The sequence below is a fragment of the Microbacterium oxydans genome (assembly GCF_006540085.1).
GTDB lineage: Bacteria > Actinomycetota > Actinomycetes > Actinomycetales > Microbacteriaceae > Microbacterium > Microbacterium oxydans.
On sequence record NZ_BJOG01000008.1, the window covers coordinates 112,847 to 167,905 of the forward strand.

62 protein-coding genes, 3 tRNA genes and 2 pseudogenes (2 of these 67 only partly in view) are annotated in these 55,059 nt (G+C 68.1%); 29 read left to right on the forward strand and 38 right to left on the reverse strand.

The window, feature by feature from the left end:
• The 3 genes in view from MOX01_RS14850 to MOX01_RS14860 are tightly spaced (at most 25 nt apart) and all read left to right on the forward strand, a layout consistent with a single transcriptional unit that may run on beyond the window.
• Positions 1–1,134 carry the 3' portion of a flagellar hook-length control protein FliK gene (locus MOX01_RS14850; protein ID WP_141370357.1) on the forward strand. It extends 306 nt beyond the left edge of the window, so only the last 1,134 of its 1,440 coding nucleotides appear in the window; its start codon lies beyond the left edge, outside the window; it ends in the stop codon at positions 1,132–1,134.
• Positions 1,135–1,154: 20 nt separating this feature from the next.
• Positions 1,155–1,592, forward strand: a complete 438-nt coding sequence (locus MOX01_RS14855) for a flagellar hook assembly protein FlgD (RefSeq protein WP_046747390.1) — start codon at positions 1,155–1,157, stop codon at positions 1,590–1,592.
• 25 nt (positions 1,593–1,617) lie between these two features.
• On the forward strand, positions 1,618–2,778 hold the full coding sequence (locus MOX01_RS14860) for a flagellar hook protein FlgE (protein ID WP_046747389.1): 1,161 nt from the start codon (positions 1,618–1,620) through the stop codon (positions 2,776–2,778).
• A 59-nt stretch (positions 2,779–2,837) separates the two neighbouring features.
• Here the strand turns inward: MOX01_RS14860 and MOX01_RS14865 are convergent, their stop codons facing one another.
• From MOX01_RS14865 to MOX01_RS14885, 5 genes and pseudogenes are all read right to left on the reverse strand, one after another.
• The gene (locus tag MOX01_RS14865; protein WP_061017798.1) at positions 2,838–3,245 is read right to left on the reverse strand and encodes an arsenate reductase ArsC; all 408 of its coding nucleotides are present in this window, start codon (positions 3,243–3,245) and stop codon (positions 2,838–2,840) included.
• Between the two features lie 24 nt (positions 3,246–3,269).
• Positions 3,270–4,259: a metalloregulator ArsR/SmtB family transcription factor gene (locus tag MOX01_RS14870; RefSeq protein WP_141370358.1), complete on the reverse strand. Its 990-nt coding sequence runs from the start codon at positions 4,257–4,259 to the stop codon at positions 3,270–3,272.
• On the reverse strand, positions 4,256–5,353 hold the full coding sequence (gene arsB / locus MOX01_RS14875; RefSeq protein ID WP_046747386.1) for an ACR3 family arsenite efflux transporter: 1,098 nt from the start codon (positions 5,351–5,353) through the stop codon (positions 4,256–4,258). Before arsB ends, MOX01_RS14870 begins: the two co-directional genes overlap by 4 nt.
• Positions 5,354–5,427: 74 nt before the next feature.
• A pseudogene (locus MOX01_RS19435) lies at positions 5,428–5,544 on the reverse strand (thioredoxin-disulfide reductase); the annotation flags it as partial.
• Between the two features lie 143 nt (positions 5,545–5,687).
• The gene (locus MOX01_RS14885) at positions 5,688–6,989 is read right to left on the reverse strand and encodes an NAD(P)-binding domain-containing protein (protein WP_141370360.1); all 1,302 of its coding nucleotides are present in this window, start codon (positions 6,987–6,989) and stop codon (positions 5,688–5,690) included.
• Between the two features lie 143 nt (positions 6,990–7,132).
• Here MOX01_RS14885 and MOX01_RS14890 point away from each other — a divergent pair, with 143 nt between their 5' ends.
• The 15 genes from MOX01_RS14890 (at position 7,133) to csrA (ending at position 19,174) form a co-directional block, all read left to right on the forward strand.
• The gene (locus MOX01_RS14890) at positions 7,133–7,414 is read left to right on the forward strand and encodes an ArsR/SmtB family transcription factor (RefSeq protein WP_046747384.1); all 282 of its coding nucleotides are present in this window, start codon (positions 7,133–7,135) and stop codon (positions 7,412–7,414) included.
• Between the two features lie 224 nt (positions 7,415–7,638).
• Complete coding sequence (locus MOX01_RS14900; RefSeq protein WP_113680338.1) at positions 7,639–8,037, forward strand: hypothetical protein; 399 nt, start codon at positions 7,639–7,641, stop codon at positions 8,035–8,037.
• A gap of 43 nt (positions 8,038–8,080) precedes the next feature.
• Complete coding sequence (locus MOX01_RS14905) at positions 8,081–9,781, forward strand: long-chain-fatty-acid--CoA ligase (RefSeq protein WP_061018521.1); 1,701 nt, start codon at positions 8,081–8,083, stop codon at positions 9,779–9,781.
• A gap of 146 nt (positions 9,782–9,927) precedes the next feature.
• Positions 9,928–10,176: a flagellar FlbD family protein gene (locus MOX01_RS14910; RefSeq protein ID WP_141370362.1), complete on the forward strand. Its 249-nt coding sequence runs from the start codon at positions 9,928–9,930 to the stop codon at positions 10,174–10,176.
• Positions 10,176–10,985 (forward strand): motility protein A, encoded by an 810-nt coding sequence (locus tag MOX01_RS14915; RefSeq protein ID WP_058632702.1) that lies wholly within the window; start codon positions 10,176–10,178, stop codon positions 10,983–10,985. Before MOX01_RS14910 ends, MOX01_RS14915 begins: the two co-directional genes overlap by 1 nt.
• Positions 10,982–11,791: an OmpA/MotB family protein gene (locus tag MOX01_RS14920; RefSeq protein ID WP_061018519.1), complete on the forward strand. Its 810-nt coding sequence runs from the start codon at positions 10,982–10,984 to the stop codon at positions 11,789–11,791. Before MOX01_RS14915 ends, MOX01_RS14920 begins: the two co-directional genes overlap by 4 nt.
• 49 nt (positions 11,792–11,840) lie before the next feature.
• On the forward strand, positions 11,841–12,773 hold the full coding sequence (locus MOX01_RS14925) for a flagellar motor switch protein FliM (protein WP_058632701.1): 933 nt from the start codon (positions 11,841–11,843) through the stop codon (positions 12,771–12,773).
• A complete protein-coding gene (fliN, locus tag MOX01_RS14930; protein ID WP_061018515.1) occupies positions 12,770–13,429 on the forward strand; it encodes a flagellar motor switch protein FliN in 660 nt (219 codons plus the stop codon). Before MOX01_RS14925 ends, fliN begins: the two co-directional genes overlap by 4 nt.
• A gap of 32 nt (positions 13,430–13,461) precedes the next feature.
• Positions 13,462–13,926 carry a FliO/MopB family protein gene (locus MOX01_RS14935; RefSeq protein WP_230977946.1) on the forward strand — a complete coding sequence of 155 codons (465 nt, stop codon included), beginning with the start codon at positions 13,462–13,464 and terminating at the stop codon, positions 13,924–13,926.
• The gene (fliP, locus tag MOX01_RS14940) at positions 13,923–14,738 is read left to right on the forward strand and encodes a flagellar type III secretion system pore protein FliP (protein ID WP_058632700.1); all 816 of its coding nucleotides are present in this window, start codon (positions 13,923–13,925) and stop codon (positions 14,736–14,738) included. Before MOX01_RS14935 ends, fliP begins: the two co-directional genes overlap by 4 nt.
• Positions 14,735–15,007 carry a flagellar biosynthesis protein FliQ gene (gene fliQ / locus MOX01_RS14945; protein WP_017828226.1) on the forward strand — a complete coding sequence of 91 codons (273 nt, stop codon included), beginning with the start codon at positions 14,735–14,737 and terminating at the stop codon, positions 15,005–15,007. The genes fliP and fliQ overlap by 4 nt, the downstream gene beginning before the upstream one ends.
• 4 nt (positions 15,008–15,011) lie before the next feature.
• A complete protein-coding gene (locus tag MOX01_RS14950; protein WP_046747445.1) occupies positions 15,012–15,773 on the forward strand; it encodes a flagellar biosynthetic protein FliR in 762 nt (253 codons plus the stop codon).
• Positions 15,770–16,861 (forward strand): EscU/YscU/HrcU family type III secretion system export apparatus switch protein, encoded by a 1,092-nt coding sequence (locus tag MOX01_RS14955; protein ID WP_058632699.1) that lies wholly within the window; start codon positions 15,770–15,772, stop codon positions 16,859–16,861. The genes MOX01_RS14950 and MOX01_RS14955 overlap by 4 nt, the downstream gene beginning before the upstream one ends.
• Complete coding sequence (locus MOX01_RS14960; protein ID WP_058632698.1) at positions 16,858–18,918, forward strand: flagellar biosynthesis protein FlhA; 2,061 nt, start codon at positions 16,858–16,860, stop codon at positions 18,916–18,918. The genes MOX01_RS14955 and MOX01_RS14960 overlap by 4 nt, the downstream gene beginning before the upstream one ends.
• 4 nt (positions 18,919–18,922) lie before the next feature.
• On the forward strand, positions 18,923–19,174 hold the full coding sequence (csrA, locus tag MOX01_RS14965) for a carbon storage regulator CsrA (protein ID WP_046747374.1): 252 nt from the start codon (positions 18,923–18,925) through the stop codon (positions 19,172–19,174).
• Here csrA and MOX01_RS14970 read toward each other — a convergent pair whose 3' ends face one another.
• The 8 genes from MOX01_RS14970 to coaA all read right to left on the reverse strand — a co-directional run bounded on the left by MOX01_RS14970 (position 19,175) and on the right by coaA (position 27,833).
• On the reverse strand, positions 19,175–20,329 hold the full coding sequence (locus MOX01_RS14970; protein WP_058632697.1) for a hypothetical protein: 1,155 nt from the start codon (positions 20,327–20,329) through the stop codon (positions 19,175–19,177).
• Positions 20,326–21,924 carry a sensor histidine kinase gene (locus tag MOX01_RS14975; protein WP_113681839.1) on the reverse strand — a complete coding sequence of 533 codons (1,599 nt, stop codon included), beginning with the start codon at positions 21,922–21,924 and terminating at the stop codon, positions 20,326–20,328. Before MOX01_RS14975 ends, MOX01_RS14970 begins: the two co-directional genes overlap by 4 nt.
• 208 nt (positions 21,925–22,132) lie before the next feature.
• Positions 22,133–22,936 (reverse strand): response regulator transcription factor, encoded by an 804-nt coding sequence (locus MOX01_RS14980; RefSeq protein ID WP_061018510.1) that lies wholly within the window; start codon positions 22,934–22,936, stop codon positions 22,133–22,135.
• Positions 22,933–23,415: a tRNA (adenosine(37)-N6)-threonylcarbamoyltransferase complex ATPase subunit type 1 TsaE gene (gene tsaE, locus MOX01_RS14985; RefSeq protein WP_061018509.1), complete on the reverse strand. Its 483-nt coding sequence runs from the start codon at positions 23,413–23,415 to the stop codon at positions 22,933–22,935. The genes MOX01_RS14980 and tsaE overlap by 4 nt, the downstream gene beginning before the upstream one ends.
• Positions 23,412–24,518, reverse strand: a complete 1,107-nt coding sequence (gene alr, locus MOX01_RS14990) for an alanine racemase (RefSeq protein ID WP_061018508.1) — start codon at positions 24,516–24,518, stop codon at positions 23,412–23,414. The genes tsaE and alr overlap by 4 nt, the downstream gene beginning before the upstream one ends.
• Positions 24,515–24,874, reverse strand: a complete 360-nt coding sequence (locus tag MOX01_RS14995; RefSeq protein ID WP_017828216.1) for a holo-ACP synthase — start codon at positions 24,872–24,874, stop codon at positions 24,515–24,517. Before MOX01_RS14995 ends, alr begins: the two co-directional genes overlap by 4 nt.
• 95 nt (positions 24,875–24,969) lie before the next feature.
• Positions 24,970–26,817, reverse strand: a complete 1,848-nt coding sequence (gene glmS / locus MOX01_RS15000; RefSeq protein ID WP_058632692.1) for a glutamine--fructose-6-phosphate transaminase (isomerizing) — start codon at positions 26,815–26,817, stop codon at positions 24,970–24,972.
• A gap of 62 nt (positions 26,818–26,879) precedes the next feature.
• Complete coding sequence (gene coaA, locus MOX01_RS15005) at positions 26,880–27,833, reverse strand: type I pantothenate kinase (RefSeq protein ID WP_046747367.1); 954 nt, start codon at positions 27,831–27,833, stop codon at positions 26,880–26,882.
• Between the two features lie 50 nt (positions 27,834–27,883).
• Here coaA and MOX01_RS15010 point away from each other — a divergent pair, with 50 nt between their 5' ends.
• Together MOX01_RS15010 and MOX01_RS15015 are read left to right on the forward strand one after the other, a co-directional pair.
• A complete protein-coding gene (locus MOX01_RS15010) occupies positions 27,884–28,828 on the forward strand; it encodes a Ppx/GppA phosphatase family protein (RefSeq protein WP_141370364.1) in 945 nt (314 codons plus the stop codon).
• 195 nt (positions 28,829–29,023) lie between these two features.
• Positions 29,024–29,893 carry a helix-turn-helix domain-containing protein gene (locus MOX01_RS15015; RefSeq protein WP_141370366.1) on the forward strand — a complete coding sequence of 290 codons (870 nt, stop codon included), beginning with the start codon at positions 29,024–29,026 and terminating at the stop codon, positions 29,891–29,893.
• Positions 29,894–29,924: 31 nt separating this feature from the next.
• Here MOX01_RS15015 and glmM read toward each other — a convergent pair whose 3' ends face one another.
• From glmM to MOX01_RS15055, 8 genes are all read right to left on the reverse strand, one after another.
• Positions 29,925–31,283, reverse strand: coding sequence for a phosphoglucosamine mutase (gene glmM, locus MOX01_RS15020; RefSeq protein ID WP_058632689.1), 1,359 nt, complete (start codon positions 31,281–31,283; stop codon positions 29,925–29,927).
• A 14-nt stretch (positions 31,284–31,297) separates the two neighbouring features.
• Positions 31,298–31,783 carry a 30S ribosomal protein S9 gene (gene rpsI, locus MOX01_RS15025; RefSeq protein ID WP_045263679.1) on the reverse strand — a complete coding sequence of 162 codons (486 nt, stop codon included), beginning with the start codon at positions 31,781–31,783 and terminating at the stop codon, positions 31,298–31,300.
• 26 nt (positions 31,784–31,809) lie between these two features.
• Positions 31,810–32,256: a 50S ribosomal protein L13 gene (gene rplM / locus MOX01_RS15030; protein WP_046747364.1), complete on the reverse strand. Its 447-nt coding sequence runs from the start codon at positions 32,254–32,256 to the stop codon at positions 31,810–31,812.
• A gap of 182 nt (positions 32,257–32,438) precedes the next feature.
• Complete coding sequence (locus MOX01_RS15035; protein WP_058632688.1) at positions 32,439–33,107, reverse strand: endonuclease/exonuclease/phosphatase family protein; 669 nt, start codon at positions 33,105–33,107, stop codon at positions 32,439–32,441.
• 101 nt (positions 33,108–33,208) lie between these two features.
• Positions 33,209–34,051, reverse strand: coding sequence for a tRNA pseudouridine(38-40) synthase TruA (truA, locus tag MOX01_RS15040; RefSeq protein WP_046747362.1), 843 nt, complete (start codon positions 34,049–34,051; stop codon positions 33,209–33,211).
• Positions 34,052–34,095: 44 nt separating this feature from the next.
• A complete protein-coding gene (gene rraA, locus MOX01_RS15045; protein WP_046747361.1) occupies positions 34,096–34,563 on the reverse strand; it encodes a ribonuclease E activity regulator RraA in 468 nt (155 codons plus the stop codon).
• A 2-nt stretch (positions 34,564–34,565) separates the two neighbouring features.
• Positions 34,566–36,107, reverse strand: coding sequence for an APC family permease (locus MOX01_RS15050; protein WP_141370368.1), 1,542 nt, complete (start codon positions 36,105–36,107; stop codon positions 34,566–34,568).
• Positions 36,108–36,206: 99 nt separating this feature from the next.
• A complete protein-coding gene (locus MOX01_RS15055) occupies positions 36,207–36,572 on the reverse strand; it encodes a winged helix-turn-helix transcriptional regulator (RefSeq protein ID WP_045263673.1) in 366 nt (121 codons plus the stop codon).
• A gap of 93 nt (positions 36,573–36,665) precedes the next feature.
• Here MOX01_RS15055 and MOX01_RS15060 point away from each other — a divergent pair, with 93 nt between their 5' ends.
• Entirely contained in the window at positions 36,666–37,514 is an 849-nt protein-coding gene (locus tag MOX01_RS15060; protein ID WP_061017750.1) for an SDR family oxidoreductase, read from the forward strand.
• A gap of 62 nt (positions 37,515–37,576) precedes the next feature.
• Here the strand turns inward: MOX01_RS15060 and MOX01_RS15065 are convergent, their stop codons facing one another.
• The 5 genes from MOX01_RS15065 to MOX01_RS15085 all read right to left on the reverse strand — a co-directional run bounded on the left by MOX01_RS15065 (position 37,577) and on the right by MOX01_RS15085 (position 39,939).
• Complete coding sequence (locus tag MOX01_RS15065; RefSeq protein ID WP_230977947.1) at positions 37,577–37,975, reverse strand: hypothetical protein; 399 nt, start codon at positions 37,973–37,975, stop codon at positions 37,577–37,579.
• Positions 37,972–38,577, reverse strand: a complete 606-nt coding sequence (locus MOX01_RS15070; RefSeq protein ID WP_046747443.1) for an Asp23/Gls24 family envelope stress response protein — start codon at positions 38,575–38,577, stop codon at positions 37,972–37,974. The genes MOX01_RS15065 and MOX01_RS15070 overlap by 4 nt, the downstream gene beginning before the upstream one ends.
• The gene (locus MOX01_RS15075; protein WP_061017754.1) at positions 38,574–39,140 is read right to left on the reverse strand and encodes an RNA polymerase sigma factor; all 567 of its coding nucleotides are present in this window, start codon (positions 39,138–39,140) and stop codon (positions 38,574–38,576) included. The genes MOX01_RS15070 and MOX01_RS15075 overlap by 4 nt, the downstream gene beginning before the upstream one ends.
• A gap of 123 nt (positions 39,141–39,263) precedes the next feature.
• Complete coding sequence (locus tag MOX01_RS15080; protein ID WP_045263668.1) at positions 39,264–39,437, reverse strand: CsbD family protein; 174 nt, start codon at positions 39,435–39,437, stop codon at positions 39,264–39,266.
• Positions 39,438–39,495: 58 nt separating this feature from the next.
• Positions 39,496–39,939, reverse strand: coding sequence for an Asp23/Gls24 family envelope stress response protein (locus tag MOX01_RS15085; protein ID WP_141370370.1), 444 nt, complete (start codon positions 39,937–39,939; stop codon positions 39,496–39,498).
• A gap of 175 nt (positions 39,940–40,114) precedes the next feature.
• On the opposite strand from MOX01_RS15085, the gene MOX01_RS15090 reads away from it, so the two are divergent.
• The 5 genes from MOX01_RS15090 (at position 40,115) to MOX01_RS19440 (ending at position 44,085) form a co-directional block, all read left to right on the forward strand.
• Entirely contained in the window at positions 40,115–40,726 is a 612-nt protein-coding gene (locus MOX01_RS15090) for a TetR/AcrR family transcriptional regulator (RefSeq protein WP_141370372.1), read from the forward strand.
• Positions 40,727–42,397, forward strand: a complete 1,671-nt coding sequence (locus MOX01_RS15095) for an MDR family MFS transporter (protein ID WP_141370374.1) — start codon at positions 40,727–40,729, stop codon at positions 42,395–42,397.
• Positions 42,398–42,521: 124 nt separating this feature from the next.
• On the forward strand, positions 42,522–42,830 hold the full coding sequence (locus tag MOX01_RS15100; RefSeq protein ID WP_058633228.1) for a hypothetical protein: 309 nt from the start codon (positions 42,522–42,524) through the stop codon (positions 42,828–42,830).
• Between the two features lie 75 nt (positions 42,831–42,905).
• Positions 42,906–43,760: a CPBP family intramembrane glutamic endopeptidase gene (locus MOX01_RS15105; RefSeq protein ID WP_113680869.1), complete on the forward strand. Its 855-nt coding sequence runs from the start codon at positions 42,906–42,908 to the stop codon at positions 43,758–43,760.
• Positions 43,761–43,920: 160 nt separating this feature from the next.
• A complete protein-coding gene (locus tag MOX01_RS19440) occupies positions 43,921–44,085 on the forward strand; it encodes a hypothetical protein (RefSeq protein WP_230977948.1) in 165 nt (54 codons plus the stop codon).
• Here the strand turns inward: MOX01_RS19440 and MOX01_RS19585 are convergent.
• Positions 44,064–44,282 (reverse strand): annotated as a pseudogene (locus MOX01_RS19585) (zinc-binding dehydrogenase); the annotation flags it as partial. The gene MOX01_RS19440 and the pseudogene MOX01_RS19585 sit on opposite strands and share 22 nt — an antisense overlap.
• Here MOX01_RS19585 and MOX01_RS19445 point away from each other — a divergent pair.
• Both MOX01_RS19445 and MOX01_RS15115 read left to right on the forward strand, forming a co-directional pair.
• Positions 44,200–44,463 (forward strand): hypothetical protein, encoded by a 264-nt coding sequence (locus MOX01_RS19445; RefSeq protein WP_230977949.1) that lies wholly within the window; start codon positions 44,200–44,202, stop codon positions 44,461–44,463. The pseudogene MOX01_RS19585 and the gene MOX01_RS19445 sit on opposite strands and share 83 nt — an antisense overlap.
• Positions 44,464–44,614: 151 nt before the next feature.
• Positions 44,615–45,331 carry an META domain-containing protein gene (locus MOX01_RS15115; RefSeq protein WP_141370376.1) on the forward strand — a complete coding sequence of 239 codons (717 nt, stop codon included), beginning with the start codon at positions 44,615–44,617 and terminating at the stop codon, positions 45,329–45,331.
• A 61-nt stretch (positions 45,332–45,392) separates the two neighbouring features.
• Here the strand turns inward: MOX01_RS15115 and MOX01_RS15120 are convergent.
• The 10 genes from MOX01_RS15120 to MOX01_RS15165 all read right to left on the reverse strand — a co-directional run bounded on the left by MOX01_RS15120 (position 45,393) and on the right by MOX01_RS15165 (position 52,195).
• Positions 45,393–45,466 (reverse strand) — tRNA-Met (locus MOX01_RS15120).
• Between the two features lie 35 nt (positions 45,467–45,501).
• A tRNA-Thr gene (locus tag MOX01_RS15125) sits at positions 45,502–45,573 on the reverse strand.
• 68 nt (positions 45,574–45,641) lie between these two features.
• Complete coding sequence (locus MOX01_RS15130) at positions 45,642–46,688, reverse strand: peptidoglycan DD-metalloendopeptidase family protein (RefSeq protein WP_230977951.1); 1,047 nt, start codon at positions 46,686–46,688, stop codon at positions 45,642–45,644.
• A 313-nt stretch (positions 46,689–47,001) separates the two neighbouring features.
• Positions 47,002–47,796, reverse strand: a complete 795-nt coding sequence (locus MOX01_RS15135) for an inositol monophosphatase family protein (protein WP_058633247.1) — start codon at positions 47,794–47,796, stop codon at positions 47,002–47,004.
• Positions 47,793–48,827, reverse strand: a complete 1,035-nt coding sequence (locus tag MOX01_RS15140; protein WP_141370380.1) for a hypothetical protein — start codon at positions 48,825–48,827, stop codon at positions 47,793–47,795. The genes MOX01_RS15135 and MOX01_RS15140 overlap by 4 nt, the downstream gene beginning before the upstream one ends.
• A 115-nt stretch (positions 48,828–48,942) precedes the next feature.
• Positions 48,943–49,743 carry an enoyl-CoA hydratase/isomerase family protein gene (locus tag MOX01_RS15145; RefSeq protein ID WP_061017769.1) on the reverse strand — a complete coding sequence of 267 codons (801 nt, stop codon included), beginning with the start codon at positions 49,741–49,743 and terminating at the stop codon, positions 48,943–48,945.
• A 46-nt stretch (positions 49,744–49,789) separates the two neighbouring features.
• Positions 49,790–50,281, reverse strand: coding sequence for an FBP domain-containing protein (locus MOX01_RS15150; RefSeq protein WP_141370382.1), 492 nt, complete (start codon positions 50,279–50,281; stop codon positions 49,790–49,792).
• A 39-nt stretch (positions 50,282–50,320) separates the two neighbouring features.
• A complete protein-coding gene (locus tag MOX01_RS15155) occupies positions 50,321–50,956 on the reverse strand; it encodes a DUF2510 domain-containing protein (RefSeq protein ID WP_170224285.1) in 636 nt (211 codons plus the stop codon).
• 138 nt (positions 50,957–51,094) lie between these two features.
• Positions 51,095–51,179 (reverse strand) — tRNA-Tyr (locus MOX01_RS15160).
• 86 nt (positions 51,180–51,265) lie between these two features.
• Positions 51,266–52,195: a PfkB family carbohydrate kinase gene (locus MOX01_RS15165; protein WP_141370386.1), complete on the reverse strand. Its 930-nt coding sequence runs from the start codon at positions 52,193–52,195 to the stop codon at positions 51,266–51,268.
• A 17-nt stretch (positions 52,196–52,212) separates the two neighbouring features.
• Between MOX01_RS15165 and MOX01_RS15170 the strand changes: the two genes are divergently transcribed.
• A complete protein-coding gene (locus tag MOX01_RS15170) occupies positions 52,213–52,881 on the forward strand; it encodes a DUF3558 domain-containing protein (RefSeq protein WP_230977953.1) in 669 nt (222 codons plus the stop codon).
• A gap of 177 nt (positions 52,882–53,058) precedes the next feature.
• Here MOX01_RS15170 and rpoC read toward each other — a convergent pair whose 3' ends face one another.
• Positions 53,059–55,059 carry the 3' portion of a DNA-directed RNA polymerase subunit beta' gene (rpoC, locus tag MOX01_RS15175; RefSeq protein WP_061017157.1) on the reverse strand. The gene runs 1,875 nt beyond the window's last position, so the window shows 2,001 of its 3,876 coding nt (coding positions 1,876–3,876); its start codon lies off the right edge, out of view; it ends in the stop codon at positions 53,059–53,061.

A 55,059-nucleotide genomic window follows, 5' to 3' on the forward strand; every position in this document is an offset into this window, starting at 1 on the left:
GTGGAGGAGACCCTGCTCGGCGTCGGAGCTCCGACGGGGACACCGCCGACGGCTCACGCCCCGGGAGGCGCCGCTTCGACGGGTGCGTCCGGCGGCACTGCCGTGGGCGAAGGGGCAGCGGGCGTGATCGAGATCGGGTCGCCACCGTCCCCCGCGGGATCGGTCGCCGCCGCCTCAGGTCTCGCGACCGGCGGTGCATTGCCATCGCCGCCGCTCAGCGGACCGGCGGCCATGAGGATCTCGGCGGATGCGACGACGGTGGCTGCTCCGGAGACGGATGCGCTCAGCTCGACCTGGACCTCGACCTCGACCTCGGTTTCGACATCGACTTCCAGCGGGGGGAACGCCGGCACTGCCGCGTCAGCGCTCTCGACCACCGCGGCCCTCCCCGCCGGCGGGAGCACCGCAGCAGATGCCCGCGGAGCAGCGGGCGCGGAGGATCAGACGATCGTCCCGTCGGATCCGGTGTCGGAGTCCACGGCCCCGGTCGCGCCGACCGGCCCGTCGGCGACCCCGGCGCATTCGGTCCCCCATGCCACCGGGGACGCGTCCACCGCGACTCCGGCGATCGGGGGCACGACCCCCGCGACGCCCGTGTCCACTGCGGCGGCTCCGAGCGTCGTCGCGACGGCCCGTCCCGCGCTGTTCACCCAGATCGCGACCCCCATCGTCTCGCTCGCGCAGGCACCGGACGGCGACCACAGCCTCACGCTCACCGTGTCGCCCGAGAACCTCGGTCCCGTGACGGTGCGCGCCCATATCTCCGGGGGCGCGATCCACATCGAGCTGCACGCGCCGAACGACCTCGGCAGGGAGGCGCTGCGCTCGATCCTCGTCGACCTCCGTCGCGACCTCGCCGCCGCGGCACCCCATGCGTCCCTCCTGCTGTCGACCTCGGACGACGGACCCGCCGCTTCGAACCCGCAGAGCTCCGGCGGCGGCGGTGCAGCCGGTGGGTCTTCGCACACCGCGGGGGCGGACCAGGGTCGGGCGGGACCGGGAACACCGAACGGCCGTGACGGGACGACCGGAACCGCAGTGCCGGGAGGCTCACCTTCCGCGGATCACCCTTTATCCGTCGATCCGACTTCCCCGCTGACTTCGCCGCACGGCGGCATCGACATCTTCGCCTGATCCGAGAGGAACCCACGACCATGGTCGAACCGATCTCCGGCACCATCCCGCCCTCGGGAGTGCAGACCGGCAGCACCACACCCGCGTCCGAGCGCAAGAAGACGCTCGACTCCGAGGTCTTCCTTAAGCTCCTGGTGACGCAGCTGACCAACCAGGACCCCAGCTCGCCCATGAACACCAACGAGATGATCTCGCAGACCACGCAGTTGGCCTCCATGGAGCAGCTGACCGCCCTCACGGCGACCTCGACCGAGAGCTTCGCCCTCAGCATGCGTCAGACCGCTGCGGCATTGATCGGCCACGAGGCGCAGTACGTCGATGAGAAGGGTGTCACCCAGAAGGGCATCGTCACATCGGTGTCCTATGCCGGCGCCGTGCCGCTGGTCACCATCGGCGAGGCCTCCATCCCCCTCGACGCCGTCTCCGGCGTCTCCGTCGCTCCCCGTCCGCAGTCCTGACCAGTCCATCCAGAAAGGCATCACCATGCTCCGCTCTCTGTTCGCCGGAATCTCGGGTCTGCGTTCCCACCAGACCATGCTCGACGTCACGGGCAACAACATCGCCAACGTCAACACGACCGGCTTCAAGGCCTCGGCCGTGCAGTTCCAGGACTCGCTCTCCCAGCTCGTGCGCAACTCGATGATGCCGCAGCAGGCCGCCGGCGGTCAGAACCCCGCCCAGGTCGGCCTCGGCGTGCAGGTGGCCGGCATCAGCACCAACTTCGCCTCCGGGGCACCGCAGCCCACGGGCGTGCCGACCAACCTCATGATCGCCGGAGACGGATTCTTCGTCGTGCGCTCGGGCGGCGAGACCCTCTACACCCGCAACGGTGGATTCTCGTTCGACGCGAGCGGCAAGCTGGTCTCGGCAGACGGTGCCCTTGTCCAGGGCTGGACGGCGCAGAACGGCGTCATCGTCCCCGGTCAGGGCATCGGCGACATCCGACTTCCGGTCGGCGCGCTCAGCCCCGCCGCGGCGACCACCACGGCCCGTGTCACGGGGAACCTGCCCTCGGGTGCCGCCGTGGGCGAGCAGCTGGTGCGCGACATCAAGACCTACGACGCCGAGGGTACGGCGACCTCGCTGCGCCTCACCTTCACCCGCACGGCCACCGGCTGGAACGTCACCGAACCGGGCGGCACGAACACCGCTCTCACGTTCACGGACGGCAAGCAGGGCGCAGCCTCGTCCATCGTCTCCGGTGGTGTCACGGTGGACCTCTCAGCGGTCACCGGTTTCGCGGATGTCAGCGACGTCGCGATCAAGGAGCAGAACGGCAAGCCGGCCGGCACCCTGAGCTCGTACGCGCTGATGAACGACGGCAGCCTGGTCGGCACGTTCAGCAACGGCGACACCGAGGTACTCGCCCGCGTCGCGCTGGCCGGATTCGTCAACCCCGGCGGACTCGAGAAGGCGGGCTCCTCGCAGTACCGGCCGAGCGGGAACTCCGGAGAGCCGACGCTCGGTCAGGCGGGCTCCGACGGTCTCGGCGGCATCATCAGCGGCGCGCTCGAGATGTCCAACGTCGACCTGTCGCAGGAGTTCACCAACCTGATCGTCGCGCAGCGCGGCTTCCAGGCCAACGCCCGCATCATCACCACGAGCGACGAGGTGCTGCAGGAGCTGACGAACCTCAAGCGCTGAGCCGTCGGGGGAGCCGCGGCGGCCTGCATGCTCACGAGCGCGCCGCGGCTCCCCCGACGTCAGACGAGCTCGCTCACCAACTGTTCGATGCGCGCGCGGATGTCGTCGCGGATGGGGCGGACAGCATCGATGCCCTGGCCTGCCGGGTCGTCGAGCTTCCAGTCCTCGTAGCGCTTGCCCGGGAAGAACGGGCAGGCGTCGCCGCATCCCATCGTGATGACGACGTCAGATGCCTGCACGGCTTCGGTCGTGAGCACCTTGGGCTGCTCGGAGGTGATGTCTATGCCGAGCTCGCGCATGGCTTCGACCGCGATCGGGTTGATCTGGTCGGCGGGCATGGAACCGGCAGAGCGGACGTCGATGCGGTCCCCTGCGATGTCGCGGAGGAAACCGGCCGCCATCTGGGAGCGTCCGGCGTTGTGCACGCAGACGAAGAGGACCGAGGGCTTGGTGGTCGTGTCAGTCATGGTTGCTCCAGGTGAGAGGTCTTGTCAGTTGAGGAGTTCGTCGACGAGGGCACGCACGCGTTCGGCGATGTCGTCGCGGATGGCTTCGACGCCTTCGCGCGACGCGAGGGCAGGATCTCCGACCGCCCAGTCGTCATAGCGGACGCCGGGGATGATGGGGCAGACATCACCGCACCCCATGGTGATGACGACGTCGGCTGCACGCACGGCGTCATCAGTGAGCGGCTTCGGGAAGCGCTCTGCAGCCTGGTCGCCTTCGATCTCTGCGAGAAGCGAGCGGACGTGCGGGTGGACGACGTCGGCGGGAGCGGAACCCGCAGAGCGTGCGACGACCTTTCCGGCAGCCAGCTGGTTCACGAGAGCGGCAGCGAGCTGTGAGCGCCCCGCGTTCGCGACGCAGACGAAGAGCACCTGGGGTGCTGCAGCCTCGCGGTCGCGGGTCAGGTCCGCGAGCCGTTGACGGGCGAAGCGCTCAGTCAGCGGAACGAGTGCTGAGGTGACGCGTGCGGTGCGTGCGAGCGCGGTGTAGGACTCGCGGACGGTGGTGAGGACGACGTCTGCTTCGAGTTCGGGAACTTCCGCTGCGAGCTCCTCGGCGAGACGGGTCACCCGTTCGTCGAAGTCCGGTCGCAGTGGACCGTCGTCGTCTATGCTTCCGGGTGCGACCGAGGCGGGGGCGAAGGAGTCCAGCAATGCGGTGACGGCCCCGCGCCTGGTCGGGTTGATGCGGTACCAGACCCAGGTTCCGCGTCGTTCGGAGGTGAGGACATCGACGTCCTTGAGCACCTTGAGGTGATGGGAGACCGTCGGCTGCGAGACATCGGCGAGCTCGGCGAGGTCGCACACGCACGACTCGCCGCGCGGGTCGGAGGCGATGGCCGACAGCATCCGCAGGCGCAGCGGGTCCGACAGCGCCTTCAGGGTGGCCGCCACTGAGGAGGCTGCTTCCAGACCGATGGCATGGGTGGCGACGGGACTGCAGGTGTCAGTGTCGGTCGCAACGGTGACGTTCATGACGGCATCCTTTCAGCGGTGTACGGGTCGGTGTGGAACCAGCGGCGGGCCGCCCAGAGGGAGACGTACACGAGCCCGACGAGAACCGGGACCTCGATCAGCGGGCCGACGACGCCGGCGAGGGCCTGCCCGGACGTCGCTCCGAACGTGCCGATGGCGACGGCGATGGCGAGCTCGAAGTTGTTGCCGGCCGCGGTGAATGCCAGGGTCGAGGAGCGGGCGTAACCGAGTCCGAGTGTCTTCCCGGTGAACAGGCCGATGAACCACATGACCGCGAAGTAGGCCAGCAGAGGAAGCGCGATCCGGGCGACGTCCCACGGGCGGCTGGTGACCTGTTCCCCCTGGAGGGCGAACAGCAGCACGATGGTGAACAGCAGCCCGTAGAGGGCCCAGGGACCGATCTTCGGCAGGAAGCGGTCTTCGTACCAGTCGCGCCCCTTCGCACGCTCTCCGATGAGGCGGGAGGCGAAGCCGGCGATGAGGGGGATGCCGAGGAAGATCAGCACGTTCAGTGCGATCTGCCAGACCGAGATCTCCAGCCCCTGCGAGTCCAGCCCCAGCCAGCCGGGGAGCACGGTGAGGTAGAACCAGCCCAGCAGCGAGAATGCGACGACCTGGAAGACCGAGTTGATGGCGACGAGGACTGCGGCCGCTTCGCGGTCACCGCAGGCGAGATCGTTCCAGATGACGACCATGGCGATGCAGCGCGCGAGCCCGACGATGATGAGTCCTGTGCGGTACTCGGGCAGATCGGGCAGGAACGCCCAGGCGAGGACGAACATCAGCGCAGGGCCGACGATCCAGTTGAGCACCAGCGACGAGATGAGCAGCTTCTTGTCACCCGTGACGGCGGCGACCTTGTCGTAGCGGACCTTCGCGAGGACCGGGTACATCATCACGAGCAGGCCGAGCGCGATGGGAACGGAGATCCCACCGAGCTCGAGGCCGGCCAGGAGATCGGAGACGCCCGGGATGAAGCGGCCGACGAGGATACCCCCGACCATGGCGAGGCCGATCCACAGCGGCAACCACCGATCCAAGGTGGACAGACGCCGAGCGGCCGGGGCGGTGGTGGGCACGGTTGCGGTGCTCATGCGAAGACCTTCTCGGTGTCGATCTCTACGGGTGCAGGTTCGTCAAGCGCGGCCAGGTGGTGCTGGGCATCCTGAGTCACCGTACCGGCCGGAAGCGTGGGCTGGAGACCTGCACGCGTGGCGTAGACGGCCGCGGTGCACCCCGCAGGGCCGGACCCGATGATTCCAAGCTCAGCTTCTTGTGTCGACATGCGTCTATATTGACATTCATAAATATAGAACGCAATCGCTGCTCGGGGAGTTCATCTGCCGGGCGCCCTGGCAACCTGACTCGTCGGTTGGACACGGAAGGGCGGGCCTCCTCTGAGGAGTCCCGCCCTTCCGCCATCGGAAATCAGCCGACAGTGACGGGCCGCGCGCCGATCCGGATAGCCGAGGGAGCCGCACAGCAGCTGCCCGCGTCGTCGTCGTAGTCGCCGGATCCCCCGCACACGCCGGTATCGGGGAGGACGAGCTCGCTGCGCCCTGCGGCCTCATGATCTCCCACGAGGTGCGCGGCGACACTTCGCACCTGCTCGAAGCCGGTCAACGCGAGGAACGTCGGCGCCCGGCCGTAGGACTTCGCGCCGACGATGAAGAACCCCTGCTCCGGCTGCGCGAGCTCTCGCGCTCCCGTGGCACCCACGGATCCGCAGGAGTGGATGTTCGGGTCGATCTCGGACGCGATGCCAGCGACCGCCTCGAGCGCGGGATCGAGATCGATCCGGAGCTCTCGCAGCATCTCAGTGTCCGGCCGAAAGCCCGTGAGTGCGAACACGCGACCGACACCGTCCACCTCGCGCCCGTCTTCGGCGACCACGGTCAGCCCGTCAGCGGTCTGCCGGAACTCGGCGACCCGGAATCCGGTCACCAGCTCCACGACACCCTCGTCGACCATCTTGCGCGCGCGAGAGCCGAGCGCGGCGCGTTCGGGAAGCTCATCTCCGGCGCCGCCTCCGAAGACGTTCGTTGCCGCCCCCCTACGGAGAATCCAGGTGACGCGGGTGCCAGGGGCCCGTCGTGCCAGCTCGCTCAATCTCAGGACGGCGTGCGCGGCAGAGTGCCCCGCTCCCACGACGACGACCTGCGACCCCGCGAGCTCTGCCACATCGGCCGGGATGCGATACGAGATCAGATCCGATGCTGCGGCCTCCCCGAGGGCGGGATATCCATCCGCTCCCGCCGGATTCGGAAGAGCCCAAGTGCCGCTCGCGTCGATGACAGCGCGAGCGAGAACTCGCGACTCCTGTCCGTCCGCACTGACCGTATGCACGACGAAGGGCTGGCCCCTGCGCCCGCCCTCGACGACCTTGTCACGGCCGTGACGAGCGACTCCAGTGACGGTCGTCGCGTAGTGGACCCGCTCACCCAAGGCATTCGCCAGAGGCGCCAGGTAGCCGTCCACCCAGTCGGCGCCGGTCGGATATCCCGACACCGGTGCAGCCCAGCCGGTCGTCTCAAGAAGACGACGTGCTGCAGCGTCCACGAGCTCCGGCCAGGCCGAGAACAGGCGCACGTGTCCCCACTCGGAAACCGCAGCAGCAGGCCCCTCACCACGCTCGATCACCATCACGTTCTCGTCGCGTTCGACGAGATGCGCCGCGGCGGCGAGGCCCTGCGGACCCGCTCCGACGATGACGACAGGTAGCTCAGACATGACATCTCCTCACATTGACAAAGTTCAATATGAAGACTGTCGCTCACCTATCGAAGATTGTCAATACGTGGCAGACTAGACCCGTGAGCGTGTCAACGACAATCGAAGCGACATCCTGCTGCGTTCCGCCAATAGCACCCTCGATGACCGTCGAGGATGCGGAACGCGTTGCCCGGGTCTTCAAAGCGCTCGGCGACCCCACGCGCGTCCGACTGTTGTCGCTCATCGCCGCCGGAGCTGGCGGAGAAGCGTGCATCTGCGACCTGACCGAGCCTGTGGGACTCTCGCAGGGCACGGTGTCCCACCACATGAAACTGCTCGCGGAAGCGGGACTGGTCACGCGAGAACAGCGCGGCAAGTGGGCGTACTTCGCTCTGAACGTCGACGCGATGGATGCGGCTGCCGCTGCTCTCCACGCGGTCTGAGCACCTCGATCGTCAGAGCTCGCGGAGCTCCGAGGTCATCTCCCCGCCGGCGTCCCCCGTGTTGACGGTCCCCTTCGGCTCCAAGAGGATGGCGTGCACTTCTTCGTCGGCTCGCGGGCAGTGCTCCACACCCTTCGGCACGACGAACACGTCGTTCGGTCCCAGCTGATCCGAACACCCCGCGCTCCCCCGGTACTGTCGTATCCGGAAGAACGGAGCCGGAGATGAACGCCCTCGACGCATTCGGCACCATCGCCGAGGTCTTGTCCTGGATCGGGCTCGGCATCGGCCTGCCCCTGCTCGTCATCGTGCTCCTGGTGAAGATGCATGACGGCTCCTGGCTGCCTCAGGAGGTCGTCATCGTCGAGGAGCAGGATGGCCGGGCACGCGCCCGCTGGTTCGCGTCCGGCGATTTCCGGGAACGAGCGCTCCGCTCCGACGAGTCCGTCCACTGGCGCGGACGTGAGGAAGTCGACGCGTTCGTCAGCGCGCGTCACCCCGGCCTGATGCGGTTCGAGCCCCGACGACCGCTGCTCCATGCCTTCCAGGTGCTCGGGATCACTCTGGCCGCGGTCGGAGGCTGTGCGGTCGTCCTCTCCGTCGTCCTGCTGTTCGTCGGCTGAGGCACGGAGTCGGCACACAGTGTTCGCGGGCAGGATGGAAGACATGTCCGCATCACCGCTCGCCGCACGTCCCTGGCTCGATTCCTATGCGGACGGCGTTCCCGCCGAGATCGAGGAACCATCGCAGACGCTGCCCGAGATGCTCGCCGCGAGTGTCAAGGCGTTCTCTCGACGACCGGCGCTGGACTTCTTCGGTGCCGTCACGTCGTACCGTGACCTCGGCGAGCAGGTCGAACGGGCCGCCGAGGGATTGCGTCGGCTCGGGGTCGGCGCCGGCGACAGGGTGGCCCTGGTACTGCCCAACTCCCCGCAGCACGTCGTGGCGTTCTATGCGATCCTCCGGCTCGGGGCGATCGTGGTCGAGCACAACCCGCTGTACACCGCACGCGAGCTTCGCCACCAGTTCGAAGATCATGGGGCGCGGGTCGCCGTCGTGTGGGACAAGTCCGCCGACACGATCGCTGGATTCCCCGCCGACGTCAGGGTCGAGCACATCGTGAGCGTCGACATCACCGAGGCGATGCCGCTGTCGAAGCGCCTCGCTCTCCGTCTACCTCTGCCCAAAGCCCGCGAGGCCCGCGCGAAGCTCACCGGCACCCCGAAAGCGCGGCACCTGATCGCGTGGAAGCAGCTCGCTGCGCACCGACGCATCTCACGCCGAGTGCCGGGGCCGACCTTGGACGACACCGCGCTCCTGCAGTACACCAGCGGCACGACGGGCGTCCCGAAGGGAGCGATCCTCACCCACTCCAACCTCCGAGCCAATGCGATGCAGGGGCGGGCGTGGGTGCCCGGACTCGTCGACGGCGAGGAGACCTTCTACGGTGTGCTGCCGCTGTTCCACGCGTACGGCATGACTCTGTGCCTGACCTTCGCGATGAGCATCGGAGCGCGGCTGGTCCTGTTCCCCGCGTTCGACCTGGGCCTGGTCACGGCTGCGGCACGGACGACGCCACCCACGTTCCTTCCGGCCGTGCCGCCGATCTACGACGCTCTCGCCCGCGCAGCCGCCCGAGGGACCATCGACCTCTCGACCGTGCGCTTCGCCATCTCCGGAGCGATGAGCCTCCCTGTCGCGACGGTGAAACGCTGGGAGGAGGCGACCGGCGGCCTGCTCGTCGAGGGCTACGGCATGACGGAGAGCTCGCCGGTGGCGCTCGGCAACCCGATGGGCCCGACACGTCGCCCCGGCACCGTCGGTGTTCCCTTCCCGAGCACGGAGATCCGGATCGTGGACCCCGCTGACCCCGATGTCGACCTGTCCGCCGGCGATCCAGGGGAACTGCTCCTGCGCGGCCCGCAGGTGTTCCAGGGGTACTGGCGTCGTCCGGGTGAGACGGCCGACGCGCTGCTGCCCGACGGGTGGCTCCGCACAGGCGACATCGCCCAGGTCTCGCCCGACGGCTTCGTGACCATCGTCGACAGGCTCAAGGAACTCATCATCACGGGAGGCTTCAACGTGTCGCCGAGCGAGGTGGAGGATGCGCTCGTCGCCCACCCCGATGTCGAGGCCGCAGCGGTCGTCGGTCTCCCCAAGCCGCACGGTGGAGAAGAGGTCGTCGCGGCAGTGGTGCTCCGCGACGGAGCTGCTCTCGAGGTCGATGCGCTGCGCGACTTCTGCCGCACCCGGCTCACGCCCTACAAGGTGCCGCGACGGATCACGGCCGTCGACGACCTCCCCCGGTCCCTCATCGGCAAGGTGCTGCGGCGCCAAGTGCGCGACCAGCTGCTCGCCGACCGCTGAGTCCGCTGAATCCTGGCGTCGATCACCGACGGCGAGCCCGCCTAACGCGCAACGCCGTCCGGCCGACAGTCACCCCCGACAGCCCAGGACGGGCCGTCGGGTCTGTGCTCTTCGGAACGCGGACGGATCTTTCCAGGATGGAGCCCATGATCGTCCTCACGCGCCTGAACCGTTCGCGGTTCGCGGTGAATCCCGACCTGATCGAACGTGTCCAGGCAACGCCGGACACGACGCTCATCATGGTCGACGGTGCGACCTTCGTCGTCACCGAGACGATGGATGACGTGATCGCGCAGATCACCCGGTTCCGCGCCGGGGTGCTGGCAACCGCCGCCGCCCTGATCGCCGAAGCGGGAACCGATTCCGCGGCCCCCGCTTCTGAGGTCGGTCTCTGATGGATCCGTCTCTCATCCTCGGACTGATCCTCGCGTTCGGCGCCCTGATCGCCATGATCAACCTCGAGGGCGCGACCCTCGGATCGCTGCTGATCCCCGCCCCGATGGTGCTGGTCTTCGGAGCCACGATCGCCGTCGGCATCGCGAGCGGCACCATGCGCGATGCGCTGCATGCGGTCAAATCGCTCCCGCGCGCGTTCCGCGGTGAGCGCCGCACCGCGTCGAGCATGATCGACACGGTGGTCGGCTACGCCGAGAAGGCGCGTGCCGAAGGGCTCCTCGCCCTCGAGCAGGGACTCGAGGACGAGAAGGACCCGTTCCTGCGCCAGGCACTGCAGAGCATCGCCGACGGCACGGACGCGGAAGACCTGCGCACGCTGCTGGAGGACGAGCTCACCTCGACCGCCGCCCGCAACCGCACCGCCTCACGCTTCTACATGACGCTCGGAGGCTTCGCGCCAACGGTCGGCATCATCGGCACCGTCGTCTCCCTCACGCACGTGCTCGAGAAGCTCGACAAGCCGGACACCCTCGGTCCGATGATCGCGACAGCATTCGTGGCGACGCTGTGGGGTCTGCTCTCGGCAAACTTCATCTGGCTGCCCATCGGCGGTCGCCTGCAGCGGCTCGGCGAGCTCGAAGTCGAGCGCATGACGGTGCTCATGGAGGGCATGCTCGCGGTCCAGGCCGGCGCTCCGCCCCAGTTCGTGAATGAGCGTCTGCGAGCGCTGGTGTCCGAGCGTCCCTCTGCCCGATCCGGCCGGAAGGCCCGCACCTCAGCAGCCGAGGAGACGGAGCAGGCGTCATGAGCGTCCGTGCCCGTCGCCGCGTGCCGCAGGAGGAGCACAGCGGTCCGGACGAGCGGTGGATGGCATCCTATATGGACATGGTGACCGTGCTGATGTGCATGTTCATCGTGCTGTTCGCCATGTCGACCGTCGACCAGGAGAAGTTCGAGGCTCTGAGCGCTTCTCTCGCCACGGGCTTCGGGCAGGAGCCGTCCGACGAGATCGACGCCACCACGGGCGTGGTCGTGCCCCCGGAGCTGGTCGACGAGAAGGGCGAGGACTTCGCCGACGTCGACCTGGCCGCCGCGCAGACCGAGTTCAACGAGCTCTCGGCGCTTCGCGAGCGTCTGCGCCAGGTGCTCGCCGACAACGGTCTCGAGACGGATGTCACCTTCACGATCGACGAGCGCGGCCTCACGATCGGGCTGGTGAGCGCGGAGACGTTCTTCGACACGAACAGCACGACGCTCAGCGACAAGGCGCTCCTGGTCCTCGATGCGCTCGGCTCCGTACTGGTCACCACCACCAACGAGATCTCGGTCGAGGGCCACGCCGACGTGCGTGGGTCGGTCGCCCCGTACCCGACGAACTGGGAGCTCTCCGCCGGCCGCTCGACGCAGGTGCTGCGACACCTCGTGGAGGCCTCGGGTCTTCCCCCCGCCCATCTCAAGTCCGTCGGCTTCGGCGACACGCGTCCTGTCGCCGCCGGAGATGCACCGGACGCACTGGCCCAGAATCGCAGGGTCGACATCGTGGTCCTGTCCGATGCGAACGAGGAGGTGCGAGCCCTCATCCCCCAGGCCCAGGCGGGGAAGCCGGCCTCCTGAGCACCCTTCCCTCCTAACGCACGCCGATCACCGCCCGATAGTCCGGTTCGTGGTGATCGATAACAGCGTGCGCTCCGAAGTGCGCGCGGGGACGACGGCGAAGGCCCCCGAAGTCGAGGTGTACGACTTCGGCCGTTCCGCGACCCTCTCCCGCGAGCACACCCGCGCCCTGGAACTCGCCTTCGAGACGTTCTCGCGGCAGTGGTCGGCGCAGCTGTCGGCGAAGATCCACGTGCGGGCCACGATCGCGGTCGAGCACGTCGGGATGATGACCTACGGCGAGTACGCTCAGTCCCTCCCCACCACGACCACCATGATCGTGTGCGCGCTCCCCGAATCCGAAGAGCGCCTCATCGTGCAGCTGCCCACCTCCGCCGCGACGGCGTGGATCGTGCAGATGGTCGGCGGCCGTGCATCGACCGCCTCGGAGGACCGCACCTTCACCCCGATCGAGCAGGCCCTGATCCGCTCGTTGATCGTCGACGCGATCGACCACCTCACCGGGGCGCTCGATGGTCTGCTCCCCGTCGGCGTCTCGTTCAGCGGCATCCAGTACAGCTCGCAGTTCGCGCAGGTCGCGGCTGCCGGTGAGCCCGTCATCGTCGCGCGGTTCTCGATGCGTCTGGCTGGTCGCACGGTGCCGACGAGCGTGATGCTGCCCGCCTCGGTGCTCGCCGGATTCACCGTGCGTCCCTCCGACCTCGAGCGCACTGCCGCACCCGACCGGATCCGCCGCCAGGTCGAGGTGGCACCGGTCGAGGTGGCTTTGCGGCTCGCACCCCGAACGGTGCTGCCGCGCGAGGTGCTCGATCTCGCTGTGGGCGACATCATCGCCTTCCCGCACTCCGCCGACCGTCCGATGGTCCTCACCGTCGGCGATCAGACCATCGCGACCGCTGCCGTTGGCAGCGCGGGCGCGCGGCTGGCCTGTGTCGTCACCACCACCGTCCCCGATCCCGCATCCGCCGAGGAGTCCGCGTGAGCAGCACCACCACCTACGAGTCCGCCGTCGCCGCCGCCTTCGCCGCATCGCTCCCGACGCCCTCCCCGCTCGTCGCACGCGCCTCCCAGGTCTCGGGCGACACCGGCGACGCCGTGATCGTGCAGTTCGTCGGCGAGGCCAGCGCCCAGCTCGCCGTGCAGCTCTTCGAGCCGGAGATCCTGGTCGACGGGCTCGGCGGCACACCGCTCACCGATCGGTTGCGCGATGCCCTCGAAACCGCGACCAGCGCACTGGGCTCCGGCGCTCTCGGCGAGGCCGCCGTGGGCGATGCCTCCGCCCTCTTCGCGGACCCGGCTGTGCAGCTGTTCGATCTGCAGGACGACGCCGACCACACGGTCGGACGCCTGGCCGTCGTCGTCACCCGCGCGCCGGCAGGAGCCGCGAACCCGTCCCGCCGGCTGCACCGCATCGCCGGCGTCGAGATGGAGCTCACCGTCGAGATCGGCCGCACCAGGATGGCGGTGCGCGACGTGCTGGACCTGGAACCCGGACGCATCGTCGAGCTCGACCGCTCCGCCGGCGCCCCCGCAGACATCAAGCTCAACGGACGCGTCATCGCCCATGGCGAGGTCGTCGTGGTCGATCAGGACTACGCGGTGCGCATCACCCGCATCCTCGAGAACGTCGAGGCCTGACCCTGGACGACCTCCTGCTCGGCCTGCGGGTCGTGCTCTCGCTCGCCGCAGTACTCGGAGTGCTGTGGTTCCTGCAGCGCCGTGTCGCGCGCACGCAGGCCCGTCGTCGCGACAGTGAGGCGATCACGGTGCTCGGACGCCAGGGAGTCGGCCCGAAGGCGCAGATCGTCGTGATCCAGACCGAGGACGCCCGATACGTGCTCGGCGTCACGGAGCACGGCGTGAACGTCGTCGATCGGCTGCCGGTCAAGCGGACCGACACCTCGGAGGAGACACCCCGCCCGGCATGGTCGCCGGCGACCACGGAAGCGGCGTCCGACGCCGCGGAGTTCGACCGGATCCTGGCCGCGGCCGCTCTGACGGAATCGACGGACATCCCGCCGGAGTCATCAGCGCCGCAGCGCCGTGTGCGGCACCGCAACGATCCGCTGCGCGGCTCCATCCTCTCCCCCGAGACGTGGCGGCAGACCGCCGAGGCCATCCGGCGCACCCGATGAGCGTCACCCGTGGGGTCGTCGACGGGCGCGCGCTGCGACGAATCGCGCTGATCCTCGCCGCGGCACTCGCACTCGTCGTGGTCCTCACCCTCATCACGGGCACGGCCGCCCACGCACAGGTGACCCCGGACGATCAGGGCGAGGGCGTCACGATCGACATCAACGGCGTCGACGGCGGTCCGTCGGGGTCGATCCTGACCCTGTTGGGCATCACGCTGCTCTCGGTCGCCCCCGCGTTGCTGCTGATGATGTCGTCGTTCACGAAGATCTTCGTCGTGCTGGCGATGACCAGGAACGCCCTCTCGTTGCCGACCATCCCCCCGAACCAGGTGCTGGCGGGGCTGTCCCTCTTCCTGTCGCTGTTCATCATGTGGCCGGTGCTCACCGAGATCAACACGGTCGCGGTGCAGCCCTACATCGACGGCTCGCTCTCGTTCACACAGGCCATCGACGTGGGCCAGCTGCCCCTGCAGGAGTGGATGCTCCGCTTCACCCGCGAAGAGGACCTCGCGCTCATGACGCGGATGGCCGGCCAGCCCAACCCCGAGGACCCCTCGAGCGTCCCGATGTACACGCTCATCCCCGCGTTCATGATCTCCGAGCTGCGCGCGGCGTTCATCATCGGCTTCGTGATCTTCATCCCGTTCCTGGTGATCGACCTCGTCGTGGCAGCGGCGCTGATGTCGATGGGCATGATGATGCTCCCGCCCGTCATGATCTCGCTGCCGTTCAAGATCCTGCTGTTCATCCTCGTCGACGGCTGGGGGCTCATCATCAGAGCCCTCCTGGAGAGTTACGGAGGGGTCGGATGAGCCCCGAGGCGGTCATCGACATCGGCACGCAGGGACTGATCATCGCGGCGAAGCTCGCCGCCCCCGTCCTGGTCACCGCGCTCGTCGTCGGCTTCGCGATCTCGCTGTTGCAGTCCATCACCCAGGTGCAGGAGGTGACGCTGTCCTTCGTGCCGAAGATCGTCGCGGTCGGCATCGCGCTGTTGATCGCCGGCAACTGGATGATCGCCGAGATGATCGCCTTCACCAACGAGATGTTCGCCCGCATCCCCTCGCTGTTGAGTGGATGACGGCGTGTACATCCCCATCGATTTCGCGTGGCTGGAGGCCACGATGCTCACCGCGGTGCGCATCACGGCCTTCATCATGATCGCTCCGCCGTTCTCCTACGGGGCGATCCCGGTGCGCGTGAAGGCGATGCTCGCGATCGGGCTCTCCCTCGCCGTCGGCACCGCCGTCGCCCCCGGGTACGAGAACCTCGACACCGGTCCCTTCCTCGGCGCGCTCGTCCTGCAGCTCGTCACGGGTGCCCTGCTGGGGTTCCTGGTGCTGCTGTGCTTCTCCGCGCTCCAGGCTGCGGGAAGCCTGATCGACGTCTTCGGCGGGTTCCAGCTCGCGCAGGCGTTCGATCCCCACTCGATGGTCAACGGCGCGCAGTTCACCCGGCTGTTCCACATCACCGCGCTCACGCTGCTGTTCGCCTCGGGCGGGTACCAGCTGATTTTGGCCGGGCTCGCGCGGAGCTTCGAGGCCGTGCCCGTCAACGGTATCTTCCAGGTGGCCGGTCCTGCCGAACTGCTCGTCGACGGGGTGACGCAGCTCGTGCTGGCGGCCGTGCAGATCGCCGGACCGCTCGTGCTCGTGCTGTTCCTCGCCGATGTCGGGCTCGGGCTCATCACCCGTGTCGCCCCTGCCCTGAACGCGTTCGCGATGGGCTTCCCGGTGAAGATCCTGCTCACGCTGCTGCTCGCCGGAGCCGTGTACGCCGTGCTCCCCGGCATCGTCGACGCTCTCGCCGCCAACGCCCTGCGGATGATGCAGGGGGTGCACCGATGAGCGGGACCGATACCGGCGAACGCAGCGAGAAGGCGACGGACAAGCACCTCAGCGAAGCGAGGAAGAAGGGACGCCTGTCACGCAGTCAGGACCTCACGGCCTGGCTCGGTATCGGCGCGGCGGCCGTCACGATGCCCGCCGCGATCGCGCTCGGTGCATCGGCGGGGACGGAGCAGCTGCTCACGCTCGACTCCCTGGTCGCGGCGCCGACGCCGGAGGCCGCGCTCGCAGCGCTCGGCCGCGGCCTGGCCTCCGTGCTCCCGACGCTCACCGTGATGCTGACGGCCGTCGCGATCGTCACCCTGATCGGCGCGGTCATCCAGGGGGGTGTGCACCTGCGCCCTCTGACGGGCCGCTTCGAGCAGTTCAACCTCGTCAACGGCGTGCGCCGCGTGTTCGGCATGCAGGCTCTCTGGGAGGGCGCCAAGGCCCTCATGAAGACCGCCGCCATCGGCATCGCCCTCTGGTTCGTGATCGCGAGCCTGATGCCCGTGCTGACCGCGAGCGGGGCGCACTCCGTCACCCGACTGCTCGGCACCGCGAGCGAAGGCACGACCGCCCTGCTGCAGACCGCGATCGGCGTGGGGCTGGCCCTCGCCGCGATCGACATGTTCGTGGTGATGCGACGCAACCGCAAGCACACGCGCATGACCAAGCGCGAGATCCGCGACGAGAGCAAGAACTCCGAAGGCGATCCGCTCATCCGCCAGCAGCGCCGTTCACGGCAGCTCGCTGTCAGCCGCAACCGCATGATCGCGGCCGTCGCCGGCTCCGATGTGGTGGTGGTCAATCCCACCCACATCGCCGTGGCACTGCGGTACGAACCCGGCAGGGCCGCGCCCAAGGTGGTCGCGAAGGGCAGCGGCGTGATCGCGGAGCGCATCCGCGACGAGGCCGTGCGCGCCGGTGTTCCACTGGTGCGCGAGATCACCCTCGCCAGGGCTCTGCACGCCGCCTGCGAGCTCGGGCACGAGATCCCCGAAGACCTGTACAACGCCGTGGCCCGTGTGCTCGTGTTCGTCGACTCGCTGCGACGACGCGGGGCCGCCCGCGGCATCCACTCCCTTCCCTACCGGAGGACCGCATGAGACAGCTGCTTCCCAAGCTCGGAGTGCCGATCGGCGTCGTGGGCATCATCATGCTCCTCGTCGTGCCGGTGCCGCCGTTCCTGCTCGACATCCTCATCATCCTGAACATCATGTTCGCGCTCGTGATCCTGCTGACGTCGATGTTCGTGAAGAAGCCGCTCGACTTCTCGGTCTTCCCCTCGCTGCTGCTCGTGGCGACGCTGTTCCGCCTGGGGCTCAACGTGGCCTCCACCCGTCTGGTGCTCGGCGAGGCGTATGCGGGGCAGGTGATCGAGGCCTTCGGCGCCATCGCGGTCGGCGGCTCGCTCATCATCGGCGCCGTCGTGTTCCTCATCCTCGTCGTCATCCAGTTCGTCGTCGTGACCAAGGGTGCGGAGCGCGTGGCCGAGGTCGGCGCACGATTCACGCTCGACGCGATGCCCGGCAAGCAGATGGCCATCGACGCCGACCTGAACGCCGGACTCATCACCGATGCTGAGGCCCGCGAGCGCCGCGCCGAGGTGGCGGCCGAGGCCGACTTCTACGGAGCCATGGACGGTGCGTCCAAGTTCGTGAAGGGCGACGCGATCGCCGGTCTCGTCATCATCATCATCAACATCGTCGGCGGCATCGCCATCGGGATCGTGCAGCACGGCATGACGATCGACGAATCCGTGAGCACCTACAGCCTGCTGACGATCGGCGACGGTCTGGTCACGCAGATCCCCGCCCTGCTGATGGCCGTCTCCACCGGCATGATCGTGACCCGCTCCACGGCGGAGGCGGAGATGGGGACGGCGGCGTCCGCCCAGCTCGGCCAGTCCCGCAATGCGCTGATCATCGCCGGATGCGCCGCGATCATCATGTCGCTCATCCCGCACATGCCGATGCTGCCGTTCGTCGCGATCGGCGCGACGCTGCTGCTGATCGCGCAGCGGATCAAGGCCACCCAGAAACGCGAAGAGGCGGCTGCGGTGCAGAGCCCGTCGACGGTTCCGACCGACCAGCCGGAGGAGCTCATCGAGAAGATGCGTGTGCATCCTCTCGAGATCCTGCTCGCCCCCGACATCGTGGATCTGGTCACCGGGGGCCCGGACGACCTCCTCGCACGCGTGAAAGCCCTCCGACGCCGCATCGCCCTCGATCTGGGGCTGGTCGCGCCACCGGTGCGCACCCGCGACAGCATCGAGCTGCCGCAGGCGACCTACGTCATCCGGATCGCCGGGGTCGAGACCGGTCGCGGTACGGCACCCGTCGGGTCGGTGCTCGCGCTCGGACAGGGGCTGGACAGCCTTCCCGGCACGGCGACGCTCGACCCGGTCTTCGGTCTCGAGGGCAAGTGGATCCCCATGGAGATGCGCCACAGCGCGGAGTTCGCCGGGGCCACCGTGATCGACCGCGCGAGTGTGATCATCACGCATCTCTCCAGCGTCATCCACGCCCACGCCGCTCGACTGCTCAGCCGCGAAGACGTGCGCCAGCTCACCGACGCCCTCAAGCAGGTCTCGCCCGCTGCGGTCGAGGAGCTCACCCCCGCTCTGCTCTCACTGGCAGAGGTGCAGCGCGTGCTGCAGGGCCTCCTGGCGGAGCGGGTCCCCATCAACGACCTCAGCCGCATCTACGAGGCTCTCGCGTTGCGGGCCAGGGTGTCCACCGAGCCGGAGGGCCTGATCGAGGCCGCCCGCGCCGCCCTCGGCCCGGCGATCGCCGCCCGTTTCGCCGATGCCGGAACCCTGCGCGTGGTCATGATCAACCCGCTGCTGGAGCAGGCCATGCTCGAGAGCCTGCGCTCGAGTGACGAGGGCAGTCAGATCGTCTTCGATCCGCAGCGCATGGAGACCGTGATCGAGTCCGTGAAGCACGCCGTCTCCTCGGTGCGGGAAGGCGGCGAGCCGGTGCTCGTGTGCGCACCCTCGTTGCGACCGGCCGTGCGGCGCCTCATCTCCGCGCAGACCGACGGCCTCCCCGTGCTGTCGTACAACGAGGCGACTGCCGCGGCTCTCACGATCGAGACGGTGGGCGTCGTGCACGACATCCCCGCACCGGCGGTCGGCGTCGTCCCCGCAGCACTAGGCTGAACGAATGCTGGTGTTGACGAGGCGGATCGGTGAGAGCGTGCGCATCGACGGCGACATCGAGGTCACGCTGCTCGAGATCAAGGGCGACAGCGTGCGCATCGGCGTGAAGGCGCCGCGCGAGACGCGCATCCAGAGGACCGAGATCATCGAGGCCGTGGTCGCCGAGAACGTGTCGGCCGCCGCCGAGACGGGTGACGACGCCGAAGGCGCGATCGTCGCTGCCCTCGCGCGAGGACGAGAGACCCGCACGCGGTAGTCAGCCCGCCGGTCGCACGCCGATCAGGTCGTCCGCGTTGGCGCGCTTCCACTGATCGCCGCCCGCCGCCCTGGCTCTGACCGCGGCCCGGTCCGCCGCAGCCCGCAGCAGGTCGTAGTCGTAGCCGACGACGGACACGGGCGCCCAGCCGATGCTGGCGGAGGAGCGGATACCACTCGCGGAGGCTCCCCTCTCGAGCATGGCGATGCGGGTGAGCATGGCGCGCAGGTGATACCGCACCGCTTCGTCGCTGCCACGGATGATCACGACGGCCCGCCCGTCCTCGATCCGATCGGCGTCCGCCGATGCCGGCAGCGCGTCTTCGATGTCGTCGTGGAAGCGATCGACGATGCGGGCGAACTCCGCTCCGGTCGATGCTTCGCGGAGGTCGACCGGATCGTCGAGGCGGATGTCGAGGACGGACCACGGCTGGTCGTTCTGCGCTTCGGCTTTGCGCAGACGTCTGCGGGCGCGATCCGCCCCGTCGGTGCTGCGACCGGCAGCGGCCTTCTCCCCCACGCGCACCAGCAGCACGAGGGTGAAGGCCGCGCAGGTGCTCACCACGAGGGTCCCGACGGCGTTCATGCCGCGCAGCGCGCTCAGTTGCTCCTGGGTTCCCGCACCGCCCACGACGAGGGCGGAGGCGGCGCTCACGACCGCCACGACCACGAATCCGCACGAGGCGAGAGCCAGCGGCAGCACGATGTCCCTGGCCACGGGCCGTCCGCGCAGGAGCTCGTACGCGACCATGCCGGCGAACACCCCGCTGACGAGGAAGACGACGTGGAAAGTGGGCAGATACCAGGGCGTCTCCGTCGTCGCCACGAGAAGCACGGGGGCGGCCACCAGGAAGGGGATCACCGCCCACCAGGATGCGCGGCGACCGAAGTGCAGCCGCAGTCCGATCCACACCAGCGGCTCGAAGCACAGCATCAGCGCAGAGGCCGCGGCGCGCAGCATCTGCTCATCGGTCTGCTGCCCGGCCAGCCACAGGTAGGCCCCGAGCATCCCGAGCCCGAACGCGCCGGCCCAGGTCACCGTCGCGCGGCTCGGGCGGGCGAGCGTTCCGAGCCCCACCACCAGCGCTGTCAGCACGGTGACGACGGCCACCATGCTGGTGGTGATGTCGACGCTCACCGGAACGAGCGGACTCATGTGTGCTTCTCCTTCGCTCGGTGATGCGGGAACCGCAGTGTCACCCTGGTTCCGGTGCCGGCCTCGCTGACCACATCGATGGTGCCCTCGTGGGCGGCGACGATCTCCCTGGCGATCCCCATCCCGAGCCCCGTTCCGCCGATGCCGGCGCGCATCGCGCTGTCCGCACGGAAATAGGGCTCGAACACCCGTGAGAGGTCTTCGGGAGACATCCCCGTACCGTTGTCGGAGACAGCGAGTTCCGCGTACCCATCGGGCCCTGTCGAGAGGTCCACGGTGATGATCCCTCCGGCGGGGGTGTACTTGACGGCGTTGCTGAGCAGGTTGTCCAGCACCTGGCGCAGGCGGAAAGCGTCGCCGGAGACGACGAGTCCGCCCTCCCCCTCCACGGTGAGGGTCTGTCTGCTGCCGGCGATGAGCGGTGAGTACGAAGCGGCGGACGCCTCGACGAGTTCGCGCAGGTCCACAGGGGCGAACGGCTCCGGAGCCGTGTGGCTCGTCTGCTCCAGGATGCTCCCGACGAGCTCCTGCATGCGATCGCCCGCGTGCGCGATGATCTCGAGCTGAGCGGGCACCCTGCCCGGGAGATCCTCGCGTTCGCGCAGCAGCTCCACGTGGCCGATGATCGCGGTGAGCGGGTTGCGCAGCTCGTGCGAGACGACCGCCGTGAACGCCCTGCGTTCCTCCTCGGCCTCGAGCATCGCGGTCACATCATCGATCACGACGAGAGTGATGTCCTCCCCCTCGCCGGCCGTGGCCATCGGCTGTGTGCTCACCTCCAGCGCCCTCCACTGTCCACCGCCGTCGAACAGCCAGACCCGCTCGGACTGCAACGTCTCTCCGCGCGCCGCCCTTGCCAGCGTCGTGCGCGTCTGCGGCACGGCATGGCCGCGACGCGCGTCGTACTCGACCGAGGCGGAGGGCAGAGCGGCGCCGAAGCGGTCGCGCCCGTACAGAGACCTGTACGCGTCGTTCATCTGCAGGATGCGACCGGACGATGTGACGACGACGAGCGCGGCGCCCAGCGCGTCGACGATCTGCGTGACCCTGCGCTGGTTGGCTTCGGCGCGCTCGGCCGCGCGATTGACCTGCTCCGACCGCCGTTGGAGAAGTCGGCGTGCCGCACGAGAGCGCTGAGCGCCGATGCGCACCGTGACGCCCAGGAACCCGAGGGTGATCACGAGCGTCAACAGCCGCAGCAGGATGTCCGCCGGAGTGCCGTTCTGATCCGCGAAGACCACGAGGGTACCGCTGATGAAGGCGATGCCTCCGAGCACCCACGGCAGGGAGAAATAGGTCGCCAGCCAGACCACGGGGAAGACCCAGAGGAAGCCCAGGCGGATGTCGGGCGCGTTCGTCGTGAAGCCGACGGCGAGGGCGTCCAGGAGCGGGATGGCAGCCACCGCGCTGTGCGGGAGTCGATGCCAGGGCACGGCCAGGGTCACCAGAGTGGTCACGACGACGAGGGCGATCCCCGTGACGATCAGAGGGTTGGCGAAGGTCTGGGGCTTGAAGGCGGTGATCATCACCACGATGGCGACGATGCTGCCCATGAACACCAGTTGCCATCGCCAGATCGAGACGGTGCGGATCATGCTCTTCGCCCGCCCTCCGGTCGATCCTCAGCTTTCCCGCAAGATTACTCAAAGATCGGTGCAGCCCGCTCTTCGGGCGGCCTCGCACCCCTAGCATTCTGAGTGGGGCCGAAACTGCGACTGGGGAACAACGCAGACGCCGGGGCCAGGCGAGTGGGGATTCGCAGGCATCCGGGGCCGCGGCTGGGGAGCCGCGGCTCCGCCCCGGTCAGTTCGTTTCGATCGTTGCGGGGGTCAGGCGGTAGCCGACCCCGCGCACGGTCTCGACGTAGCGAGGGGCGCTCGTGCTGTCACCGAGCTTTCGCCGCAGGTTGGCGATGTGCGTCTCGATCGCGCGCTTGTCCGGCTCGCTCACGTAGTCGCTCGAGCCCGGGGGAAGGCCGCGCAACCCCCGGGCGAGCTCGGCCTTGCTGCATACGCGCTGCTTCGCCTCGAGCAGTGCGGCGAGCAGATCGAACTCGGTCGGGGTGAGGTCGATCCGCCGTTGCCCGATCAGGACCATCCGCGTGTCGAGGTCGAGGCTGAGGTCCCGGTGCACCCGCCCACGCCAGGTGAGCACGGTCGCGCCGTCGGCCACGGGCTCTGGTTCGACCGGGGCACGCAGGCTCGACGCACTGCGGACGTCCGGCAGTCGAGGACGACGCAGGAGCGCCTCGATGCGGGCACGCAGCTCGCGCGGGCGGAACGGCTTCACCAGATACTCGTCGGCACCGGAGGTGAGCCCCAGAACCACGTCGGACTCGTCGGAGAGCGCCGAGAGCATGATGATGAAGGTGTCGCTGACCCGACGGATGCGCCGCGCCACCTCGAAGCCGTCGATGCCGGGCAGGTTGATGTCGAGGGTCGTGATCACCGGCTGGTGCCGCTCGACGGCCCCGAGACCGTCCACACCCGACCCCGTGAGGATCGTCTCGAAGCCCGCCGCGAGGAAGACCTCGTCGAGCAGGGAGCGCACACCGGGATCGTCCTCGATGATCACGGCGACCAGGGCGCGGACGTCCCCCGAGCTCACGAGGCGCTCTCGCGCGTGATCGTGACGAAGCGCGGCGCGTCGGCATCCAGCTCGGACGGGTCGACATCCGCCGCTCCGACGGGCCGTTCCACCTCGATGTCCCACCACGAGTCCGCCAGCTCCTCGGCCATGCCACGCCCCCACTCGATCACCACGACGGACCGCTCGAGGTCGAGGTCGAGGTCGTCGAGCTCAGCAGCCGAGCCGAGCCGGTAGGCGTCGACGTGCACCAGTGATGCTCGGCCGACCAGGGAGGGATGAGTGCGGGCGATCACGAAGGTCGGGCTCTGCACCGGTCCGCGCACCCCCAGCCCCTCGGCGAGACCGCGGGTGAAGGTGGTCTTCCCCGCGCCGAGAGGACCGGTCAGCACGAGCAGGTCGCCCGCCTCGAGCTGCTCGCCGATGCGCAGACCCAGCTGCTCCATCTCCTCGGCGGTGGCGATCTCCCGGCGGCCGAGGAAGGCGGGATCCACGCTCACGACGTCCTCCGAGGCACCCGGGGGCCGATCCGGGTGACGATCTCGTAGTTGATGGTGTCGGCGGCTTCGGCCCAGTCCGCAGCCGAGGGCACGCCGAGGGTGGGGTCGCCGAACAGGACCACCTCATCCCCGATCGAGACGGGGGTGTCCCCGACGTCGACGATGAACTGATCCATCGCGATCCGTCCGACGTTGAGGAACCGGCGCCCGCCGATCGAGACCGGAAGCTTCCCCGAGGCGTTGCGGGGCACCCCGTCGGCGTAGCCGAGAGGAACGAGCACCAGGGTCGTGTCGCGGTCGGTGCGATGGTCATAGCCGTAGGAGACCCCGGTTCCCGCCGGCACGCGACGGACGGCGGCGATCGCGCCCCGGAGGGTCATGGCCGGCCGCAGCCCGAGTTCCGCTGAACTGCGGTCGTCGAAGGGCGAGAGGCCGTAGAGTCCCACGCCGATGCGGACGGCGTCGAGGCGCATCTCGGGCAGGTCTATGGCTGCTGCCGTGGCGGCGATGTGTCGGATCTCGGGATGGACGCCGAACGACGCAGCGGTGGCGACCCCCTCTTCGAATTTCGCGAGCGCCGCCCTGTCGTCGTCCACGGAGGTGTTGGAGAGATGGCTGAACAGTCCCACGATGCGCAGGCGCCCGATGCGCTCGAGCCGCGCCGCCTCCGCCAGCACACGTCCCCAGTCCGCCGGGGCGATACCGTTGCGCGACAGCCCGGTCTCGAGCTTCAGATGCACTCCGACCGGCCGGTCGACAGCGGCTGCCGCGCCGGCTGCCTCGAGCTGATCGAACGAGGAGATCCCGACTTCGATGTCCTGTGCCGCGGCGTGCTCGAACCTCTCCCCCGGCGCATGCAACCATGCCATGATCGGCGCGTGCACGCCCTGTCTGCGCAGCTCGAGCGCCTCGGGGATCTCGGCGACGCCGATCCGCGTGGCACCGGCCGAGAGCGCGGCCACCGCTGCCGAAGCCGCACCGTGACCGTAGGCGTTGGCTTTCACGATGGCGATCACCTCGACGCCGGTGAGGCGCCGGAAGTGCCGCACGTTGTCGGCGATGGCATCGAGATCGATGGTCGCTTCTCGGAACGGGACGGTCACAGCGGTGCTCCTTCGGCGACGACGAACGCCGCGGCGAGGCCGGCGTCATGGGTGAGAGTCAGATGCAGTGTGAGGATGCCCCGTTCCTCGACGACGGCGGCCGTCGACCCGGAGAGCACGAAGTGCGGGCGACCGGAGGGTTCCGAGGCGATCTCGATCTCGGTCCAGTGCACACCGTCGGATCCGCCCAGAGCCTTGATCAACGCCTCTTTGGCGGCATAGCGCGCGGCGAGGGAAGGCAGGCGTAGCGTGCGCTCCGACGGGGCGAAGAGGCGTTCGCGAAGTCGCGGCGTCCGCTCCATCGTCCGCTCGAACCTCGGGATGTCCACGAGGTCGATGCCGGTTCCGATGATCACCCGTTCAGCCTACCGAGCCTGAATCCCGTTGAAATCGCCCAAATGGCTCCGTTTCCGCTGGAAACGAAGCCATTCGCGCGAATCGGAGGCCGGGTCTACTCGACCGTCACCGACTTCGCGAGGTTGCGCGGCTGGTCGACGTCGAGTCCCTTCGCCGTGGCCAGGGCCATCGCGAAGATCTGCAGCGGCACGACGGCGAGCAGCGGCTCGAACATCGGGCCGGCGAGCGGGATGCGGATGACCTCGTCGGCGAACGGCAGCACGGCCGCGTCGCCCTCCTCGGCGATCACGATCACCCTGGCACCGCGCGCGCGGATCTCCTGGATGTTCGAGACGACCTTGGAATGCACGAGCGCCGAGTGACGCGGCGACGGCACGAGCACGAACACCGGCTGCCCCGGCTCGATCAATGCGATCGGACCGTGCTTGAGCTCGCCGGCGGCGAAGCCCTCCGCGTGGATGTAGGAGATCTCCTTGAGCTTGAGCGCACCCTCGAGCGCGATGGGGTACCCCACGTGCCGGCCGAGGAAGAGCACCGAGCGCGTGTCCGCCATCCACCCGGCGAGCTGCGTCACGTGCTCCTGCTCGCTGTCGAGGACCTTGGCGATCTTCTCGGGGAGCGCTGCGAGCTCTGCCGCATCGAGCGAGGCGTCGGCCACGGCACCGCGGACCCGGCCCATGTGCAGCCCCAGCAGCAGGAGGGCGGTGATCTGTGCCGAGAACGCCTTGGTCGAGGCCACGGCGACCTCGGGCCCGGCGTGCGTGTAGACCACCGCATCCGACTCGCGCGGGATGGTGGCGCCCTGCGTGTTGCAGATCGACAGCGTGCGTGCACCGCGTTCGCGGGCGTACTTCACGGCCATCAGGGTGTCCATCGTCTCCCCCGACTGGCTGATCGACACGACCAGGGTGTCGGCGCCGATCACCGGGTCGCGGTAGCGGAACTCGTGTGCGAGTTCGACGTCGACGGCCACGCGTGCCCACTGCTCGATCGCGTACTTGCCCACCAGCGCCGCGTAGGAGGCCGTACCGCAGGCGGTGATGATGACCCGGTTGATGCCGACGAAGAGCTCGTCGAACCCGTCGAGCTCCGGGATCACGACCTGACCGTCCTGGATGCGGCCGCGGATGGTGTTCGCCACCGCCTCGGGCTGCTCAGCGACCTCCTTGGCCATGAAACTCGACCATCCGCCCTTCTCGGCGGCTGCCGCGTCCCATGACACGTCGAAGGGCTCCGGCTCGACGGGCGTGCCGGCGAAGTCGGTGACCGTCACGGAGTCCGGGGTGATCGAGACGATCTGGTCCTGACCGATCGCGAGCGCCTTGCGGGTGTGCTCGATGAAGGCGGCGACGTCGGATCCGAGGTAGTTCTCGCCCTCGCCGAGCCCGATCACGAGGGGGGAGTTGCGACGAGCGCCGACGACGAGGCCCGGGTGGTCCTGGTGCATCGCCAGCAGAGTGAAGGCCCCTTCCAGGCGGTTCACGATGCTGCGGAAGGCCAGCTGCAGGTCGCCGCCGTTGCCTGCGTACTCCCGTCCGAGCAGGGCTGCGGCGACCTCGGTGTCGGTCTCGCTGCGGAACACCACGCCGTCGGCGAGGAGCTCGTCACGCAAGGCCGAGAAGTTCTCGATGATGCCGTTGTGGATGACCGCGAGCTTGTCGTCATCGGCCAGGTGCGGGTGCGCGTTGCCATCGGTCGGACCCCCATGCGTCGCCCAACGGGTGTGCCCGATGCCGGTCGAGCCGTCGGGGAGCGGGGCATCGGCGAGCGAGTCGCGCAGGATGGCGAGCTTGCCCGCCTTCTTGCGCATCCCGAGCGTGCCGTCGCCATCGATGACCGCGACACCCGCAGAGTCGTATCCGCGATACTCCAGGCGTGCGAGGCCTGCGAGAAGGATGTCCTGGCTGGGGCGCGGGCCCACGTATCCGACGATTCCACACATGGGATCAAGAGTAAGGCGCGTTTTTTGCGAGTCGTCCGTACAATCGGGTGCCGGCGGCCGCCTCAGAGCTTGCGCAGGAGCACGCTCTCCACGTCGTGATCCGCGCCCTTACGCAGCACGAGCCGCGCACGGTGCCGGGTGGGCATCACGTTCTCGACGAGGTTCGGCATGTTGATCTCGTTCCAATATCCCAGTGCAGTGGTGATCGCCTCCTCGTCGGTGAGGTGCGCGAACACGTTGAAGTACGACGAGGGGTTGCTGAACGCGGCCTGACGAAGGGCGAGGAAGCGATCGACGTACCACTTCTCGATATGCGAGGTGTCGGCGTCGACGAAGATCGAGAAGTCGAAGAGGTCGCTCACGGCCACGTCGTTCGGCGCGGGCGGCGGCTGCAGCACGTTCAGGCCCTCGACGATGACGACGTCGGGGCGGCGCACCACCACGTTCGCATCCGGGACGATGTCGTAGCGCATGTGCGAGTAGAAGGGAGCACGCACCTCGGCGGCACCGCTCTTGACCTCGGTCAGGAACTCGATCAGGGCGCGGCGGTCATAGGACTCGGGGAAGCCCTTGCGGTCCATGATGCCGCGGCGCTCGAGCTCCGCGTTCGGGTAGAGGAACCCGTCGGTCGTCACCAGTTCCACCCTCGGGGTCCCCGGCCAACGGCTCATGAGTTCGCGCAGCAGGCGCGCGATGGTCGACTTGCCCACGGCGACAGACCCGGCGACTCCCACGACGAACGGGGTGGTGGTGTCGTCCTCCTGGAGGAACGAAGAGGTGGCGGCACCCAGTCGCTTCGTCGACGTCGCGTACAGGCTGAGCAATCGGCTCAGCGGCAGATACACCTCGCGCACCTCGGTGAGCGAGAGGCGATCTCCGATGCCGCGCAGCTCGACGACCTCGGTCTCCGTGAGTGGCTGGTCGAGTCCGGCGGCGAGGCGCGCCCACTCCGCACGCCCGATCTCCCGATACGGAGACAGCGGCAGCGTGGGGTCGGCGGTGGTCACGGGGTCCATCGTATCGGCGCGCTCACGGCGCGATGTCCGCGGGAGAGTATTCTCATCCCGTGCGCCTGGGAGTCCTCGATATCGGATCCAACACCGTCCACATGCTCGCGGCCGACGTCCGCCCCTGTGGACGTCCGCTCGCGACGACGAGCGACCGGACGGTGCTGCGCCTCATGCGCTACCTCACCCCCGACGGGTCCATCGCGGAGGAGGGCGTCGTCGCGCTCGAGGCCGCGGTCGCGCAGGCCCGAAGGGTCGCGGAGAGCGAGCGCGTGGATGCCCTGCTCGCCACGGCGACGAGCGCCGTGCGCGATGCCCGCAACGGCGCCGACGTCATCGCCCGCATCGAAGCAGCGCTGGGACAGAGTCTCCAGGTGCTCGACGGCGAGACCGAGGCGGAGCTGACCTTCCTCGCGGTCCGTCGCTGGTTCGGCTGGTCGGCAGGTCAGCTCCTGCTGCTCGACATCGGCGGCGGCTCACTGGAGATCGCAGCGGGAGCCGAGGAGCTGCCGGACGCTGCGGTCTCGGTCCCCCTGGGCGCGGGGCGCATGACCGTACAGTTCCTGCCGAACGACCCGCCCGGTGAGACGGACGTGGAACGACTGCGCGCGCACGCGACGGCGACGCTCGCAGAGGTGCTGCCGAGGTTCGTCGCCCTCCCCCGCCCCGATCACGTGGTGGGCTCGTCCAAGGCCATCCGTTCCTTGGCCCGATTGGTCGGATATCCGGCCCAGGGATGGTCGGGGAGCGAACGGATGCTGCTCCCCCGCACCGCTCTCGGATCGTGGATCCCCCGGCTTGCACGTCTGCCCGCGTCCGCCAGACAGGAGCTGCCCGGCATCACCCCGGATCGGACGTTCCAGATCGTGGCCGCGGCCGTGTCTCTGCATGCGGCGATGACCGCCCTCGACGTGGACGAGCTCGAGGTCTCACCATGGGCGCTGCGCGAAGGCGTGCTGCTGCGCTACATCGAACAGCTGAACTGGAGCGACTCCTCCCGTTGAGCGGTGCGTGACATCGGATGAACATCCTCTGTTGCCCGCCCGGTCCGCGCCGGTATCCTCTGATCAAGCGAGCACCGGCCCGCCCGCACGGAGGAGGACGGGAGGTGATCGCTCGGCGTCGGGGGGTGCTGAGTGGGTCCTGGAGATGAGAGCGCGATCGACTCCGCGGAGCTGAGCGCGCATGGCGTGCACGCGGTGGATGAACGTGTCCCCCTCCTGGTGACGCGGCGGACGTCGGGTCCGGTGACCCTGTTGTCCCTGCAGGGCAGCACCACGGAGCTCGCCATCGACACCACCACGACTCACCCCGACCACGCGGTCTTCGCCTTCGTCGACGCCGCAGGGCTCGCGGCGAAGGAGCAGAACGGTCCGTGGATGCCCGTCGAGAGCGGGCTCGTGCTGGCCCCGCCCGGGGTCGCGGAGCGCGTGCGGTGTGTCGGCACGTGGTACATCACCGCCGCCTATGTTCCCCGCACCGCGCTCGGGACATACGTCGCCGCACTCCCCTCCTCGACATGGATCCTCGAGGAGCGACGTCCGCTCGATCGGGCGATGCAGGCGTTCATCGAGCAGGTGCTGGCCGTCGATGACGAGACGACCGCGATCGAACGATATGCGATGGAGCATCTGATCGTGGAGATGAGCGGAGCGGTGCTGCTCGACCGCGTGGACGCCGTATCCGGACCGCGCTCAGCTCACGCCGCCCTGCGCGACCGAGCGGTCGCCCTGATCGCCCAGCAGTGCGGCGATCCGGGGCTGAACCCCGCGCGGGTAGCCCGCGAGGTGCAGACCTCCCTCCGCCAGCTCCAACTGGTCTTCGCCGAGGTCGAGAACACGGTCGCGGGCGAGATCAGACACCGACGCACGCTCCTGGCGCGGTCGCTGCTCACCGACAGCCGATACGACGATCTGAGCGTCGAGCAGATCTCGCAGCGCTCAGGTTTCGCCTCTCCGATCAGCCTTCGCCGCGCCATCGAGGAGGACTACGGTGCCACGCCCCGCGCATTGCGCACCCATCGCGACGCCGCTCGGCACGGTGGGGAACGCGAAACGGCCGACCGCTGAGATCAGCGGTCGGCCGTGTTCGGTCGCGAGGTCAGAGCGACAGACGATCCTGCACGACCTCGGCGAGGCGACCGGCGTAGGCGTGGACGGATTCCGCGTCGGAGGCTTCCACCATCACACGCACCAGCGGCTCGGTTCCGGACTTGCGCAGCAGCACCCTTCCGGAATCGCCGAGCTCCGACTCGATGTCGCGCACAGCCTGCTGCACGACCTCGTCCTCGGACACACGGTCCTTGTCGACGTCGCGCACGTTGATGAGCACCTGCGGGTAGACCGTCATCACTGAGGCGAGCTCTGCGATCGACTTCTGCTGCCGCGCCATCTCGGCGACCAGGTGCAGGCCGGTGAGGATCCCGTCGCCCGTGGTGGCGAACTCGCTCATGATCACGTGACCGGACTGCTCACCGCCGAGCGCGTAGCCGCCCTCGTTCATGTCTTCGAGCACGTAGCGGTCGCCGACGGCCGTCTGCCGTACCGTGATGCCGTGCTCGCGCATGGCGACGTGCAGACCGAGGTTGCTCATCACCGTCGCGACGAGGGTGTCGTCGGTGAGGTGCCCGCGCTCCTTCATGGACACCGCGAGGATGGCCATGATCTGGTCGCCGTCGATGTGGTTGCCCTCGGCGTCGACGGCAAGGCAGCGATCGGCGTCGCCGTCGTGGGCGATCCCGATGTCGGCGCCGAGGCGCACGACGGCCTCGGCGAGATTGTCGAGATGGGTCGAGCCGACGCCGTCGTTGATGTTCCAGCCGTCAGGGTCGGCGCCGATGACGGTGACCTCGGCGCCCGCATCCCGGAACGTCTCAGGAGAGACTCCTGAGGCGGCGCCGTGGGCGCAGTCGAGCACCACGTGGATACCGTCGAGGCGGTTCGGGAGCGAGCCGAGAAGATGCATGACGTAGCGGTCCTCCGCGTCGGAGAACCGGTCGATGCGTCCCACCCCGGCGCCGGTCGGGCGCAACTTCTCGCCGGACATGGCCTCTTCGATGCGCCGCTCGACCTCGTCGGGGAGCTTGCGGCCCCCGCGGGCGAAGATCTTGATCCCGTTGTCGGGAGCGGCGTTGTGCGATGCGGAGATCATCACACCGAAGTCGGCGTCACGGTCGGCGACGAGGAAGGCGAGCGCGGGTGTCGGAATGACCCCCGCCTCGAGCACGTCCACTCCCGAGGAGGCGAGACCGGCAGCGACGGACGCCGCGATGAAGTGCCCGGAGACCCTGGGGTCGCGGGCCACGACTGCGGTCAGCCGCTTGCCTTCGGCCTTGCGAGCCTCCGCAGTACGGCCCTGGCCCAGGACGACAGCAGTCGCCTGGGCCAGGGTGAGCGCCAGGTCGGCGGTGAGGATGCCATTGGCGAGTCCTCGCACACCGTCCGTGCCAAAGATCGGCATCGGAGCAGTTGACCTTAACGCTTCGAGTACTGAGGCGCCTTACGGGCCTTCTTGAGTCCAGCCTTCTTGCGCTCCTTGACGCGAGCGTCGCGCGAGAGGAAGCCGGCCTTCTTCAGGGTCGGACGGTTGTTCTCCTCGTCGATGCCGTTCAGCGAGCGGGCGATGCCGAGGCGAAGCGCACCGGCCTGGCCCGAGGGGCCTCCGCCGGAGATGCGCGCGATGACGTCGTATGCACCGGCGAGGTTCAGCACGGTGAACGGGTCGTTGATCAGCTGCTGGTGCAGCTTGTTCGGGAAGTAGTCCTCGATCGTGCGGCCGTTGACCGTGATCGTGCCCGAGCCGGGGACGATGCGCACGCGGGCGATGGCCTGCTTGCGACGGCCGACAGCGGCCCCCGGGACGCTGAGGACGGGGCGGGGAGCCGCCTCGACCGCGTCGGTCTCGGGAGTCGACGTCGAGAAGTTCTGGGGGGTTTCGGTGGTGTCCTGGATGTCAGCCACGAGTATGTCCTTAAGTCTTACGGCGCTTACTGGGCGACCTGGTCGAGGGTGTACGGCGTCGGCTGCTGCGCGGCGTGCGGGTGCTCGGCACCGACGTACACCTTGAGCTTGGACAGCTGCTGGCGGCCGATGCTGTTCTTGGGGAGCATGCCACGGATGGCCTTCTCGACAGCGCGGACCGGGTTCTTCTCGAGGAGCTCGGCGTAGGTGACCGACTTCAGGCCGCCCGGGTAACCCGAGTGGCGGTAGGCCATCTTCTTCTGGAGCTTCTGACCGGTGAGCGCGACCTTGTCGGCGTTCACGATGATGACGAAGTCACCCGAGTCGATGTGGTTGGCGAAGGTCGGCTTGTGCTTGCCACGCAGGAGCGTAGCGGCGTGCGAAGCCAGACGGCCGAGAACGACGTCGGTGGCGTCGATGACGACCCAATCGCGCTGGACTTCGCCAGCCTTGGGAGTGTAAGTGCGCGTCACGATAGTGCTGCTTTCTTGTGTCGAACGGAGAAGTTCGTGAATCCCACTCCGGGGTGGTTCTTCCCGACAGGGAGGAACACGCCAGTGGAGGGCTCACGTTCGGACGATGCGCTTTCTCCGCGGACGGGAAAGGCACCAAAGGGAAATCATACGCCACCGGTGCCGTATGCCCAAACCGCGGCTCAGTCGGGCTTGACCGTGACGAGGATCGGACGGTGATCGCTCGCCCCCTGCGGCAGGGTCGTGATGCGCTCGATCTCGAAGCCCGTCGACGTGGCGAAGTCGTAATGGCCCCGGAACACCCGGTAGCGCGTGTACGTGTGGTCGTCGCTGAGGGAGAGCGCGTAACCGTGGTCGCGCACGGCCTGACCGAGGTTCTCCTTGAAGATCGGATAGTTGTAGTCACCGACCATCAGCTGGGGCAGGCCCTCTCCGAGCGCGGCGAGCTCGGAGAGCGCGGCGCGGATCTGGTGACGGCGCAGGGAGTTCAACGCGGTCAGCGGAGCGGCGTGGAAGGAGGCGACGATGAAGTCCTGGCCGTCGTCGATGTCGCGCAATCGCGCACCGAGAACGCGTTCGTGTGCGGGTTTCGCGATCCGGTCGTGCAGGGATTTCTTGAGTCCGAGCATGCGGATCGCCTGCAGGTGGAACGTGCTCGCGCGATAGAAGAGTGCGAGTCCGAGACGGTTGCCCTGGGTGGCGTCGGCGAGCACGAGGTCGCCGATCTGCGTCGGCAGCGCGGGGACGTCGCACTCCTGCAGACAGAGGATGTCGGGATCGTGCTCGCGCACCAGAGTCACGAGCTCACCCGCGGCTCGATGCTTCTGGAGGTTGTACGAGATGACCTTCATGACCGTTCCACGCTACTCCGGCCCGCTGTGCATCGGCTCCGGGTTGCACACCGTGACTCGTCTGCGGTATTGCGCCGCATGCCCCCTGCTCGAGGCGCGCGTCAGTCGCGGTCTCGACGCGCGCGCGTCTGGATCGCTCGCGACGACAGCAGCTCGTCGGCGGGGTACCCGACCTCGGTGAGGATCAATCCCCGCGCGGCCAGCACCTTGAACTCGCTGGTGCGGGTGAGCGCATCGCGCAGCACCACGAGGTCGTCGACATCGAGGCGCCCCTCCCCCACGGCGACGCAGGCCCCGACGAGTGCGCGCACCATGCTGTGGCAGAACGCGTCGGCCTTGACCTCCGCGACGAGCACGCCGTCGGCATCGCGCTCCCAGCGGTAGTCGAGCAGTGTGCGGATCGTCGTCGCCTCTTCCCGAGGCTTGCAGTACGCCGCGAAGTCGTGCAGTCCGATCAGCGTCCGCGCCGCGGCATCCATCGCGCGCTCGTCGAGGCGGCCGCGGACGAGGGTCGTGTCGTGGCGCCGCAGCGGGTCGTACCCGGCCTGTCCGTCGGCGAGACGATAGCGATAGCGACGCCAGACCGCGGAGAACCGCGCGTCGAACCCCTCGGGGGCGATCGACGACCGCGTGACGGTCACATCCGAGTACGCACCGAGCACACCCCGCATGCGGCCCGCGATGGTCTCGGCGGGCTCCGACGGCGCCCGCCCCTGCCGGGCTTCGATGCGCGACCACTGCTTCTCGTCGAGGTCGACGTGCGCGACCTGGCCGCTCGCGTGCACGCCGGCATCCGTGCGACCTGCCACCACGAACTGCACGTCCGAGCCCACGATGCGCGCGAGGGCGGCTTCCAGCGTGCCCTGCACCGTGCGCAGAGTCGGCTGCTTCGCCCACCCTCGGAAATGGGTGCCGTCGTAGGCGATGTCGAGCCGGATGCGCACGCAGCAAGCCTAGGACACCGAGACCGCCGGACTTCAGGCGGCGTTCACCGTTCGACCAGGATTCCGTCCCGATCGCTGTAGAGATGCGCCCCCGGCCGGAACACCACACCCTCGATCACGAGCGCGACATCGGTCTCACCGGCTCCGAGCTTCGCGCTCTTGCGCGGATTCGTCCCCAGGGCCTTGACCCCCAGCTCGAGGGCATCGATGGCGACACTGTCGCGGATGGCGCCGTTGATCACGACCCCGGCCCAGTCGTTCGCCACGGCGGACGCCGCGATCAGGTCGCCCATCAGTGCCGTCTCCAGCGATCCAGCGCCGTCGACGACCAGGACCGCGCCCGCACCGGGAGTCGCCAGCACCGCCTTCACCAGCGCGTTGTCCTCGAAGCAGCGCACGGTGCGGATCGGCCCGTCGAACGCCGACCGCCGGCCGAAGGAGCGCAGCTGCAGCGAGAGCGACTGGATCTCCTCCCCGAGCTCGTCGTAGAGGTCCGCCGTCGCGACCGCCATCCTCAGATGCCTCCGTCGATCGACCGGATGGTCACGGCAGGCTCGTCCGGGACCATCACCTCGGTGTCGCGGTTCAGGCTCTCGCCACGGAAGAAGCGCTTCGAGCGCGGGAAGAGGTACCAGACGAACATCAGCACCAGACCGAATGCCAACGAGCCGACGCCGATCACGAACGTGCCGCCGATACCGAACAGGACCGTGTAGCCGTAGTCGACATCCCACATGTCGATGGCCGACTGGATGAACGCCCACGCGAGCATGAGCCCGCCCAGCAGCGGGAACAGCCCCTTGAAGAAGAACTCGCGCGCGGACGAGGTGAGGTCCTTGCGGAAGTACCACACGCACGCGAAGCCGGTGATGGCGTAGTAGAAAGCGATCGCGAGACCGAGGGACAGGATCGAGTCCTGCAGGATGTTGTCGCTGATCAGCGTCATCCCGACGTAGTAGACCGAGGCGACCACACCCATGACGATGGTCGAGAACGACGGCGTCTTGTACGTCGGGTGCACCTCCTTGAACTTGGCGGGCAGGGCGCGGTAGACACCCATGGCGAGCGTTCCCCGGGCGGTCGGCAGGATCGTGGTCTGGGTCGACGAGATGGCCGAGATGATCACGGACACCACCAGCACCCAGCCGAACGGACCGAGCAACCCGTCCTTGATCGCGAGGAAGAAGTCGTCGGCGTTCGCCTCGTTGCCCAGGCCCGTGCCGTCCTCGCCGAGTCCGGCGTACATCATCGCGGCGATGGTCACCGCGACGTAGGTGAACAGCAGGATCACGGTGGTCAGCAGCGCGGCGCGTCCGGGGATGCGCTTCGGGTCCTTGGTCTCCTCGTTGAGCGCGAGGCAGGTGTCCCACCCCCAGTAGATGAACAGCGCCAGAAGGATCGCCTCCGTGAAGCCCGACCAGTCGGTGAACGCGAACGGGTTCATCCACTCCCAGTCGAAAGGCGTCGCGTTCGGAGCCGTGCCGTCGAAGAACTGCCACAGCGCCGCGACGATGAAGATCGCCAGTGCCAGGTATTGGATCGCGAGGAGGATGTTCTGGATGCGCTCGCCGATCTCGACGCCGCGCCAGCTGACCCAGGTCATCGCCGCGATGAAGAGCACGGCGACGACGACGACGCGCCAGTCGTTGTTCTCCAGATCCTGTCCGATCAGCGACCAGAAGTAGACCGAGGCGATCTGCGCGAGGTTGGCCAGCACGACCATTCCCGCGACGGCGACTCCCCACCCGCCCATCCAGCCCACCCAGGGACCGAACGCCTTGGTTCCCCAGGTGAACGTCGTGCCGCAGTCGGGGACGGCGTTGTTGAGCTCGCGGTACGCGAAGGCGATCAGGAGCATCGGGACGAAGGCGATGATGAACGCGATCGGAGCCTGCGCCCCCACCGCGAGCACCACGAAGCCGAGCGTCGCCACGAGCGAGTACACCGGTGCTGTCGAGGCGAGACCGATCACGGTCGATCCCCAGAGTCCCAGAGTGCCGGCGGCCAGACCCTTGCCGTCGGGTCGTTCCAGATGAATCGGCGTCGTTGCTGCCATGTCAGAACAGTAGAGCCACAACGGTTCTCGCGTCAACGGCTTTCTCAGACAGCATGAATCCGAAGCAAAGAAGTGGAGCTCACGACGGAATCCGCAGATTCAGCCTCTTTCGAGCATGCCGTCGGCGTGGTCAGCCACCCACTCCATCAGCGGCAGCATGCGCTCCATCAGGTCACGCCCCAGCGGGGTCAGACTGTACTCCACGTGCGGAGGGACGGTCGGAAGGGATTCCCGGTGCACCAGGCCGTCATCGGCGAGCGTCCGCAGCGTCGAGGCCAGCATCTTCTCGCTGATGCCGTCGACCTCCCTGCGGAGGGCGCCCCAGCGGTGGGTGCCGTCGGACAGGCAGGAGAGCACGAGCACTCCCCACTTGCTCATGATGTGATCCAGGACGACACGCGTGCCGCAATTCTGGTCGAACACGAACGGAGTCGATTCCTTTATCTGCGCGAAACTAACCGTCATGTGGGTAACTTACTTCAAAGTGGGTACCGTCAGATCGGAATGCCGAACACCCGATCGCGGGTTGTCGTGGGTGTCACTTACGAAAGGACCCTCATGACCATCCTCGTCACCGGTGCGACCGGCAACCTCGGCCGCCTCATCATCGCCAGCCTGCTCGAGCGCGGCACCGACCCCCAGTCGATCGTGGCAGGAGCCCGCGACACCGCCAAGGCCGCAGACCTCGGCGTTCGCGTCGCGCACCTCGACTACACCGACCCCGCATCGATCGCGTCCGCGCTCGAAGGCGTCGACACGGTCATCCTGGTATCCGGCTCCGAGGTCGGCCAGCGGGTCCCGCAGCACCGGGCGGTCATCGATGCCGCGAAGGCGGCCGGCGTCTCCAAGTTCGTCTACACGAGCGCCCCGAAGGCCACGACGAGCGACCTGATCCTGGCCCCCGAACACAAGGCGACGGAAGAGCTCATCGCCGCGGCCGGGTTGCCCGCCGTGATCCTGCGCAACAACTGGTACACCGAGAACTATGTCGCGGACCTCGCCCGCGCCGCGGAGACGGGTGTACTCGCCGCCGGCACGGGAGAAGGGCGGGTGGCTTCCGCGAGCCGCAAGGACTTCGCCGAGGCCGCAGCCGTCGTCGCGCTCGAGGACGGACACGTCGGTGAGGTCTACGAGCTCGGCGGCGATGTCGCCTGGAACTACACCGATCTCGCTGCTGCCATCGCCGAGGTCACGGGACGCGAAGTCGCGTTCGTCGCGCTCGACCACGACGACCAGGTCGCCGCGCTCCGCGAGGCCGGGCTCGACGAGGGGACGGCTGGATTCGTCGCCGCCCTCGACTCCGGCATCAAGGACGGCGCGCTCGCCGATACCGACGGCACGCTCGCTCGCCTCATCGGGCGCCCCACGACCCCGCTCGTCGAGGGACTCCGCGCCGCCTCCGCCTGATCGGCCCCGCAAGACCGAGTGCCGCCGTCCCCCCGGACGGCGGCACTCGGTGGTTCCGTGCCTCAGGAGGTCGCAGGCACCTGAGGGCGTTCGGCCGGCTGCACGTGCGCGACCGTGAGGGTGATGCTCTCGTGACGCAGGCCTCGGGCGTCGAGCAGCGTGTCGACGGCCCCGTGCCCGGCGTGGAGGATGTCGCCCGATCTCGCCGTGGACTCGACCCCGAGTGTGGCCTCGACCACCACCCCGCCGTCGGCGACGATCACCGAGACCATGGGCTCATCGTCCTTTCGCGCGCCGATGGCCTCAGCGCCCAGTCGCAACAGCTGAGAGATCACAGATCCCGATCTGTAGACGCTGCGCACCCCCGGGGTCGATCGCAGGGTCGCCTCGATCGCCGCAGCGAGTTCCTCGCGCTCCTCCGCCTGCATCACGTCTCCCCCACTCACGTCTCCGCCGCTCACGACGACACCTCTCTGATGTCTCGGATCGCGATGTCGATCGCGACCACGTTCAGTTCGGTGTGCGCGCGAAGGCGACGATCCACTTCGGCTCGAAGTTCGTCCGCGACCTTCGGGATCGGCTGTCCATGCAGCGCGCTCGCATCGATCCCGACGCGGATCGGGGCGCCTGGCCGGGTCACATCGCCCTCCAGCCGGCACCGGCCGATGAGGAGACCGGGAACGGCGTCTTCCGAGGAGCGCACGAGACCGCGAACAGCTCCCTCGGTGATGGCGAGATCCGCCTTCGGATCGGGCGATTCGAAGGGGATGCGGCGTCCGGCCCGCGCATCCATCGCGATGCCGCTCAGGATGCGGTCGACCCAGCTGTCATCGACCTCGGGTTCGGCTGCGGCTTCCGCAGCGAGCAGCTCCGCGCCGAGCCCTCGCAGACGCTCAAGCGCATCCAAGGCCAGCTGACACCCGGGCGACTCGTCGATGGAACGGTCGGCCGGGCGTCTTCCGGCGTCGAGGTAGTCGGTGAGCTCGTCCAGGGTGTGCCCGTCGAGATCGGTGGGCTCGAGTCCGAGTCTGCGGATTTCAGGCGCGTCTCTGTCGTCGGTCATCGCCACTCCTCCATCCGTACGATCATGTATTTTCTGGCGCGGGCCAGTAGGCCGCGCGCCGTGGAGATCGGGATGTCCAACTGCTCCGAGATCTCCTCATAGGTGTAGCCGCCGATCTCACGAAGCACCCAGCACTCGCGTTGAGCGTCGGGCAGCTCCCGCAGAGCAGCACCGAGGGCTGCGACACCGGCGCGAGCCTCGACGACCGCGGACGGTGCCGCATGAAGAGGTGCCGGTCGGTCGATCGAGTCGATGTCGACGGCCGGGCGGATCGCACGGATGCGGTCGACCGCCTTCCGGCTGACGATCCGCATCAGCCAGCTCTTGACCTTCGCCGGATCCTCGAGCTCGCCGAACCGCTGCCACGCGACCACGAAGGACTCCTGCACGATGTCATCGACGTCGGCGGAGGCGTTCAGCATCCGCTGCGTATAGGCGCGCATCATCGGCGTATACCTGCGTACCAAGACGGCGAACGCCTCGACGTCCCCATCCATCGCCCGTCCGGCGACGATGCCGTCGTCCGCATCCTCGAGCGCTGTCCGAAAGCGTTCCTTCTCCATCTACCCCACCCCTCGATCCGATCCCCGAAGGAATTCGGAACAGATGCCCCATCGGATCGGATCATGTCTCACCCGCCTGTGAGGGATCGGGGAGAGGCGGTGCGGCCTCTCCCCCGGTCCCGCCTACTTCTTGAACGCGTCCTTCACGTCCTCCGCAGCGTCGCGCACGTTGCCCTTGGCCTGCTCGGCCTTGCCCTCGGCGACGAGCTTGTCATCGTTGATGACCTTGCCCACGGTCTCCTTGGCCTTTCCGGCGACCTTCTCGGCTGTGGCCTTGATCTTGTCTTCAGCGCTCATTTCTTCTCCCTTTCTCGTTACGGCCCCGGGTCTCGGAGCCGTGTCTTGGATGTGGCGACTACTCGCTCGCTGTCACAGCGGTCTCGCCCTCGACGTCGTCCGAGGGGACGTGCACATCGTCGATCGTGACGTTGACCTCGACGAGGTCCGCCCCTGCCAGCTCGACGAGGTCTCGATGGATAGCCGCCCTGACCTCGTCGGCGACCTTCTGCAGGGCGACCGGATACTCGGCGACGATCGTGATGTCGACGGTGATCTGCGCCTCGCCGACCGCGACGGACACTCCCTGCGAGAGGTCGGTCGTGTTGAAGGCATCCCGGATGGCTCCCACCATGCGCGCAGCGCCCCCGCCGAGCGCATGAACCCCGTCGACATCCCGCGCGGCGATGCCGGCGATCTTCGCGACCACCGCATCCTCGATCGTCGTCGTGCCCACTGCAGCCCCCTGCAGCGGTGCTTCGACGTGGATCTCGGGCTGCGTGCCCGGAGTCGTGTTCGCCATCATGAGCTCCTTCATCCGTGTTCTGCCCGTAGGGGCGCCGGTCGCGGTCGGCGACGCTATGACTAGGACGGATCGCGAGCAGCGGATGTCACAAATCGATCCGAAGAAAGTCGCCGACAACGGATACGAGCACTTCACAGTGCACTCCAAGCTTCGAAGTGCAATATTGCACTCTATGAGCGACAGTGCAGAATCCTTGCGGGAACAGCGCAAGCGGGAGACCTCCCGAGCCCTCACCGATGCCGCACGCCGGTTGACCACGGAGAAGGGGTTCGCCGGATTCACGGTCGAGGAGCTGTGCGCCGAGGTCGGAGTCTCGCGGCGCACGTTCTTCAACTACTTCGAGAGCAAGGAGAACGCGGTCTTCGGCTTCGCGACGATCGATTCCCGCCAGGAAGCTCTCGAGGAGGAGTTCGCCACGCAGCGCGGAGACCTCCTCGACGACTTCATCCAGCTGACGATCAGTCGCTTCGAGCTCTTCAACCCGGTCGATGATGCGCCGGCGATGTTCGCCGTGATCGAGCAGGAGCCGCGGCTGCTGAAGGCGGCCTTCGAACAGCTCGCCAAGAACGAGCGCCGTGACCAGACCCTGATCCTCCGTCGCACCGAGGGCGGCGATGATGCCGAACTCCGCGCCGAGGTGGTCGTGCACACCGTCGGCGCGCTCGTGCGCATGAGCATGGACCAGCTCCTGCACCACCAGTCCCCCGAGCCGTTCGCCGATCTCATCGCGCGACGCCTCGACCTCGCCCGCTCGCTCTACGCACCGTCACAGAAAGCCCGTTGAATGTCCGCCACCGCCACGAAGGATGCGCCGTTCCTGCTCACGAAGCGCCGCATCTGGATCATCTTCAGCGCTCTCATCGCGGGAATGCTGCTCTCCAGCCTCGACCAGACCATCGTGTCCACCGCCATGCCGACGATCGTCGGACAGCTCGGCGGCGTCGACCACCAGGTGTGGATCACCACCGCCTACCTGCTCGCCACCACGATCGTGATGCCCATCTACGGCAAGTTCGGCGACGTGCTGGGCCGGCGCAACCTGTTCCTCGTCGCGATCGCACTGTTCACGCTGGCATCCGTCGGCTGCGCGTTCGCCACGGACTTCTGGATGTTCGTCGTGTTCCGCGCCCTGCAGGGTCTCGGCGGCGGCGGCCTGATGATCCTGTCCCAGGCGATCATCGCCGACATCGTGCCCGCCAACGAGCGTGGCAAGTACATGGGTCCCCTCGGGGCGGTCTTCGGCCTCTCGGCCGTGGCCGGCCCTCTCCTCGGCGGCTACTTCGTGGATCACCTGACCTGGCAGTGGGCGTTCTACATCAACATCCCGGTGGGGATCGCGGCCTTCATCATCGCCCTCATCGCCCTCAAGCTCCCGAGCAAGAAGGCCGAGAAGCCGATCGACATCTTCGGGGTCCTCTTCCTCTCGATCGCCACGACGTGCCTCATCTTCTTCACCGACTTCGGCGGTGACAAGGAGTTCGGATGGGACTCGCTCGCGACCTGGGCATGGGGTGCCGGGCTGATCGTCGCGGCGACGGCGTTCGTGATCACCGAATCGCGCGTGCAGGACCCGATCATCCCGCTGAGCCTGTTCCGCAACCCGATCTTCGTGAACGCCACCGCGATCGGACTGGTGCTCGGAATCGGCATGTTCGCGGCGATCGGATTCGTGCCGACGTTCCTGCAGATGTCCTCCGGCACCTCTGCGGCGGAATCCGGTCTGCTGATGATCCCCATGATGGTCGGCCTCATGGGCACGTCGATCTTCTCCGGGATCGCGATCTCGAAGACCGGCAGGTACAAGATCTATCCGATCCTCGGCACGATCATCACCGGTATCGCCATGGTCGCGATGACCACACTCTCGGCGTCGACTCCCATCTGGCTGATCTGCGTGTTCCTGTTCGTGTTCGGAGCGGGGCTCGGCCTCATCATGCAGGTCGTGGTGCTGGTCGTGCAGAACGCGGTTCCGGCGGGTGAGATCGGCACCGCGACCAGCACGAACAACTACTTCCGGGAGGTCGGCGCGTCTCTCGGCACCGCGGTCTTCGGCACCATCTTCACCACTCGCCTCACCGAGAACCTGCTCGGGGTCTTCGCCGGCGCCGGCGCATCGCCCGATGCCGCCTCAGAGGCCGCATCGACGATCGACCCTTCCACGCTCAACTCCCTGCCGGACGAGGTGCGCGACGGCATCGTCACCGCGTATGCGGATGCCCTCGCCCCGGTCTTCTGGTATCTCGTGCCGTTCATCGCCCTCGCGCTGCTGCTCTCGCTGTTCCTGAAGCAGATCCCGCTGTCGGACACCGCGGGGCTCGTGGCCAGGGGCGAGGCCATCAGCGGAGAGGAAGCGGAGCGTCTGGAGGCCGAGCAACGAGGCGTCGAATGGTCGGGAGCTGCGGTCGCGTCGCCTGGCGCACCGGAGGAGTCTGACTCGACACCGCCATCTCGATGAACACGCCAGCTCGGTGAACACGGCGGCCCCTGCCCCCTCTGGAGCAGGGGCCGCCGTCTGTCAAGGGGCTCCCGCCCCGGCTCACCTGCGGGCATGCTTCATCGTGGGGACAGTCAGGAGAATGATGGATCGCGTACCAGACCCACGGTTCGCTCTCGAGCAGGTCAGCGCCACGGATTGGGCCATCGTCGATCTGCAATACCCGGACGTAGATCACCGGCGGGTCGTGTGCCGCGTCTATGAGGATGCGCCGACAGAGGTCGAAGTGCTCTGGCTGCGTGACCTCCCCCTCGCCCTGCGCTACTCGTCCGTGGACGACGTGCTCACCGCTGTCCAGCGCTTCCACGACACCTCGCGCGCCACCCGCCCGATCCCGATCCCTCGTCTACCTCCGCCGACGGGGAGAGCAGGGCGCGGGACGCGCCCGCGATGACCAGGCGGATGGACGCGGCGCCTACGGCTGCGCCACACTGATCGGGAGAACCGTCCCCCGAGCCCTGGAGCTCTCATGACCGCACCCGCCCCCGCCGCCGCGACCGGCACCCCTTGGAAGAGATTCTGGGAGAAGGGCGGCTGGTGGCGCGCACTCCTTCTCGCAGCCGTCTACTTCGTGCTCTACAACGGACTGTCGCTCGCCTTCACTCCGCTCGCGGCACAGATCGACGACCCGACGGGCCCCACCGGCATCCTGGTCTTCTACGCGCTTCCCGTTCTCGTCGGCTGTCTGCTCCTGGTCGGCTTCGCCGCGTCGGTCAGCTGGCTCGGCGAACTCTTCAGACGGCAGCCGATCACGGGCCGCGGCTGGATGTGGATCGCGATCGTGATCGTGCTGCTGTTCAACGTCCTGCACCTGCTCAGCATCGACTACGGCGAGGCCGGGTTCCAGGTGGTCGCGACCTGGCTGCTCGCCGGCGTCTTCATCGGTTTCGCCGAAGAGGTGCTCACTCGCGGTCTCGTCGTGAACATGCTGCGCAAGGCCGGATACCGCGAGATCGTCGTCGCCGTGATCTCGGCCGCGGTGTTCGCCGGACTCCATTCCGGGAACCTGCTCAGCGGTCAATCGCTGTTCGCCACCGCGTTCCAGGTGGTCTACACCTTCGCTTTCGGAATCTGCATGTACCTCGCCATGCGGGTCACCGGCACTCTCATCGCGCCTATCCTGCTGCACGCCAGCACCGATCCGAGTATCTTCCTCCACACGGCCTATCCGGTCGAGGGTCCGGTCTCGACGCTGGCTGGGCTCGGAAACCCCGCCGTGATCGTGGTCGGTCTCGTGCTGCTGTTCTTCATCCGCGGACGTGTCGGCGTCGCAGACGCTACGGCGGGAGACGTGGGTCCGGCCTTCGACGCACCGCAGCGCTAGGGGCGTTTCGCCTCTGGCCAGTCGGTGACGACGACCTTGCCGATCGTCCGGGAGGCCTCCACGATCTCGTGGGCCCGACGCATCGTCGCGGCGTCCAGCGGAATCCACCAGGTTCGCGACGCTCTCCAGGAGGTCGTGCTGGTAGTGGTCGGAGGGATCGGTGACGGGCCTCGTGAACATGAGCTCCCAGTGCCAGGTCACGCTCTTCGCCTTGAGCGCGTCGATGCTGCCCCCGGTCTCGTCGATGGAGACGACCTGTCCGCGCGGACGGATCACGTCGGCGATCGCCCTGACGTTGCCGGGGGTGAACGAGGTGAACACGTAGTCGACGCCGGCGGGGGCGAGCGCCGACACCTCGCCGGCGAAGTCACGGCCGACGACGTGGTCGGCCCCCATCTGACGCACCCACTCCGCCGTCTCCGGGCGCGAGGCCACGGCGATGACCTCGAGACGCGTGAGGGCCTTCGCGAGCTGGATGATCAGCGCGCCGACGCCCCCTGCCGCGCCGATCACCAGGAGCACTCCCGTGCTTTCGCGGGTGAGCGCCAGGCGGTCGAACAGGCTCTCCCACGCGGTGATGACCGTCAGCGGCAGTGCGGCCGCCTCGGCGACCGACAGCGTGCGAGGAGCATGGCCGACGATGTTCTCGTTCACCAGGTGGAACCGCGCGTTCGTGCCCGAGCGATCGATCTGCCCGGCGTAGAACACGCGATCCCCCACGGCGAAGCGGGTCGACTCCTCGCCGACGGCGACCACGACCTCTGCCGCGTCGTAGCCGAGACGTGCCATCACCGCGCCGACGACACGCGTCGCGCCTGCGGTCCGTCTCAGCACTCCGCCATACCCTCAGGGACATGACCGTCGAGGATCCGGAACCTGCCCATCGCGACCGTGCGCACCGCTCCGCACTCGCCGTCGCCCTCTGGTTGCTCGTTCCGTTGCTCGTCGTCGCGGCGTACGTCGCGCAGATCCTCGAGTCGTTCAGCGCCGTCGGCTGCGAAGGCGATTGCGACCTGGCAGTCGCTTTCGGCGCCCGCGCCGTCTTCCCGTGGGCGGTCGCTGCCTCGGTCATCGCGGCGATCGTGGCCGCGTTCACGCTCCGGCATCGGAGAAAGCCCGCCTACTGGGCTCCCCTGCTCGGCGTGGTCCTCGTGCTGGTGTCGGCCATCACCACCAGCGCCGTCTTCCAAGCCGGGCTTGCCCCCATGTACGCGCGCAACGACAGGATCGCGAACGGTGAGGTCCCCGCCGAGACGACTCCGCCACTCCCCGACCCCGTCGGGGGCTGGGAGGCGAGCGTCGACGGAGCGACGTTCTTGTCGTTCAGTCCCGACGGGACCGTCACGGGCAGCGACGGGTGCAACGATCTGAGCGGCCGCTGGTCGCAGGATTCGGCGGGAAGGATCGAGCTGGAGACGCTCCTCCCCCAGACGGAGAACGCCTGCGACGGCATCGACGCATGGCTCGGCCGAGGGCGATCCGCGGACATCATCGATGGCTACATGTACGTCAACGGCGAGGCTGATTCGCCGATCGGTGGGCTCCAACCGGCGCGCCAGTCCCGCGACTGAGCTTCGACGCGCTGCCCCCCGTGAACGACGAAACCCCCGGGAATCCGGGGGTTTTCATCTGTAGCAGGAGCGGGGCTTGAACCCGCGACCTCACGATTATGAGTCGTGCGCTCTAACCAGCTGAGCTACCCTGCCGCGAGGCATCCGTCCGCGTGAGAAGAATGCTTGCGAGCCCCGAGTCAGGATTGAACTGACGACCCCTTCCTTACCATGGAAGTGCTCTGCCACTGAGCTATCGGGGCGTGCTGCCCCTCGCGGGGCAACCGTACGAGAATACCATTACTGTGGCGTCCTCATGAAATCGAGCCGGTCACTCCTCCGCGGTCAGCGACGATCGACCGGCGTTCGCCTTGAGCCACGGCATCGGGTCGATGGTCGTTCCGTTGACGATGAGCTCGAAGTGCAGGTGAGCGCCGTAGGAACGACCCGTGTTACCCGTCTTGCCGACGATCGTTCCGACCTTGACGGTGTCGCCGGCCTTGACGTTGAGGGAGCCGTACTGCATGTGCGAGTAGTGGCTCGTGATGACCTGGCCGTCGATGACGTGGTCGATGTAGACCGTGACCCCGAAGGCCCCGCCCTGCTCTGTGGCGATGCGGACAGTGCCGTCGGCGATGGCCTGGATCGGCGCACCGTTGCCCGGCACGAAGTCGATGCCCTCGTGGAGGCGGCCGCTGCGCATCCCATAGCCGTAGCTCATGCCGACACCGACGAGGAACGGCCACTGGATGGCGGCGTCGGGGTCGTTCGTGAAGATCTCACCCGAGTAGTTGATGCCCTGCTCGGCGGCGACCTCGGCGAGCGAGACCGTGCTGAAGTCATCGGAGCGGGAGAGCGGGACGCTCTCGACGCCGGACGGTGCGACGAAAGCCTGGATCTCGTCCTCGGCCTCGTCCTTCGAGTCGGCGGCAGCAGCGGAGACCAACGACATGGATGCGGCCGAACCGCCCCGCACACCGGCGACCGCCTCCGCGGGGAGCGTCATGGACACCGCGAGAAGCCCTGCGAGGCTCATCACACCGACGGTTGCTCCGACCGTGACCACCTTGCGGAGGTTGCGGGGGCGACGAGGGGCCACATGCGAGGGGACGACAGACTCAGCGTCCGAACTCGCTGCGGAGGGCGAGCGCTCAGCCGTGGAAACCGTCGGAACCGCACCTGTCGCGCGGAAGGCACGGGAAGCGCGCTCGAACGCGTCGGCTTCGACCGCCGGTCCACGCCCGGCCTCACCGGTTTCGCGGACCGGAGCCGCAGGAGCCTCGACCGGCTCCGAGGCGACAGGAACCGCGGGAACATCGGCGATCACCGGCTCCGAGTTCGTGGCGACGAAAGGCTCGATCAGCGCTTCCGTGACCACCTCGTCGGGTGCCGACCGCTGACGGGCGGCGCGTCGGGAAAGGGGGGCGACAGCAGCGAGGGCTACGGCAGTGGAATCAGCGGCAGAAAGGGGTGCCGTCGGTCCCGCCGCGGGGGCCTCGGAGGCCGCAGTGCGGAGTCGGCTGGATCGGCGCGTGGGCGCAGAGGCAGCCTGGGAGTTCTCGAGGGGCAAAGCGTTTCTCTCGGTCGTGCGTCGTGCTCGGGGGGCGCAAACTTTGACTTTCACCTTCGGGTGATGAAAGTAACGATCGGGTAAACCCTACCGTGACCAGGCTGAGAATGCCATGAATCTTTCACGGATTCTCCGCGAGGATCGCGAGCAATCGGGCGTGCACATCGACTCCTCCCGCCACCAGCATCGGGCGCGGGGAGTCGACATCCGTTCGGGACACCACGCCTCCGGCTTCCTCGACGAGGAGCGCACCGGCGGCGAAGTCCCAGGGGCGAAGGCCCCGCTCGAAGTAACCGTCCAGTCGCCCCGCAGCGACGAAGGCCAGGTCGAGTGCGGCCGCGCCCATACGTCGCACATCGCGAGCCATCGGCATGACCCGCGCCACGGTCGCGATGTCGCCTTCGTGGGTGGCGGGGTCGTAGCCGAAGCCCGTGGCGAGGAGAGCGCCGGCCGGGGTCGTGTCCGTCACCGCGAGACGAATGCCGTTCGACCAGGCGCCATGACCTCGCGCCGCTGAGAAGGTCTCTCCCAACGCCGGGGCGTTGACAGCGCCGGCGAGCGCTTCCCAGGTCTCGGGATCGGGTTCCCCGCGGACCGCGCCGATGCTCACGTTGTACGCCGGGATGCCGTACGCGTAGTTGACGGTGCCGTCGATGGGGTCGACGATCCACGTGATCCCGCTGCTCCCCGCTTCGGCCCCCGTCTCTTCGCCGAGAAAGCCGTCGTCCGCCCGCGCCGCGCGGAGACGCGAACGGATGAGCGCTTCGACCTCTCGGTCTGCGTCCGTGACGATGTCGGCCAACGACGACTTGGTCGCCGCCAGGCGTACCCCTTCCTGTCGTCGAAGTCGCGCGAGCTGCCCTGCTTCCTCGGCGATCTCGGTCGCGAGGTCGCGGAGTTCGAGTTCCAGCGTCACTGTTCGGGCTGCCGGGGCGCGGGCGGCGGCGGCGGGAAAGCCTGCGAAGCCTCCTGCGGGGAGGCCGGAGTCTGCGTGGCCGGGGCAGGGGGCACCGGGTGCTCGCCCGGAGTCGAAGGCGCGGGCTCTGCGGGCTGCGAGAACTGCGGCGGCGCGAACTGAGACGCAGCGGGCTGCGGCGGCGCGGGCTGCGGCGGCGCGGGCTGCGGCACGACGGGGAACCCCGAGACGGGCGCTTGCGGGAGTGCCTGCTGGGGCGGGGCGACCGTCGGGTACCCGGTGTAGTAGGCGTTCCAGTCGGGTGATGCATCGGGCAGCGCCGGAAGCGGGGTGATGCCATCGGCGTAGGTCGGCCACGACGGCGCCGACGCGACGGCACGGTTGGCCGGGGTCTTCTTCTTCGGCGCGAAGAGCGCATTGAGCAGCGGGATCAGCGTGGTGCCAACGGCCACGAGGATCGTGAGTGCGACCACGATGCGCCAATACAGCTCGCCGTAGTGGAACGTGTGGGGGAAGGCGAGGAAGAACACGAGCATGCCGACGAGACCGACGAGGAAAGTGACCGTCACGATGTAGATCACTCGGGTGAAGGTCGTGACGTATCGCTGCGCTGCCGGCGTGAACAGGCGCACGTGCAGCAGGGCCAGCTGGAGGATGCCGATCACGAGGAGCAGCTGGAAGAAGCGCTCGGCGCCGAAGTAGAACCCGTCCTCCGGGAGCCAGATCTTCACGGCGCCGACGAGGAGAGCGACGATCCAGCTCACCATGCTCGCCAGCTGCAGCCAGTCGGGGCGGTTCGGCGCCAACCCGGCCTCGAGGATCGCGATTCCCGCGAACGCCGCCAGCAGCAGGATCGTGAGGAACGCGCGACCGATCAGACCGTCTTGGTCACCGATGAGCACCCAGATGACGCACACGAGGGCCGCGGCGATGAGAGCGCCGATGGCGATCCACAGGGAGCCCCTGATCAGCAGCGACATGTTCTTCTTCTCACCCTGCGGTCGATGCGTGGTGATGTCCGGCTGGGACATGGCGTTCCTCTCGTCGAGCGGCGATGCCTTCATCCTGCCATGCGCGCCGACGGTTGCCAGGGGTTCGACCCCGTCGCGGGAAGTCTGTTGACCCTTCTGGTCTGGGGAGGAGAGGTCAGCCGGTCTTCTTCGCCGACGCCGCAGCGAACGCCGCGACCCTCGCCTGCGCGTCGGGTGTCTCGAGGGCGGCACCGATCGAGCGCGCCTCTTCGCCCAGCTGCTCGACGAAGGAGCGTTCCGGCTGCTCGCGCACCAGCCTCTTCGCCTGACCGTAGGCGTCGGCGGCACCCGCCAGCCAGAAGCGTGCGATCTCCTCACCGCGCGCTCGCACACGCTCCGCCTCCGCGGCGGCGTCCTCACCCTCGACGGCCTCGGCGACGAGTCCCCACTCGACGGCCTCCGCTGCGGTGAGCAGCCGATCCTGCAGGACGAGCTGCAGGGCACGGCGCTGGCCGACGGCACGAGCGAGCTGAGCGGAGACCGACAGGTCTGGGGTCAGACCGATGTTCGCGTACAGGCTGCCGAGCTTCGACCGCGAGCCCACGACGGCGTAGTCGCTGCACAGCAGGATGCCCAGGCCACCTCCCGCGGTCGTGCCGTGGGCCGCGGCGACGACAGGCACCGCTGATTCCGTCAGCGAGCGGATGCCGGAGTTGATGACCTCGGCGAGCGCGGTGATCTCCGCACCGGACGCGCCCATGGTCGTCGCCATGTCGATCACGTCGCCTCCCGCGCAGAACGCAGGACCCGCGGCATCGATGAGGATCGCCTTCACGTCGGTGCGCGACGTGGCCTCGGCCGTCGCGTCCTTCCAGGCGTGCGCCAGGTCGGCGTTGAACGCGTTGAGCCGAGCGGGCCGGTTCAGTGTGAGCCGAGCCATCCCCTCTTCGACGGCGAACAGGATGGCGTCAGTCATGGCTTCTCCTTCGAGCACAGAACGTGTCGCACCAGCGTAACCGCGATCAGACCCGCTCCCAGACCTGCGAGACGAAGCTCTCCATGCGCCGGCGCGTGCCGTCGAGACGGAAGTCGACCTGCCCCGGGGTCCTGACCTCGTTCGGGGCGAGGGGGTGGGCGAGGCGCACATTCTCGTGGCAGGAGAGGTCGGCGCACATGTACGTGCCGAACGAGTCGCCCCGCATGCCCGCTTCGCCGGCCCGGCGTGCGGTGAGGAGCGCGACCTGGTTGCCGGGCTGCATCGTGTGGCAGATGTTGCACATGCCCGAACGTGCACGGCCGGGTTCCGTCGCACGCAGCACGATGCCGACCACCTCGTCGTCATGCGGAATCAGCACGTAGCCGCGTCGGCCCGCGCCGGGATCCTGCCACGCGAAGAAGTCGAGATAGTCCCAGTCGACGAGCAGGAAGTCATGAGGCATCTCCATCAGACGCAGCTCGTCATCGTCCGCATTGACGAACGATGCCCGGACTTCGGCTTCGGTGAGCGGTCGCATCTCTCCAGTCTAGGAAACCGTTCGCGGGGCGGGGCCGCGTCACAGTCGCCGGGTCGTGGCCATCTCGAACACCGTCTCGAGCAGCTGCACGGCGAACACGGACGCCCAGACGGATGCGGCGAGGAGTATGGCGACCTGGATCGCGATCGTGACAACGAGCGGTGCCAGAGTCCTTCCGCCCCGCCGACGGATCACCACGTGGCGGCCGATCACATAGACCAGCGAGGACAGGAAGGTCCACGCCCAGGGGAAGGGACGAACGAACCCCCGCGCTGCGAGCTCTCGGGCATCCAGGGCGGCGAACCACACGGAGAGCCCGTAGACCGCCCAGCCCGACAGCGTCAGGACCAGGTACCACGGCGTGAGGAAGGCGTTGAACTCTGCAGCGATGAATCTCTCCACGTCGAGCGACGACGAGCCGTCCAGAGGCACGAACGCGAGCACCTCGAACATCCCCTGCTGCATCTGCACGAGGTAACCGATTGCGGCGATCGCGCTCAGCACCGGGAGGAGCACGATCAACCAGACCCATGCCGTGTTCGTATCGGTCCCCTCAGGGACCGAGGGGAACTCCGGTGATGTCGCTACGACCGGCGCGTCCTCACCCCACCGGGAACCGTCCCACCACCGCGTCGAGCCCTGGTCATCGACGTACCAGCCTGCGGGCGCGGTCACGATCGAATCCGGACGTCGGACTGGGTTCGGATCATCGGCGACATGTCACCACCCTATTCGCGGGGAGGGTCACACCAACGAGAGAAGGCCCTCGCGGTGATCGCGTGGGCCTTCGATCTCTGCGCTTCTCCGCAGAGGTGGTGGCGAGTGAGGGATTCGAACCCCCGAATGCAGTGCAGTCTGATTTACAGTCAGATCCCTTTGGCCGCTTGGGTAACTCGCCAGAGCGCACCCGTCCGACTTGAACAGCCAACCGGGGGCACGAGAGACAAGCATACCTGTCCGAGGCGGGTGCAAGAAATCGAAACGTCAGCTGCCGTTCACGCCCCGCCCCGAGTCGGCCAGAGACTCCGGAGTCCGCAGCAGGCCGCCCTCTGCGCGGCAGGTCGCAGCGGCGATGTCCATGGCTCGCAGCAGGAGCACGCGCCACTGCGCCAGGTCGGACGGCGACGCCGAGACCAGGCCCTCGGAGACCGCCGCGAGTGTCGCGTCCCCCGCCCCGACGGTGTCGATCACCGCACCGGGAAGCTGGGCGATGGGCGCGGAGACGACACCGGCGTCCGCATCGATCGTGGCACCTTCCGCTCCCGCGGTCGCCAGTACGGCAGCGGCTCCGAGGCCTCGCAGGCGCCCCCGCAGTGCGTCCAGGTCGCCGTCGTAGAGGATCGCTGCATCATCCGCGCCGACCTTGACGACGGACGCCGACGTCGCCAGCCGCTCGAACCCGCGGACGAACTCCTCGCGATCGCTGAGCATCCCGGTGCGCGGGTTCGGGTCGACGGCGACCCTCGCATCGCCCAGGGCATCGACCAGGGCATCGACCTCTGCCGGCACATCGAAGGGGAAGCAGCTGATGGCGACGAGCGCGGCGTCGGAGATCGCCTGACGCGCCTCATCGGAGTATCGGATGCTGCGCTTCTGCGCCGCCTCATTGAACACGTACTGCGGCTCGCCGTTCGACGCGCGCTGTACGACGGCACGAGAGGAGCCGTGCGGGGCCTCGCTCGAGATCAGGCGCACCCCGTGATCCCCGAGGTACTCGCGGATGTGGGCGCCCGCTTCATCGTCACCGACCATCGCGATCAGCGTGGTGTCGACCCCCAGCCGACGAAGGCCGACGGCCACGTTCAGCGCAGCGCCGCCGACGAGCTCGCGCACCCCCGCATCATCACGGATCTCATCGATCAGGGCATCGCCGATCACGACCACGGAACCGGCAGCAGAAGTCTCGTTGCTCACCCGCTGACACTATCGCGGTGTCGGGACGCCCTGACAACACCGCGATCCTCTCGCGTCCCGACGTCCGAGAGCAGTACGGTGTGGCCATGAACGCCCGCCTCGCCGGCATCGCCGTGGCCCTCTCACTCCTCGTCGCCCTCACGGCGTGCACTCCGCAGGCCGACGCCGAAGGAGGGTCCTCGGCACGCCCGGGAGCGAGCGACGCGCCCAGCCCGGACTCGACCAGCACGGAGGGGCCCGGAACGCCCTCCCCCACGCCCACCGCCAAGCCCGTCACGCTCCCGACCGACTGCCGTGCGATCCTGTCGGAATCCGTGCTCGCCGAGCTCGGAGACATCCCGCTCAACGACGCCGCCTTCGGACCCTCGGGCGTGGGTGCAGACGGCGCCCTCACCTGCAATTGGGCCGACCCGCGCGCAGACACCACGAGGCTCACGACCACCATCTCGCGGATGAACCGCGGTCCCGCGCTCGACATGCTCAATGCACTCGCCGACGACGAGGGCTTCTCCTGCTTCACGCCGGACGGCGGCACCCGATGCGAGAAGACCTGGCCCAACGAGCAGTATCCCGTGACGGACGGCCGCACCCTGTTCTGGCGTGACGACGTCATGATCGACACCCGCTACTCGAACCTGGCGCCGACCGGTTACACCTCGAGCATCATCGAGCACATCTTCGACTGACCCCGCCGCGCCGGAGCCCCCGTCGACGGCATGGCGTGAAACCCGGGCACGAAGAAGGCCCCAAGGCGAACCCTGGGGCCTTCTTCGTCACTCAGCACTCAGTTGTGTCGCGACTTCGTCGCTCGACAACCTCAATCGGCTCGGCCGGACGAGCAAGCTCGCCGGCTCTCGCCTCAATCAGTTGTAGGTGCCGGGGGTGATGTCGTCCGTCGAGAACGCGTCGAAGTCGACGTAGCCGAAGTCACCATCGGCGTACGCACCGTCGGATGCGAAGATCCGGTTCGGGTAGCGCTCGCTCTTGGCTTCCTCTGTGGCCTCGACCGTGACGTCGCGGTACTTCGAGAGACCGGTTCCGGCGGGGATGAGCTTACCGATGATGACGTTCTCCTTGAGACCGACCAGCGGGTCGCGCTTGCCCTGCATCGCAGCCTCGGTGAGCACGCGGGTCGTCTCCTGGAAGGAGGCGGCCGACAGCCACGACTCGGTCGCGAGCGACGCCTTCGTGATACCCATCAGCTCCGGACGGCCGGACGCGGGGCGCTTGCCCTCTGCCACAGCCTCGCGGTTGATCGACTGGTAGCGCTTGAGGTCGACCATCTCACCCGGGAGCAGGGTCGTGTCGGCGTGATCGACGACGGTGACCTTGCGGAGCATCTGACGGACGATGACCTCGATGTGCTTGTCATGGATCGGCACACCCTGCGAGCGGTACACGCCCTGGACGCCACCGACGAGGTAACGCTGCACCTCGCGAGCACCCATGACGCGCATGATCTCCTTGGGGTCGAGCGTGCCCACCAGGATCGGCTGACCGACCGTGACGTGCTGCCCGTCCTCGACGAGAAGCGTGGCACGCTTCAGCACCGGGTAGATGACGGGCTCGTCGCCGCTGTCGGGCGTGAGGATGACCTTCTTGCCCTTGTCGGTCTCGTCGATCGCGATGCGGCCGTCGGCCTCGGCGATCGGCGACGCGCCCTTGGGGGTACGCGCCTCGAAGAGCTCCTGCACGCGGGGCAGACCCTGCGTGATGTCATCCGCCGATGCCGAACCACCCGTGTGGAAGGTACGCATCGTCAGCTGGGTACCGGGCTCACCGATCGACTGGGCCGCGATGATGCCGACGGCCTCGCCGATGTCGACGGTCTTTCCGGTCGCGAGCGAACGGCCGTAGCACTGTGCACACACACCGACGGCGGAGTCGCAGGTCAGGACCGAGCGCACCTTGATGGTCTCGACACCCAGAGCGACGAGCTTGTCGATCAGCACGTCACCGACGTCCTCACCGGCTTCGGCGAGAACCTCGCCCTTGCTGTCGACCACGGCCGAGGCCAGCGTACGGGCGAACACCGAGTTCTCGACGTTCGCGTCGCGCACCAGCTCACCCTGCGAGTTCGGAGCGGCGATCGGGAGCTCGAGGCCCTTCGACGTACCACAGTCCTCTTCGCGGATGATGACGTCCTGCGAGACGTCCACCAGACGACGGGTCAGGTAACCCGAGTCGGCGGTACGCAGAGCGGTGTCGGCGAGACCCTTACGGGTACCGTGCGTCGCGATGAAGTACTCCGCAACCGACAGACCCTCGCGGTACGAGGAGATGATCGGACGCGGGATGATCTCACCCTTGGGGTTGTTCACCAGACCACGCATACCGGCGATGTTCCGGATCTGCAGCCAGTTACCACGAGCACCCGACGACACCATGCGGTTGATGGTGTTGTCCTCGGGGAAGTTCGCCTTCATGGCGGCCTGAACCTCGTCTGTGGCCTCGGTCCAGATCTTGATGAGCTCCTGGCGACGCTCCGAGTCGGTCGTCAGACCCTTCTCGTACTGCGACTGGACCTTCGCGGCCTGCTTCTCGTAGCCCGCGACGATCTCCGCCTTGTTCGGCGGCGTGAGGATGTCGCTCAGGGCGACGGTCACACCGGAGCGCGTTGCCCAGTAGAAGCCGGCGTCCTTGATGCGGTCCAGCGACGCAGCCGTCTCGACCTTGGGGTACTCCTCGGCCAGCTTGTTGACGATCTGCGACAGCTTGTTCTTGTCAGCCTGCTCGCGGACGAACGGGTAGCCCTTCGGCAGCGTGTCGTTGAAGATCGCCTGACCCAGCGAGGCGTCGACGAGACCGTGACGCTCGTAGCCCTCGGGAGCTTCGCCCTCGAGGAACGTCAGGCCGGGGATGCG

Coding starts and splice junctions, on each gene's coding strand:
- MOX01_RS15070 (WP_046747443.1), bottom strand. CDS start 38,577: ATGACCGACGACAGAGACGCGCCTGAAATCCGCAGACTCGGACTCGAG.
- coaA (WP_046747367.1), bottom strand. CDS start 27,833: ATGGACCCCGTGACCACCGCCGACCCCACGCTGCCGCTGTCTCCGTAT.
- MOX01_RS14885 (WP_141370360.1), bottom strand. CDS start 6,989: ATGTCTGAGCTACCTGTCGTCATCGTCGGAGCGGGTCCGCAGGGCCTC.
- MOX01_RS15085 (WP_141370370.1), bottom strand. CDS start 39,939: ATGGCGAACACGACTCCGGGCACGCAGCCCGAGATCCACGTCGAAGCA.
- MOX01_RS14960 (WP_058632698.1), top strand. CDS start 16,858: ATGAGACAGCTGCTTCCCAAGCTCGGAGTGCCGATCGGCGTCGTGGGC.
- MOX01_RS14870 (WP_141370358.1), bottom strand. CDS start 4,259: ATGAACGTCACCGTTGCGACCGACACTGACACCTGCAGTCCCGTCGCC.
- fliP (WP_058632700.1), top strand. CDS start 13,923: ATGAGCGTCACCCGTGGGGTCGTCGACGGGCGCGCGCTGCGACGAATC.
- MOX01_RS15060 (WP_061017750.1), top strand. CDS start 36,666: ATGACCATCCTCGTCACCGGTGCGACCGGCAACCTCGGCCGCCTCATC.
- MOX01_RS14900 (WP_113680338.1), top strand. CDS start 7,639: ATGAACGCCCTCGACGCATTCGGCACCATCGCCGAGGTCTTGTCCTGG.
- glmM (WP_058632689.1), bottom strand. CDS start 31,283: ATGCCGATCTTTGGCACGGACGGTGTGCGAGGACTCGCCAATGGCATC.
- MOX01_RS14915 (WP_058632702.1), top strand. CDS start 10,176: ATGGATCCGTCTCTCATCCTCGGACTGATCCTCGCGTTCGGCGCCCTG.
- MOX01_RS15055 (WP_045263673.1), bottom strand. CDS start 36,572: ATGACGGTTAGTTTCGCGCAGATAAAGGAATCGACTCCGTTCGTGTTC.
- MOX01_RS14975 (WP_113681839.1), bottom strand. CDS start 21,924: ATGATCCGCACCGTCTCGATCTGGCGATGGCAACTGGTGTTCATGGGC.
- arsB (WP_046747386.1), bottom strand. CDS start 5,353: ATGAGCACCGCAACCGTGCCCACCACCGCCCCGGCCGCTCGGCGTCTG.
- MOX01_RS14855 (WP_046747390.1), top strand. CDS start 1,155: ATGGTCGAACCGATCTCCGGCACCATCCCGCCCTCGGGAGTGCAGACC.
- MOX01_RS15095 (WP_141370374.1), top strand. CDS start 40,727: ATGTCCGCCACCGCCACGAAGGATGCGCCGTTCCTGCTCACGAAGCGC.
- MOX01_RS14905 (WP_061018521.1), top strand. CDS start 8,081: ATGTCCGCATCACCGCTCGCCGCACGTCCCTGGCTCGATTCCTATGCG.
- MOX01_RS15050 (WP_141370368.1), bottom strand. CDS start 36,107: ATGGCAGCAACGACGCCGATTCATCTGGAACGACCCGACGGCAAGGGT.
- MOX01_RS15145 (WP_061017769.1), bottom strand. CDS start 49,743: ATGACTGACGCCATCCTGTTCGCCGTCGAAGAGGGGATGGCTCGGCTC.
- MOX01_RS15115 (WP_141370376.1), top strand. CDS start 44,615: ATGACCGTCGAGGATCCGGAACCTGCCCATCGCGACCGTGCGCACCGC.
- MOX01_RS15140 (WP_141370380.1), bottom strand. CDS start 48,827: ATGTCCCAGCCGGACATCACCACGCATCGACCGCAGGGTGAGAAGAAG.
- glmS (WP_058632692.1), bottom strand. CDS start 26,817: ATGTGTGGAATCGTCGGATACGTGGGCCCGCGCCCCAGCCAGGACATC.
- MOX01_RS14970 (WP_058632697.1), bottom strand. CDS start 20,329: ATGAGTCCGCTCGTTCCGGTGAGCGTCGACATCACCACCAGCATGGTG.
- MOX01_RS19445 (WP_230977949.1), top strand. CDS start 44,200: ATGACCTCGAGACGCGTGAGGGCCTTCGCGAGCTGGATGATCAGCGCG.
- MOX01_RS15150 (WP_141370382.1), bottom strand. CDS start 50,281: ATGCGACCGCTCACCGAAGCCGAAGTCCGGGCATCGTTCGTCAATGCG.
- MOX01_RS14910 (WP_141370362.1), top strand. CDS start 9,928: ATGATCGTCCTCACGCGCCTGAACCGTTCGCGGTTCGCGGTGAATCCC.
- MOX01_RS14890 (WP_046747384.1), top strand. CDS start 7,133: ATGACCGTCGAGGATGCGGAACGCGTTGCCCGGGTCTTCAAAGCGCTC.
- MOX01_RS14860 (WP_046747389.1), top strand. CDS start 1,618: ATGCTCCGCTCTCTGTTCGCCGGAATCTCGGGTCTGCGTTCCCACCAG.
- MOX01_RS14865 (WP_061017798.1), bottom strand. CDS start 3,245: ATGACTGACACGACCACCAAGCCCTCGGTCCTCTTCGTCTGCGTGCAC.
- rraA (WP_046747361.1), bottom strand. CDS start 34,563: ATGGCGGTCGCGACGGCGGACCTCTACGACGAGCTCGGGGAGGAGATC.
- fliQ (WP_017828226.1), top strand. CDS start 14,735: ATGAGCCCCGAGGCGGTCATCGACATCGGCACGCAGGGACTGATCATC.
- MOX01_RS15090 (WP_141370372.1), top strand. CDS start 40,115: ATGAGCGACAGTGCAGAATCCTTGCGGGAACAGCGCAAGCGGGAGACC.
- MOX01_RS15105 (WP_113680869.1), top strand. CDS start 42,906: ATGACCGCACCCGCCCCCGCCGCCGCGACCGGCACCCCTTGGAAGAGA.
- MOX01_RS15035 (WP_058632688.1), bottom strand. CDS start 33,107: ATGAAGGTCATCTCGTACAACCTCCAGAAGCATCGAGCCGCGGGTGAG.
- MOX01_RS15100 (WP_058633228.1), top strand. CDS start 42,522: ATGGATCGCGTACCAGACCCACGGTTCGCTCTCGAGCAGGTCAGCGCC.
- csrA (WP_046747374.1), top strand. CDS start 18,923: ATGCTGGTGTTGACGAGGCGGATCGGTGAGAGCGTGCGCATCGACGGC.
- MOX01_RS15080 (WP_045263668.1), bottom strand. CDS start 39,437: ATGAGCGCTGAAGACAAGATCAAGGCCACAGCCGAGAAGGTCGCCGGA.
- MOX01_RS15075 (WP_061017754.1), bottom strand. CDS start 39,140: ATGGAGAAGGAACGCTTTCGGACAGCGCTCGAGGATGCGGACGACGGC.
- MOX01_RS14955 (WP_058632699.1), top strand. CDS start 15,770: ATGAGCGGGACCGATACCGGCGAACGCAGCGAGAAGGCGACGGACAAG.
- MOX01_RS14920 (WP_061018519.1), top strand. CDS start 10,982: ATGAGCGTCCGTGCCCGTCGCCGCGTGCCGCAGGAGGAGCACAGCGGT.